Annotated in this window: 57 protein-coding genes (1 of these 57 cut by a window edge); 25 read left to right on the plus strand and 32 right to left on the minus strand. The window is 40.2% G+C overall.

What is annotated here, in order from left to right; all coding sequences use genetic code 11:
* Positions 1-157 precede the first annotated feature (157 nt).
* Positions 158-1,765, minus strand: coding sequence for a vitamin K epoxide reductase family protein (locus AB8M93_RS03325; RefSeq protein WP_373056217.1), 1,608 nt, complete (start codon positions 1,763-1,765; stop codon positions 158-160).
* A gap of 303 nt (positions 1,766-2,068) precedes the next feature.
* On the opposite strand from AB8M93_RS03325, the gene AB8M93_RS03330 reads away from it, so the two are divergent.
* The 5 genes from AB8M93_RS03330 to AB8M93_RS03350 all read left to right on the plus strand — a co-directional run bounded on the left by AB8M93_RS03330 (position 2,069) and on the right by AB8M93_RS03350 (position 6,221).
* Positions 2,069-2,800 (plus strand): SDR family NAD(P)-dependent oxidoreductase, encoded by a 732-nt coding sequence (locus AB8M93_RS03330; protein ID WP_373056218.1) that lies wholly within the window; start codon positions 2,069-2,071, stop codon positions 2,798-2,800.
* Between the two features lie 282 nt (positions 2,801-3,082).
* Complete coding sequence (locus tag AB8M93_RS03335; RefSeq protein WP_373056219.1) at positions 3,083-4,177, plus strand: M4 family metallopeptidase; 1,095 nt, start codon at positions 3,083-3,085, stop codon at positions 4,175-4,177.
* Positions 4,158-4,424: a protealysin inhibitor emfourin gene (locus AB8M93_RS03340; protein ID WP_373056220.1), complete on the plus strand. Its 267-nt coding sequence runs from the start codon at positions 4,158-4,160 to the stop codon at positions 4,422-4,424. The genes AB8M93_RS03335 and AB8M93_RS03340 overlap by 20 nt, the downstream gene beginning before the upstream one ends.
* 18 nt (positions 4,425-4,442) lie before the next feature.
* Positions 4,443-4,871: a hypothetical protein gene (locus AB8M93_RS03345; RefSeq protein ID WP_373056221.1), complete on the plus strand. Its 429-nt coding sequence runs from the start codon at positions 4,443-4,445 to the stop codon at positions 4,869-4,871.
* A gap of 81 nt (positions 4,872-4,952) precedes the next feature.
* Positions 4,953-6,221, plus strand: coding sequence for an MFS transporter (locus AB8M93_RS03350; RefSeq protein WP_373056222.1), 1,269 nt, complete (start codon positions 4,953-4,955; stop codon positions 6,219-6,221).
* 28 nt (positions 6,222-6,249) lie between these two features.
* Here the strand turns inward: AB8M93_RS03350 and AB8M93_RS03355 are convergent, their stop codons facing one another.
* Positions 6,250-7,086, minus strand: coding sequence for a sulfite exporter TauE/SafE family protein (locus AB8M93_RS03355; protein WP_373056223.1), 837 nt, complete (start codon positions 7,084-7,086; stop codon positions 6,250-6,252).
* Between the two features lie 260 nt (positions 7,087-7,346).
* On the opposite strand from AB8M93_RS03355, the gene AB8M93_RS03360 reads away from it, so the two are divergent.
* Positions 7,347-7,829, plus strand: a complete 483-nt coding sequence (locus AB8M93_RS03360; RefSeq protein ID WP_373056469.1) for a peptide-methionine (S)-S-oxide reductase — start codon at positions 7,347-7,349, stop codon at positions 7,827-7,829.
* Positions 7,830-7,871: 42 nt separating this feature from the next.
* On the plus strand, positions 7,872-8,645 hold the full coding sequence (xth, locus tag AB8M93_RS03365) for an exodeoxyribonuclease III (protein WP_373056224.1): 774 nt from the start codon (positions 7,872-7,874) through the stop codon (positions 8,643-8,645).
* Here xth and AB8M93_RS03370 read toward each other — a convergent pair.
* Positions 8,642-9,445: a DUF6090 family protein gene (locus AB8M93_RS03370; protein WP_373056225.1), complete on the minus strand. Its 804-nt coding sequence runs from the start codon at positions 9,443-9,445 to the stop codon at positions 8,642-8,644. The genes xth and AB8M93_RS03370 overlap by 4 nt on opposite strands.
* A gap of 201 nt (positions 9,446-9,646) precedes the next feature.
* Between AB8M93_RS03370 and AB8M93_RS03375 the strand changes: the two genes are divergently transcribed.
* Both AB8M93_RS03375 and AB8M93_RS03380 read left to right on the plus strand, forming a co-directional pair.
* Positions 9,647-10,528: a carbon-nitrogen hydrolase gene (locus tag AB8M93_RS03375; protein WP_373056226.1), complete on the plus strand. Its 882-nt coding sequence runs from the start codon at positions 9,647-9,649 to the stop codon at positions 10,526-10,528.
* Positions 10,528-11,556, plus strand: coding sequence for an agmatine deiminase family protein (locus AB8M93_RS03380; protein WP_373056227.1), 1,029 nt, complete (start codon positions 10,528-10,530; stop codon positions 11,554-11,556). Before AB8M93_RS03375 ends, AB8M93_RS03380 begins: the two co-directional genes overlap by 1 nt.
* Positions 11,557-11,605: 49 nt before the next feature.
* Here the strand turns inward: AB8M93_RS03380 and AB8M93_RS03385 are convergent, their stop codons facing one another.
* Positions 11,606-12,268, minus strand: a complete 663-nt coding sequence (locus AB8M93_RS03385) for a porin family protein (protein WP_373056228.1) — start codon at positions 12,266-12,268, stop codon at positions 11,606-11,608.
* 60 nt (positions 12,269-12,328) lie between these two features.
* Here AB8M93_RS03385 and AB8M93_RS03390 point away from each other — a divergent pair, with 60 nt between their 5' ends.
* Positions 12,329-13,120: a hypothetical protein gene (locus AB8M93_RS03390; RefSeq protein ID WP_373056229.1), complete on the plus strand. Its 792-nt coding sequence runs from the start codon at positions 12,329-12,331 to the stop codon at positions 13,118-13,120.
* 306 nt (positions 13,121-13,426) lie between these two features.
* On the opposite strand, the gene AB8M93_RS03395 is transcribed toward AB8M93_RS03390, so the two are convergent.
* The 3 genes from AB8M93_RS03395 to AB8M93_RS03405 form a co-directional block, all read right to left on the minus strand.
* Positions 13,427-14,014: a hypothetical protein gene (locus AB8M93_RS03395; RefSeq protein ID WP_373056230.1), complete on the minus strand. Its 588-nt coding sequence runs from the start codon at positions 14,012-14,014 to the stop codon at positions 13,427-13,429.
* A 105-nt stretch (positions 14,015-14,119) separates the two neighbouring features.
* Positions 14,120-14,662, minus strand: coding sequence for a DUF4251 domain-containing protein (locus AB8M93_RS03400; protein ID WP_373056231.1), 543 nt, complete (start codon positions 14,660-14,662; stop codon positions 14,120-14,122).
* Between the two features lie 108 nt (positions 14,663-14,770).
* The gene (locus AB8M93_RS03405; protein ID WP_373056232.1) at positions 14,771-15,004 is read right to left on the minus strand and encodes a hypothetical protein; all 234 of its coding nucleotides are present in this window, start codon (positions 15,002-15,004) and stop codon (positions 14,771-14,773) included.
* A 201-nt stretch (positions 15,005-15,205) separates the two neighbouring features.
* On the opposite strand from AB8M93_RS03405, the gene AB8M93_RS03410 reads away from it, so the two are divergent.
* The 3 genes from AB8M93_RS03410 (at position 15,206) to hpf (ending at position 17,598) form a co-directional block, all read left to right on the plus strand.
* Positions 15,206-16,141 carry a cation diffusion facilitator family transporter gene (locus AB8M93_RS03410; RefSeq protein ID WP_373056233.1) on the plus strand — a complete coding sequence of 312 codons (936 nt, stop codon included), beginning with the start codon at positions 15,206-15,208 and terminating at the stop codon, positions 16,139-16,141.
* Between the two features lie 39 nt (positions 16,142-16,180).
* Positions 16,181-17,122, plus strand: a complete 942-nt coding sequence (locus tag AB8M93_RS03415; protein ID WP_373056234.1) for a cation diffusion facilitator family transporter — start codon at positions 16,181-16,183, stop codon at positions 17,120-17,122.
* A gap of 176 nt (positions 17,123-17,298) precedes the next feature.
* A complete protein-coding gene (gene hpf, locus AB8M93_RS03420) occupies positions 17,299-17,598 on the plus strand; it encodes a ribosome hibernation-promoting factor, HPF/YfiA family (protein ID WP_373056235.1) in 300 nt (99 codons plus the stop codon).
* Between the two features lie 73 nt (positions 17,599-17,671).
* On the opposite strand, the gene AB8M93_RS03425 is transcribed toward hpf, so the two are convergent.
* A complete protein-coding gene (locus tag AB8M93_RS03425) occupies positions 17,672-19,708 on the minus strand; it encodes an aconitate hydratase (RefSeq protein WP_373056236.1) in 2,037 nt (678 codons plus the stop codon).
* Between the two features lie 132 nt (positions 19,709-19,840).
* On the opposite strand from AB8M93_RS03425, the gene AB8M93_RS03430 reads away from it, so the two are divergent.
* A complete protein-coding gene (locus AB8M93_RS03430) occupies positions 19,841-20,455 on the plus strand; it encodes a hypothetical protein (RefSeq protein ID WP_373056237.1) in 615 nt (204 codons plus the stop codon).
* Between the two features lie 122 nt (positions 20,456-20,577).
* Here the strand turns inward: AB8M93_RS03430 and AB8M93_RS03435 are convergent, their stop codons facing one another.
* The 13 genes from AB8M93_RS03435 to AB8M93_RS03495 all read right to left on the minus strand — a co-directional run bounded on the left by AB8M93_RS03435 (position 20,578) and on the right by AB8M93_RS03495 (position 31,479).
* Positions 20,578-21,294, minus strand: a complete 717-nt coding sequence (locus AB8M93_RS03435; protein WP_373056238.1) for an MBL fold metallo-hydrolase — start codon at positions 21,292-21,294, stop codon at positions 20,578-20,580.
* 93 nt (positions 21,295-21,387) lie between these two features.
* Positions 21,388-21,960 carry a 4'-phosphopantetheinyl transferase family protein gene (locus tag AB8M93_RS03440; RefSeq protein ID WP_373056239.1) on the minus strand — a complete coding sequence of 191 codons (573 nt, stop codon included), beginning with the start codon at positions 21,958-21,960 and terminating at the stop codon, positions 21,388-21,390.
* Positions 21,957-22,211 (minus strand): phosphopantetheine-binding protein, encoded by a 255-nt coding sequence (locus tag AB8M93_RS03445; protein WP_373056240.1) that lies wholly within the window; start codon positions 22,209-22,211, stop codon positions 21,957-21,959. The genes AB8M93_RS03440 and AB8M93_RS03445 overlap by 4 nt, the downstream gene beginning before the upstream one ends.
* Positions 22,212-22,260: 49 nt before the next feature.
* Positions 22,261-23,529, minus strand: a complete 1,269-nt coding sequence (locus tag AB8M93_RS03450) for a beta-ketoacyl-[acyl-carrier-protein] synthase family protein (protein ID WP_373056241.1) — start codon at positions 23,527-23,529, stop codon at positions 22,261-22,263.
* Positions 23,530-23,673: 144 nt separating this feature from the next.
* Positions 23,674-24,123, minus strand: coding sequence for a 3-hydroxyacyl-ACP dehydratase FabZ family protein (locus tag AB8M93_RS03455; protein ID WP_373056242.1), 450 nt, complete (start codon positions 24,121-24,123; stop codon positions 23,674-23,676).
* Between the two features lie 13 nt (positions 24,124-24,136).
* Entirely contained in the window at positions 24,137-24,931 is a 795-nt protein-coding gene (locus AB8M93_RS03460) for an enoyl-ACP reductase FabI (RefSeq protein ID WP_373056243.1), read from the minus strand.
* Complete coding sequence (locus AB8M93_RS03465; RefSeq protein WP_373056244.1) at positions 24,925-25,977, minus strand: type III polyketide synthase; 1,053 nt, start codon at positions 25,975-25,977, stop codon at positions 24,925-24,927. Before AB8M93_RS03465 ends, AB8M93_RS03460 begins: the two co-directional genes overlap by 7 nt.
* Positions 25,978-25,981: 4 nt before the next feature.
* On the minus strand, positions 25,982-26,701 hold the full coding sequence (locus AB8M93_RS03470) for a methyltransferase domain-containing protein (RefSeq protein WP_373056245.1): 720 nt from the start codon (positions 26,699-26,701) through the stop codon (positions 25,982-25,984).
* Positions 26,698-27,825 (minus strand): NAD(P)/FAD-dependent oxidoreductase, encoded by a 1,128-nt coding sequence (locus tag AB8M93_RS03475; RefSeq protein WP_373056246.1) that lies wholly within the window; start codon positions 27,823-27,825, stop codon positions 26,698-26,700. The genes AB8M93_RS03470 and AB8M93_RS03475 overlap by 4 nt, the downstream gene beginning before the upstream one ends.
* Before the next feature lie 78 nt (positions 27,826-27,903).
* Positions 27,904-28,599, minus strand: coding sequence for a YiaD family glycine zipper/OmpA-like lipoprotein (locus AB8M93_RS03480; protein WP_373056247.1), 696 nt, complete (start codon positions 28,597-28,599; stop codon positions 27,904-27,906).
* 11 nt (positions 28,600-28,610) lie between these two features.
* Positions 28,611-29,090 carry a lipocalin gene (locus AB8M93_RS03485; RefSeq protein ID WP_373056248.1) on the minus strand — a complete coding sequence of 160 codons (480 nt, stop codon included), beginning with the start codon at positions 29,088-29,090 and terminating at the stop codon, positions 28,611-28,613.
* A 91-nt stretch (positions 29,091-29,181) separates the two neighbouring features.
* Positions 29,182-29,343: a DUF1328 family protein gene (locus AB8M93_RS03490; RefSeq protein WP_311499112.1), complete on the minus strand. Its 162-nt coding sequence runs from the start codon at positions 29,341-29,343 to the stop codon at positions 29,182-29,184.
* A 129-nt stretch (positions 29,344-29,472) separates the two neighbouring features.
* Positions 29,473-31,479 carry an alpha-ketoacid dehydrogenase subunit alpha/beta gene (locus AB8M93_RS03495; protein ID WP_373056249.1) on the minus strand — a complete coding sequence of 669 codons (2,007 nt, stop codon included), beginning with the start codon at positions 31,477-31,479 and terminating at the stop codon, positions 29,473-29,475.
* 125 nt (positions 31,480-31,604) lie between these two features.
* Here AB8M93_RS03495 and AB8M93_RS03500 point away from each other — a divergent pair, with 125 nt between their 5' ends.
* From AB8M93_RS03500 to AB8M93_RS03535, 8 genes are all read left to right on the plus strand, one after another.
* A complete protein-coding gene (locus AB8M93_RS03500; protein WP_373056470.1) occupies positions 31,605-32,555 on the plus strand; it encodes an isopenicillin N synthase family dioxygenase in 951 nt (316 codons plus the stop codon).
* Between the two features lie 3 nt (positions 32,556-32,558).
* A complete protein-coding gene (locus tag AB8M93_RS03505) occupies positions 32,559-32,915 on the plus strand; it encodes a translation initiation factor (protein ID WP_373056250.1) in 357 nt (118 codons plus the stop codon).
* Positions 32,916-32,945: 30 nt separating this feature from the next.
* On the plus strand, positions 32,946-33,878 hold the full coding sequence (locus tag AB8M93_RS03510; protein ID WP_373056251.1) for a DUF1835 domain-containing protein: 933 nt from the start codon (positions 32,946-32,948) through the stop codon (positions 33,876-33,878).
* A gap of 1 nt (position 33,879) precedes the next feature.
* The gene (locus AB8M93_RS03515) at positions 33,880-34,752 is read left to right on the plus strand and encodes a nucleoside phosphorylase (RefSeq protein ID WP_373056252.1); all 873 of its coding nucleotides are present in this window, start codon (positions 33,880-33,882) and stop codon (positions 34,750-34,752) included.
* A gap of 68 nt (positions 34,753-34,820) precedes the next feature.
* Entirely contained in the window at positions 34,821-36,878 is a 2,058-nt protein-coding gene (gene ppk1 / locus AB8M93_RS03520; RefSeq protein WP_373056253.1) for a polyphosphate kinase 1, read from the plus strand.
* Positions 36,875-37,726: a substrate-binding domain-containing protein gene (locus AB8M93_RS03525; protein ID WP_373056254.1), complete on the plus strand. Its 852-nt coding sequence runs from the start codon at positions 36,875-36,877 to the stop codon at positions 37,724-37,726. The genes ppk1 and AB8M93_RS03525 overlap by 4 nt, the downstream gene beginning before the upstream one ends.
* A 23-nt stretch (positions 37,727-37,749) precedes the next feature.
* Entirely contained in the window at positions 37,750-38,331 is a 582-nt protein-coding gene (locus AB8M93_RS03530; RefSeq protein WP_373056255.1) for a hypothetical protein, read from the plus strand.
* A gap of 58 nt (positions 38,332-38,389) precedes the next feature.
* A complete protein-coding gene (locus AB8M93_RS03535; protein ID WP_373056256.1) occupies positions 38,390-38,818 on the plus strand; it encodes a hypothetical protein in 429 nt (142 codons plus the stop codon).
* A gap of 91 nt (positions 38,819-38,909) precedes the next feature.
* On the opposite strand, the gene AB8M93_RS03540 is transcribed toward AB8M93_RS03535, so the two are convergent.
* Positions 38,910-39,575: a uracil-DNA glycosylase gene (locus AB8M93_RS03540; protein WP_373056257.1), complete on the minus strand. Its 666-nt coding sequence runs from the start codon at positions 39,573-39,575 to the stop codon at positions 38,910-38,912.
* A gap of 47 nt (positions 39,576-39,622) precedes the next feature.
* Between AB8M93_RS03540 and AB8M93_RS03545 the strand changes: the two genes are divergently transcribed.
* Together AB8M93_RS03545 and AB8M93_RS03550 are read left to right on the plus strand one after the other, a co-directional pair.
* Positions 39,623-41,806 carry an endonuclease MutS2 gene (locus tag AB8M93_RS03545; RefSeq protein WP_373056258.1) on the plus strand — a complete coding sequence of 728 codons (2,184 nt, stop codon included), beginning with the start codon at positions 39,623-39,625 and terminating at the stop codon, positions 41,804-41,806.
* 4 nt (positions 41,807-41,810) lie between these two features.
* Positions 41,811-42,218 (plus strand): thiol-disulfide oxidoreductase DCC family protein, encoded by a 408-nt coding sequence (locus AB8M93_RS03550; RefSeq protein ID WP_373056259.1) that lies wholly within the window; start codon positions 41,811-41,813, stop codon positions 42,216-42,218.
* Here AB8M93_RS03550 and AB8M93_RS03555 read toward each other — a convergent pair.
* The 5 genes from AB8M93_RS03555 to AB8M93_RS03575 all read right to left on the minus strand — a co-directional run bounded on the left by AB8M93_RS03555 (position 42,202) and on the right by AB8M93_RS03575 (position 49,760).
* A complete protein-coding gene (locus tag AB8M93_RS03555) occupies positions 42,202-43,569 on the minus strand; it encodes a dicarboxylate/amino acid:cation symporter (RefSeq protein WP_373056260.1) in 1,368 nt (455 codons plus the stop codon). The two genes, AB8M93_RS03550 and AB8M93_RS03555, sit on opposite strands and share 17 nt — an antisense overlap.
* A gap of 21 nt (positions 43,570-43,590) precedes the next feature.
* On the minus strand, positions 43,591-44,655 hold the full coding sequence (gene aroC / locus AB8M93_RS03560) for a chorismate synthase (RefSeq protein WP_373056471.1): 1,065 nt from the start codon (positions 44,653-44,655) through the stop codon (positions 43,591-43,593).
* A 164-nt stretch (positions 44,656-44,819) separates the two neighbouring features.
* A complete protein-coding gene (locus AB8M93_RS03565; protein ID WP_373056261.1) occupies positions 44,820-45,194 on the minus strand; it encodes a response regulator in 375 nt (124 codons plus the stop codon).
* Between the two features lie 6 nt (positions 45,195-45,200).
* Positions 45,201-46,754 carry an ATP-binding protein gene (locus AB8M93_RS03570; protein ID WP_373056262.1) on the minus strand — a complete coding sequence of 518 codons (1,554 nt, stop codon included), beginning with the start codon at positions 46,752-46,754 and terminating at the stop codon, positions 45,201-45,203.
* A gap of 72 nt (positions 46,755-46,826) precedes the next feature.
* Positions 46,827-49,760 (minus strand): FAD-binding and (Fe-S)-binding domain-containing protein, encoded by a 2,934-nt coding sequence (locus tag AB8M93_RS03575; protein WP_373056263.1) that lies wholly within the window; start codon positions 49,758-49,760, stop codon positions 46,827-46,829.
* Positions 49,761-50,099: 339 nt separating this feature from the next.
* Here AB8M93_RS03575 and AB8M93_RS03580 point away from each other — a divergent pair, with 339 nt between their 5' ends.
* Positions 50,100-50,597, plus strand: a complete 498-nt coding sequence (locus AB8M93_RS03580) for a hypothetical protein (RefSeq protein ID WP_373056264.1) — start codon at positions 50,100-50,102, stop codon at positions 50,595-50,597.
* A 54-nt stretch (positions 50,598-50,651) separates the two neighbouring features.
* On the opposite strand, the gene bshA is transcribed toward AB8M93_RS03580, so the two are convergent.
* The 5 genes from bshA to AB8M93_RS03605 all read right to left on the minus strand — a co-directional run.
* Positions 50,652-51,782 (minus strand): N-acetyl-alpha-D-glucosaminyl L-malate synthase BshA, encoded by a 1,131-nt coding sequence (bshA, locus tag AB8M93_RS03585; protein WP_373056265.1) that lies wholly within the window; start codon positions 51,780-51,782, stop codon positions 50,652-50,654.
* 54 nt (positions 51,783-51,836) lie between these two features.
* Positions 51,837-54,770: a serine hydrolase domain-containing protein gene (locus tag AB8M93_RS03590; protein ID WP_373056266.1), complete on the minus strand. Its 2,934-nt coding sequence runs from the start codon at positions 54,768-54,770 to the stop codon at positions 51,837-51,839.
* Entirely contained in the window at positions 54,771-55,256 is a 486-nt protein-coding gene (locus AB8M93_RS03595; protein WP_373056267.1) for an ABC transporter ATPase, read from the minus strand.
* Positions 55,257-55,388: 132 nt separating this feature from the next.
* The gene (locus AB8M93_RS03600; protein ID WP_373056268.1) at positions 55,389-56,180 is read right to left on the minus strand and encodes a (Fe-S)-binding protein; all 792 of its coding nucleotides are present in this window, start codon (positions 56,178-56,180) and stop codon (positions 55,389-55,391) included.
* Between the two features lie 22 nt (positions 56,181-56,202).
* Positions 56,203-57,322: the 3' portion of a 4Fe-4S dicluster domain-containing protein gene (locus AB8M93_RS03605; RefSeq protein WP_373056269.1), read on the minus strand. 224 nt of this gene lie beyond the right edge of the window; only the last 1,120 of its 1,344 coding nucleotides appear in the window; its start codon lies beyond the right edge, outside the window; its stop codon occupies positions 56,203-56,205.

The raw sequence follows: 57,322 nt of genomic DNA on the forward strand, positions 1-57,322 counted from the left end.
AGTTCCCGGGGATGGCCTCGTAAAATGAAAAGAAGGCTTGTCTTTACCACCGCCTTCTTCCATATTATCATTTAATAGTTTTTTTACCTTTTTAAATATTTCTTTATCTGTCATGTAACACCAGGAAAATTAATTTCAACTCATTTTAAAGTTACGGCTATTTTACATATTTGTCCCATAGCCCATAATGTTCCTTTATCACACCGGTAGGGATAGAAAGGCCTGCAACAAGTAGTCCTGCTATTAAACCTGTTATAGATAGCCCGGTAGGGGAGTTGTCTACAAACCAGGGAATAAATGCCAGCCCCAGCCCCAGAAGAATATTTAAATACCTTCCCCTGCGCACAATTTCTCCCATACAAATTACTGAAACTACAACTATAAGGGAACCGCTTAAATGAAAAATATCAGAAGAAGTTTTTTGAATGCCTACATCAAAAATAGCAGGAACAAACATCATTGCTAAGCCAATGATAGTGCAAGCTGCCAGGGTCCACGGAATGCTCATTCCCCATACCGAAGCTTTAAAAACTGCTCCGGGCTTCTGTGGAAATTCCATTAGATCTGTAGTTCGTTCATCTTTGTTCATTTCAAAAGCTTTTCCGCCTTTCCAGAATACTTCCCACATATTGTCGCCTCTGCGTTTGGCCTGCACCATATGTTGCCCCATTGCGATAACTTCATCAAATTCCAATGGGATCATAGGCAACATTATGCCTGCTGCCAAAAGACAAAATGTACACCACTCCCCAACTACTATAGGTTGAGAAATCACCAGGAAAATATGTACAAGCCCAAGCGGAATCACTAAAATCCCAAAGAAAGTCACCATCCAGGGCATGGTTCTCCAGCGGGTAGGGCTTCCCATCCAGCCCATTAAAAATTCAAAGGTGTAAGCCAGTGCTCCCATGGCACCATCTGAAATTGGAAGGGAATGAGACATATTAGAATTCAGGACTTCCATTGTTCCGTCACCAAAAAACGGATCCCACGCAGCATCTAGATACCCCAACTGAAATGCCCCGAGGTACCGGGAAACTACCCAGCCAAAAAATGCCAGCACAATCATGATCCATCTCTGTGGCCAGCTGGAAGGATTATAGGTCCAGCCTGGCGGCACCTGTGATCCCATCTTCATATAGGTGATCATATTTGGCATTCCGGGGATAAGAATGGTGAGGGCAATTATCAACGCGCCCACCATTGTGGAATTTAGATATCCTACCGCTGTTGGGGACCAGAAAACAAGGGGAGCAAAGGTAATCCATATTCCCACGAAACAGCATATCCAGAGGCTTATAGGGCGGTTTGGTGTTAAAGAGCGCCAACCAAAAATCATGAGCAGGATACCGCTAATAATATCGCTCCACCTCATCACCATTATACGTTCACTAAGGCTTAGCCATACTTCCCGGCCACCACTTGGCTCCACGGTCCCAACCGAGTAGCTAAAGGTTAACGGAAAAAGAACCATCCAGGCGCCCAGCAGGACAATAAGCCAATACACCCAAAGGGTTTGTTTATGGTGCATCTTGAGCATTTTCATACGTTTTTCCATAGACATTTTCATGCCTCCGTCCTTATGCCCGTCCTTCTTCTTTTGTTCTTTGCCTTTGTTCTTGTCCCTGCCTTCTTTTTTACCTGAATTGTCCTTCATTTGCATTTCGGCCATCGGGCGGGTAACACCACGTGTTCCCATGCCCCCGCCTTTTTGCTTTTTCTGATCATCTTTCTTTTCCTGATTTTGATCGTTTTTATCAGTCATATCAGTACTTTTTTGGTTGGTTATATTTAATAATTATGTTCTCAAGTCCATTTTTAAGTGGCTTCAGAAAAAATCCCTTTTTGAAGTTTGAAATTTTGGCCTTTTCAAAAACAGTTAAGGATGAAGGGATTTACTTAAATATAAAAAGGAATGGCTACAATGTATTTTAAAATTATGGTAAAAGATTTCGATATACAGGAATTCATCCTCTTGCTGCTTCCAGGGAATATGCCCGATTAAATTTTCACCAGAATTTGCACTTTTATAACATTCATTAAAATCAAAAAATGCGAACTTAAGCACATGGAAAATTTAAATAATAAAGTAGCCCTGGTAACCGGTGGCAGCCGCGGCATTGGTAAGGGAATAGTTTTAGCCCTGGCAGCAGAAGGGGTGCATGTGGCGGTAAATTATCAGCATTCCTCAGATGAAGCTGAAGAGATTTGTAAAAAAATAAAGGATAATGGCGGAAAAGCCCTTGCCGTACAGGCCGATGTTTCTGAAGAAGCAGAAGTAAGGAAGATGATTGAAAAAGTAAAAAATGAATTAGGCGGGATCGATATTCTGGTCAACAACGCCGGTATTGCCAAAAAACAAAATGTAGAGGAAGTAAGCCTTGAGGATTTTGATAAAACAATTAAGGTTAATCTAAGATCAGGATTCCTGGTTACTCAGGAGGTATTGCCTTATATGCGCGGAAAAAACTGGGGAAGGATTTTGATGATTTCTTCTGTTGCCGCCCAAACCGGGGGAGTAGTGGGAGTAGATTATGCCACCTCTAAGGCAGGACAATTGGGAATGATGCGCTATTACGCTAAAAACCTTGCTGAAGAAGGAATTACAGCCAATGCTATAGCCCCTGCGCTAATAGACACAGATATGGTAGCCGGCCTTGGAGGCGTAAAGCCTGAAATTATCCCGGTAAAGCGTTTTGGCAAATCTGAAGAAGTAGCCAACCTGGCCTTAAGCATCCTTAAGAATGGATATATCACCGGGCAGACCTTTAATATAAATGGCGGGATGCAGCCCAGCTGAAGTTTCATAAAATTGGAACTCCAATACCCCTTGCTTTTCTCGCATTTATGCCTGGTTTTTAACTATTAATTCTCCGGCTGTAGATAATTCTGTAGAATTAGGACAGTTTTACGGCCGGTGTAAAGAAAATTGTATAATAATATTCATTACTTTAGGTACTTGTGCCTTTCTGAGGGATTATAATTAAATTCAGCAGTGCTACTATTATAAATAGGTCCTGAAAAATATGCTGTCGTTGTTAATTTTTTAAAGTATTCCTTCGGAAACTAAATCAACCCGAAAATGAGCAAAATCTTTAATTGTAACTGCGGAAATCATAACCCGCTTCATTGTATAGTGCCGCCTTATATGCTGGAGGCCATGGCGAGTTCCCCAAACGAAAAAGTGAGGCAGATGGCCTTAAGGAACATAGAAACCGCTGCTGAAGTACGTGCGGAAAGACGCTTACTGTGGCCTGAGACCGTCGCCGCCCTGCTTACCAATAAAGAAGGTAAGAACCGGGAAGTTTATGACATGCTAAACCGACCTAACCGCCGCGACCTCTTACCGGGAAAGCTGGTAAGGAAGGAAGGGCAGGAGCCGGTGGAAGATCCCGCGGTAAACGAGGCTTATGATTATTCGGGTTATACTTACGATTTTTACCGGGAATTATTCAACCGGGACTCGCTGGACGATAGCGGACTTACTTTAATTTCTTCAGTTCATCTGGAACAGGATTATAACAACGCCTTTTGGAATGGCAGCCAGATGGCTTACGGGGACGGGGATGATATAATTTTCCGAAGATTTACAAAAGGCCTTGATGTGGTGGGGCATGAACTTACCCATGGTGTTATTTCTTTTACTTCCAGGCTGGCCTATCGCGATGAAGCAGGAGCCATTAATGAACATTTGGCAGATGTCTTTGGAACATTGATTAAGCAGTGGGTAAAAAAGCAGGATGTAGAAACAGCCAGCTGGCTTATTGGTGACGAAATTGTTATTCCCGCTCCTACCAGGAGGGCTATTCGAGATATGAAAAATCCCGGTACTGCTTATGTTAACGATCCAGATCTAAACGGAACAGACCCTCAACCAGACCATTATTCCAATAAATATACCGGCACCCAGGATAATGGGGGAGTTCATATAAATTCAGGCATTCCCAACAAGGCATTTTGCGAGGCAGCTCTACAAATAGGTGGTTTTGCCTGGGAGAAAGCTGGCCGCATTTGGTATGAAGCTATGCTACAGCTCACCTCCAACAGTAACTTTGATAAATTAGCCAACACCACCGTAAACATTGCTGTAGAGATGTTTGGCAAGAACAGTCCGGAACATAATGCCGTAATTAACGGCTGGCAAAAAGTTGGTTTATATGAAAATACACTGTGTTAAAAGTGGTGGTTTCATGGGCAGGCAGCAAACCTGTATCATCGACCTGGAAGAGTTAAATCCTTCAGAAAATGAAGCTTTTAAAGAAGTGGTAAAAAACGCCCGAAGGGAGGAAAATGCAAGAGATTCTTTTATTTACTATTTCAGTTTTAAAGATAATAGCAGCATAAAAGAAGTTAATCTGGAAGAGACGCTTATACAGGAAAATATGCAACCGTTTATAGATATGGTGAATAGTAAACTGAAGTGAATTCTAAAATGACATATTATGAGCCGGCTTTATTACGAAACAAAAGAAATGCCCACTCTAAGGGCCGCAGAAAAACAGGAAAAAGGCCGGGTTAAAAGCTACCTGGAAAAAGTTTCTTCTCTGGTCCCGGCCGAAGTTATTGCTGGGTATCTTGCCATGCTTGGATTTCTTGACAGAGAGGAGGGAAGTGTAATTATTGAAAAACAGGGCTTGCTTATAGGAATATTTTTCCTCTGCCTTACTTTAACCCCACTTTATTTAAATTATCAGGCTAAAGAAGGAAAACCCAAAGTAATTCATTTAATCATTTCTTCTGTAGCATTTGTGATCTGGGCCTATGTGACCAGTGGTGAAAAATTCCGCGGGATTTATTATGATGCAGACATCGCTTCTATCTCTCTAATCGCTTTCAGTCTTATTAGCGGAATTATTCCGTTAAAAAAATAATATATTTTCTCTAGAAGCAGCTGCAGCAGCATCATATTCTTAAATTTGCCACTAGTCAATATGATTTTATAATCTCTTTTTATGCCTAAAACCGATCCCTACGCAGCCCTGCGATATGGGGAATTTCGAACCTTCCTGCTCGTGCGCTTTGCCTTTGTTTTTGCCCGTACCATGCAATTTATTGTGATTGAATGGGAAGTATATAATCTTACTAAAGATCCTTTTTCCCTTGGGATGATAGGGTTAATGGAAGTAATTCCCGCAGTGGGCCTGGCTTTGTTTGCAGGGCATATTGTAGATCAAAAGGAAAAGAAAGGTTTGCTGCTTAAATGCCTAATTGGTTTTTCAATAATCAGCATTGGCCTGTTCCTGCTAACCTGGCCCAGGATAACAGTTGGACTATCCCGGCAGTTTATTTTGTATTCCATTTATTTCTTGATTTTTCTAGGTGGGATTGTGCGCGCATTTCTGGGCCCCACTAATTTTTCCCTTTTTGCCCTTATTGTTCCCAGGAAAGTATATCCCAATGCGGCCACCTGGAACAGTTCAATCTGGCAAATGGGAGCTGTGCTTGGCCCGGCACTGGCGGGCTTCAGCATTCACTGGATAGGAGTGCACTGGTCTATGTGTATCATCTTTGGCTTTTCAGCAATAGCGCTCCTGGGGCTCACGCAAATCTCCAGAAAGCCAATTCTCAATCCTAAAATTGGGGAACCGGTGATGAAGAGTTTAAAAGAAGGGGTTAGCTATGTCTATAATTCCAAAATTATATTTGGGGCGATTGCCCTGGATATGTTTGCAGTGCTGTTTGGAGGTGCAGTAGCACTTCTTCCGGTGTTCGCGCAGGATATTCTAAAAGTAGGGGCAGAAGGCTTCGGAATCCTAAGGGCTGCTCCTGCCGTGGGAGCCGTAATCATTATGTTCACTTCAGCTTACTACCCTTTAAATAAAAGGGCAGGAATAAAACTCCTGGCCGCAGTATTTGGATTTGGGCTCTGCATCATTCTTTTCGGAATTTCAGAAATATTCTGGATCTCGGTAATAGCCCTGTTTCTAAGTGGGGTTACAGACGGAATTTCCATGGTCATTAGACAAACTATTCTTCAGCTTAAAACTCCGGACCATATGCGGGGCAGGGTTTCTTCAGTAAATTCAATATTTGTGGGATCTTCCAACGAACTCGGGGCATTTGAAAGTGGTGTTACCGCTAAATTAATGGGTACGGTAAACGCTGTTATTTTTGGAGGGAGCATGACTTTGATAACCGTTTTTGGAATGGGTGTTATTTTCCCCGGGTTTAGAAAACTCGACCTAAGAAAGGATATTGAAGAACATGAAAAAACAGAATAGACACGATCCGGCTAAAGGAAGTATGAAATTATAGATTCAACAGGAAATTTGATAACATGATAAGGGAGGCCAGCATCAGGCCCAGCCCAATTAAATTTTCAAGGCTGTTGCTATCCAGTTTCACATTAAGCCGCTGGCCAGCCAGAGCGCCAGTGGCAAATCCCAGCATCACCGGCCAGGACTGTGATAAGGCAATATGCCCCTGCAGGTAATGGCTAATGCTCCCAGTAACACTGGTGATTACAATCATAAATAGTCCCGTTGCCGCGGCTATCTTGGCCGGAATTTTAAATACCTTGATCATAATTGGAGTTTTCAAAAAACCTCCTCCAATCCCAAAAAGGCCAGCCAGGGTGCCGGCAAGCATCCCCAAGAAAAGCACCATCCAGATGCTCACCCGGTAAGCCACGTAATTAAGCTGGTTTTTGATAATAAAGCGTGGCTTCATTTTGTTTAGCCAGTAAAATATATCAATACCGCCTTTGCCGGATTTCCTGAAATTGATCAGGAAGGACAGTCCCAGGAACAAAACCATAATCGCAAAGATCACTTCCAGCCTTTTTGCTGAAATAAACGATAGCAAAAGGCTCCCGGCAACTACCCCCAACATGGTAGGGAGCTCCAGAAAAACACCCATCCTAAAATCTACATGGCCTTCTTTGCGGTTGAGATAAGTAGAAATAATGGAAGAAGGGATAAGGGCAATCATCACCGCGCCCACCGCCTGGGTAAGTGTAAAATGGAAAATGGTAACCAGGAGGGGTACCATAAAAATACCCCCGCCAAATCCAACAACAGATCCAAACAGGCTAACAATAAAACTGATGAGAATTAAAATAAGCGTAATCAAAAGGGAGGTGTCCATATTGCCGGGATTGGAATAATCTCATGCTAAAGTTACTGATTTTTTGTAGCCGAAGCATCATCTATTTATATTCAGAGATGATACTTAAGAAAAATTAGATCCTGTGGTTTGGTTATTCTGAAAAACCTGCAGAAAAATATTGAATTTTAATTTAAAATAATGTAGCCTATGCGGTTGAATAAAGGATAAAACTTTATATTTTTTTATTTTATGGACTGAATGTTGCGAAACAAAAACAATTTTAATTACCATTGGTTGGAATATTGAAGAAAATAGCATTTGGCGGCGGGTGCCACTGGTGTACGGAAGCCATTTTCCAGGCGCTGAAGGGTGTGAGCAGGGTAGAGCAGGGGTATGTAGCTTCTACGGGTGAAAATTCGGGATTTTCAGAGGCTGTTATTATACATTTTAATCCTGAAGCAATTTCCTTAAAACGCCTTATTGAAATTCACCTGCGTACCCATAACAGTACTTCAAATCACAGCATGCGCGGGAAGTATCGTTCTGCAGTCTATTATTTCAGCAGCAGCCAACAGGAAGAAGCGGAAAAAATTCTTCAGGAACTTCAGCAAAAATTTAAAGAAAAGCTTATTACCAGGGCCTTCGCATTTCAGAATTTTAGGGCCTCCCGGGAAGAAATTCAGAATTACTATAAAAAAGATCCTCAAAAGCCTTTCTGTAAAAATTATATTGATCCAAAACTAAAAGTTTTAATTGAGGAATTTTCTGAAAACCTTAAGTAAATATAGCCTGTACTACTGCTGAAATTGATATAAATTCATAACATGAAAATTGCCACTTATAATGTAAATGGAATAAATGCCAGGCTGCCGGTTTTGCTGCGCTGGCTAAAAGCAACCCGGCCAGAGGTGGTATGCCTGCAGGAATTAAAGGCACCAAATGATAAATTTCCTGAAGAAGCCATACGTGATGCAGGTTACAACGCGGTCTGGCATGGGCAAAAACAATGGAACGGCGTGGCAATTTTAGCACGTGATCTGGAAATAAATGAAACCAGGAGAGGCCTGGATGGAGATCCTGAAGATTCTCAAAGCCGCTATCTTGAAGCCCTGGTGGGAGATATAATAATCGGGTGCATTTATTTACCAAACGGAAATCCTGCGCCCGGCCCAAAGCTGGATTATAAATTAAAATGGTTTGAGCGCCTGCAATCTCATGCCTCAAAATTGCTGCAACTGGACACGCCGGTGATTCTCGTGGGAGACTATAATGTAATGCCCACAGAACTGGATGTTTATAAACCGGAACGCTGGCTGGACGATGCGCTCTTCAGGCCGGAGGTAAGGGAAGCCTTTCACAGCCTTGTAGCACAGGGCTGGACCGATGCTTTAAGATTTCTTCATCCAGACGAGAAAATTTACACTTTTTGGGATTATTTCAGGAATGCTTACAAAAGGGATGCAGGCCTTAGAATAGATCATTTTCTTTTGAGTCCCGGTTTAAAGGATAACCTATTGGACGCCGGGGTAGACAGGGAAGTGCGCGGTTGGGAGAAAACAAGTGACCATGCCCCGGTGTGGGTTCAATTAGGGGATTAACGGGGCCTGGCAAAAGAGAGACTGCTACTTCCGGCATGCATTTCCAGTTCATTATTAATAAGATCCAGTATCACATCAATTTCCTGCATGAGCGGATTGTAGTGGGCGTTTTCTGTTACTATTCCGGTTAGTACAAAAATAAGTAGGTTATTTTCAAATTCCCGGGATCGCAAAATATTCATATTACTCGAGTGAATTTGATCTTCAGCAATACCCATTTCAGAGGAAATTCCGGTATGGTCAAAAATGGTTTTTATACTTCCCGAATTACTCCGGAAGAGGGCTACAATGTTTTCTCGCTGTAACCGCAGGCTGTTTTCCTGGCGGTGAATGCTTTGAATCATAGATTCCCAGTTGGTAAGATACCTGCGGAGTTCGGGATTAGAAATATCCTCGAGTCCGCCGGAATTTATTAGTTCATTCAAAAGGGAATTATTGGGATTGTAAGCAATTTCAAAAGAAAAGGAATTGTAAAGTAAGGCAGAGAGTTGCTCTTCATCTGTTTTACCCGAAGCAGTTTTAATTTTTGCTGCCAGCTTCCTCGAATTTTCATAATTAAGCTTATTGACTTTCATTAAATTCTGCAGCTTCAGTTTACTTCTCAAAAATTCTTCATTTAAACCCTGCAGGTAAAAATGTTCTTTTTCTTTGATCATTCTCTTTTGATTCCAGTTGTTCAAAGCCAGTGCAATTAGAATCCCAATTACGATCAGTAAAATTTCACCCGTGGCATACAGTAAATATTTACTTAACCTGTTGTTTTTTAGAAACTGTATTCTGTCTTTGCGGAAGATTTTCATGAGATATAATTTTACTTCATATAAAAGGACTTCAACAGCTTATAAAATTATCAAAATTTGATGAAAATACAGGTCCGTTTAAAAAGAACGCTTATTTAATTTGTTGTTATTCAGAATGCTGTAAATAAGCTGTCCATTTTAAAAAAACAGGAACAGGTTTATAATATTTTATACTTTTATACCGTACATTTTATTCACAATATGAAGAATTATACCATTGCAGTCGTGCAGTTAAACCTGAACGATATTCCAGAAAATAACCTGAAAAAATGCCTGGAATGGGTAAGAAATGCTGCCGGGAAAGGAGCTGAAGTCATTTGCCTGCCGGAACTTTACAGCAGCCACTATTTTTGCCAGAGCGAAGATGTTGAAAATTTCTCTATTGCCGAACCTCTTTATGGCACTTCCTTTAAGGCCTTTAGTGCCCTGGCAAAGGAATTGGGAGTGGTGATCATAGTTCCCTTTTTTGAAAAACGCATGGCTGGTATTTATCACAACAGCGCGTATATTATTGATACCGATGGAACTGAAGCCGGTTTGTACCGCAAAATGCATATTCCGGATGATCCCCATTTTTATGAGAAATTCTATTTTACGCCGGGGGATTTAGGCTTTAAAAACAATCCTACTAAAAAAGGCAATATCGGGACCCTTATTTGCTGGGACCAATGGTACCCGGAAGCAGCGAGATTAACAGCATTAAAAGGCGCTGAAGTTCTTTTCTATCCCACGGCAATTGGCTGGCACCCTAAAGAAAAAGAACAATATGGCCCCAACCAGTACGGCGCATGGATGAACGTGATGAAAGGCCACGCCGTTGCCAATGGAATTTATGTAGCCGCCGCAAACAGGATTGGCCTGGAAAAATATCTTCCTGATACAGAAGGTATTGAGTTCTGGGGACAATCATTCATTGCCGGGCCGCAGGGAGAAATTTTAGCGCAGGCTTCTGCAGATAAGGAAGAGATTCTTTTGGCTGAAGTGGACCTGGCATTGCAGGAAAATGTACGTCAAAACTGGCCATTTTTCAGGGACCGGCGCATCGATGCTTTTGGAGAACTCACTAAACGAGCCTTAAACTAATGAGAAGGTTTCCTGCAGAATGGGAAGAGCAGCAGGCATTACTGCTGTGCTTTCCTCACAATGGCAACGACTGGCCGGGAAAATACCAGGCCATACAATGGGCTTTTGTAGAATTCATAAAAAAGGTGACCAGTTATGAAATTTTGTATTTAGTGGTCGCTACAGAAGAGTTACAGGCTAAAGTTACTGAAATGCTGGAAATGGCCCATGTAGATTTGGAACGGGTAAATTTTATAATACAAAAAACAAACCGTAGCTGGATGCGGGATTCAGGTCCTGTAATTGTAAAGGACGAAGGAAAACGGGAAGCCCTCAATTTCAACTTTAACGGATGGGCAAAGTATAAAAATTACAAGTTGGACAGGAAAATTCCTGAAAAAGTAGCAGCCGCTTTAAAGCTGCCGTTAACCCGTGTAACCTATAAAGGAAAGCCGGTTGTTTTAGAAGGCGGCGCCTTGGAGACTAATGGCAAAGGTACTTTAATAACTTCTGAAGAATGCCTGCTTCATCCCGAAATACAGGTGCGTAACCAGGGATTTACCAAACAGGATTATGAAGCCGTTTTTAAGAAATATCTAGGGATAACCAATGTAATATGGATGGGGGATGGAATTACCGGGGACGATACCCACGGGCATATAGATGATCTATGCCGGTTTGTAAACAAGGACACCGTGGTAACTGTGGTGGAAACTAATCCTGAACATAAAAATTATAAGGCCCTAAAAGATAACCTGGATAGGCTGAAAAAGGCAAAGCTGGAAAACGGGAAAATTTTAAATGTTGTAGAGCTGCCCATGCCGGAAGATATTTGGTTTGACAGGATTTGTTTGCCGGCTAGCTACGCCAATTTTATTATTCTGAATAATTGTGTTTTAGTACCAACTTTTAATGATGTGAATGACAGGAAGGCGCTGGCTATATTAGAGAAATGTTTTCCCGGAAGGACAGTAACAGGTATTAGTTGTATAGATTTTATCTGGGGCTTTGGCACTTTACATTGTTTAAGTCAGCAGATTCCGGCTTAAAAAATATCACTCTTACAAATAAGAAATTAAATTGAAGAATTCACTCTTTTTAAAAGCCAAGGAAGTAAGTAAAAGTTAGCTGAAAATAACTGTCCTGGCCTTCAAGTTTCTCAATAGCTACAAGGGAGGCGTTGCGATATGGATCTGTAATACCGTAATAATACCGGAAGGTTAACCTGTATTGCTCCTCGTAGGTGGCACTAAGTCCTGCGGCAGCAAATAAATTCAAAGACATTTTATCAGACCACTTATCAAAATCTAAATAAGTTGGAGATGCATAAAAAGGTTCCAGAAGGTAATCTTCCTTAGTCTCATCCTTCAGGGAATAACCATAGTAAAAACTTACGGCTGGTCCTGCCTGCCCGCTAAAAACAAAATTATCATATTCATAAAAGTCATAATCCAGTAAAATGGGAAGGCTAAAATTAGTCATTTTAAATTTAAGATCAACAGGATCAGAGGTATACTCCTCCCGGCCTACAAATTTCACTGCATGTTCATTATAATCCATTTCGATAATTAATCTAAAAAAATCATCAAATTCTGCAGTTCCCACAAGACCCACCGTAAAACCTGTACCAGACTTAGAAAAAACAAGATTGGAATCTGTTATATAATTAGTTGCGCCAGCAGTGAAACCATATTTTCCTTCCAGTTGGGAGTATAGATTATTGAATGTAAAGAACAGGGCAAGGAGTAAAATTTTCTTCATAATTAACGGTTAGATATAAACAAATATATAGTTAATTGTATATTTACCTAAACTTTCGCCATGTATAAATTGAAATATTTACTTGCCTTATTAGTCCTGTCATCCTGTGAAATTGAAAATATTGAGTACAGGACCCCTATTGTAGTTACAGATGAACCTTCGGGAATATTATCTGGTTCGGCTGTGTTAGGCGGGGAGGCATTAGCTGAAGGCGGCAAAGATATAACGGAGTATGGAATTGTTTATGCACAAAGTGATCTTCCTACTATAAACGATTATAAGATTATTGAAGGCAGTAGAATAGGAGCGTTTTCAAAGCGTTATTCCGGATTCCAGCCAAATACCTCTTATTTCTACAGGGCTTTTGCAATTAATGAAATTGGTGTGGGGTATGGACAGACGTTTGAATTTTCCACAAATAGCACATCAACCTGTAATTTTGAAAGAGATAATTATGTAAAATGGCCGGGCGGGAGTATAAATGTAACGAAGCTAGAGAAAAATCAGGTTACCGGAAGCCAGATGCTGGATGATGGTAATCTGGAATTTATCGCTTCAGGATATTCTTCCTCTTTACGGATTTTTATTTATTTTAAGGAGGAGGATAGAAATTTACCTTTAAGCGGACAGTATACTACCATCAATTCTTTTAGCAGAGAATCTGAATTTTCTAATGGTGAAGCAATTTTCATTATTCAGGATTTTGGATTGGGATCTTTAGGCGGCGCAACGGCGCCTGAGGGTTTAAAATTTTATATTGAAAACAATAATGGCGTTGTGAAATTTAGTTTTTGTGATTTTAAGGTATCTGAAGATTATATCCTTAACGGCTCGTTTAATTACGAGGATTAAAATCCTCAGATTAAAATCCTCAGATTAAAATAAATTCCCTAAAATTCCTTTTTATAGCAATCCCAATCCTTATAATATAAAATCGTGAGGTTCTTTTCATTGAATATGATATCTGCACTATAATTTATATTATGTAAAATAGAATATTTTACCTTTGGCTAAGTTCAATAAAAATTTCTATACTTCCACTTCCGGTTAAAACCGGTTTGTGAGATCCTCTTTTTATTGGTTGGAAATTTGAATTGACAGATGTTCCCGAAGACCCAAAACTGGCATTAATACAACCCTAAACTTTTCAATTAACATTTATTCCAGTTTTATATTTTGTTTCACTAACCTTTGTTTACCATTCTTCAGCATTTGAAATACTTCAATTGTTGAGTGTTTTATTTTAATTTTATCTATTACTGACATAATTGAGCCATTTCCACGATTCCAGCTCTCAGGTAATTCTATGGTATCCTTTTTTTGTGTGTCAGTATCAACAATGATAAAACTGGGTTTGTTCGTGTAGTTACTGTTAGCAGCAAGATATAGGTTGTGATTATCTGTTTTATAAACAGCATAAGTTATTCCAGAATAATATTCAACAGGCATTATGATCGGTTTCTCAAATTTGACATTAAAAATTGTCACGTATTTGCAACTTGTACCGCATCCATTTAACAAGACAAAACTTTTATCAGTTATCCATTTAATTTGATTAGTGAATGGAACGGTGAGAATCCCGTATTCCTCAGTTTGTAAATCAACCTTGTATTTTTCTTTAGCATTTCCGAATTCAGCAGTAAGGTTTTGCCTGTTATTTTCACGTTTGGAATATATTTTTAAAAACTTACCATTTGAAATTGTATCAATCCAAAAAATGGCTTCACTTCTTTCAGTCAGTTCCATCTTTGTTAAATTTGAATTTTTCTGGTTTTTATTACAGGCAGAAAAAATCAGAATTATTAACATTAAAGGAAGTTTATTCATATTCCTGGCAACAGATGGATTGAATTATTCCTCTTCTTCTAAAGGTGAAATAGTACCGCGATAAGAAATGGAATTTCTCTGAGAGCTGTTTACTGAAGTTGTAGCGTTCCCATTCTCAAAAACTTTTACTATAAACTGGAGATTTTCATTTCCATTATTTCCTTCAAACTGTACCTGCAAACCATCCCGGTTTAAATTTTCGACGGAAAGGTTTTTAGGTATGCCTTCAAATTTAATTCCGCCGGAATCCCCGTAGCCACCACCTGAATGTCTTACCCCAAAATAAGGCAGAAAAATTTCAACGCTGTCACTATCTTTTTTAAATCTTATATAATTAGGATTGCCAATTAAATTAATCATTCCAGCACCTAAAGGAATTGCCCACTGGTTCTGTATTTCAAAAGCGCCACTTTGCACAAGGTCCAGACTATTATTACCGGAAGTTACTTCAGAAGAACTTCCACAGGAATTAAGGCAAAAACCGCTAAAAACACATAGCAATAGCGTAAAGTTTTTAAGCCCAGCTTTACAGCCAGTAATATTCCAGACGCTTTTCTTGTATTTCATATTCAACTAAAATCTTAGGTACAGGCCGTAAGGCTAATGTGCTTACGGATTAAACTTTTAGAAAAATTTTACGCTGCTAACGGCCCCACTCCTATTGCTATTGCTAATTTACCTCTTCTCATTGTCATTTTCACGTTTATCTTCATCGGCAACAGAATCGGTCACTTTTTTTATATGCTCCTTCTCTTCTTCCGATAGGCCCTCCTGATCTTCATCAGTTTTTAAAGTTCCATCCCCTTTCACCTTTAAGCGATCGTCTTTTTCTTCTCTTCCAAAATTAGAAGATCTCCTGTATTTATCTTGAAAATCTGCGTGATCTTTCTCTTTTCTTTTATCTGACATGTTTGTACTTTTTTATTTAAGGTACAATAGTAGTTGGAAAGTACAAACAATTTAAAATAATTTTAGCAGGAACTTCAAGTTAAACCTTTACTTACTTTTTAATTATCTGTTACAGATGCCAAAGAAATTCTAAAATTGGTTTCCTCTTGTCTTCGTGAATAAGATTATTGTATTTTGCATTCACTAACCAAACCAAAAAATATGGCCGCAGGCGGATCAAACATTGCCATTTACGGTGCTATAGGTGCCAATTTACTTATCGCAATTAGCAAATTTACAGCTGCGTTTTTTACAGGAAGTTCTGCAATGCTGGCAGAAGGAATTCATTCCCTGGTAGATACAGGGAACGGTCTCCTCCTGCTGCTGGGGATTAAAAGATCTAAACAAAAACCAGATAAGATGCATCCATTTGGCTACGGGAAAGAAGTATACTTCTGGAGTTTTGTGGTAAGTATTCTCATTTTTGCGCTTGGGGGCGGCTTTGCCATTTATGAGGGAATTCATGCACTTCAGGAACCTACGGTTATTGAAGATCCTACTTGGAATTATATCGTTTTGGGTGCCGCAATACTTTTTGAAGGGACTGCTCTTTTTGTGGCCCTAAAAACCTTTAATAAATCACGTGCTAAATCTGGTAATCTCATTAGCAGCATTGTAAGGAGCAAAGATGCGGCTACTTTCGCAGTGATTATTGAAGATACCGCAGCCGTGGCAGGTTTAAGTATTGCATTAATAGGCGTTTTCTTATCTCAGCAGTTGCAGAATCCCTATATAGATGGTGCTGCTTCTATTGTTATTGGTTCTCTTTTGCTGGTAGTAGCAACATTTTTAGCTAAAGAAAGCAAAGGGCTGCTGCTTGGGGAAAGTGCTCACCCCGAGGTAATTAATGAAGTTGAAAAAATTATGCAGCGCAATAGTAATGTAAAGGAATGGTCTCTGCCGCAAACCATGCATTTTGGCCCTGAAAATATTTTGCTGGTTATAGAAATTGACCTAATAGACGACCTGGAACTGAGCCAGGCAGAACAAACCATGGAAAGCTTACGTCTTGAAATAAAGAAAAAGCAGCCCACTATTACCCAGGTATATATACAGACCACAGAAAAGGTGAGGAACCGGATTGCCGGGGAAAGTTAAACATAAATGAATCTACTAATTTTAAATTGATTTTAATCTATGGCGGGCAATTCTAATATCGCCATCTACGGCGCTATAACAGCTAATATTTTAATTGCAGTGAGTAAATTTATCGCCGCTATTTTTACAGGAAGTTCTGCAATGCTTGCTGAAGGAATACACTCCCTGGTAGATACCGGAGACGGATTTCTACTGCTCCTTGGAGTTAGTAGATCTAAAAGAAAGGCAGACCGTCATCATCCTTTTGGTTACGGAAAAGAAGTATATTTTTGGAGTTTTGTGGTGAGTATCCTCATATTTGCCCTTGGGGGTGGTTTTGCTATTTATGAGGGCATACATTCCCTCCAGCATCCTGAACTTATAGATGATCCCACGTGGAACTACGTGGTGCTTGCCGCCGCGTTCTTATTTGAAGGAACTTCTCTTATAATTTCTCTTCGCAAATTCAACAAATCTCACGATCATCCCGGCAACATTATCAGTAATATAATAGAAAGCAAAGATGCTTCCACTTTTGCAGTAATTATAGAAGACAGTGCTGCTGTAACGGGAATTATAATTGCCATCCTGGGAATTTTCCTTTCAGTACATTATCAAAATCCACTTTTTGACGGGATTGCGTCTATTTGCATTGGAGCCCTGCTGCTTACTGTGGCTACTTTCCTTGCCCATGAAAGCAAGGGTTTGCTGCTTGGGGAAAGTGCCCGTTCTTCTGTTTTAAGTGGCATTGAAGAGGTTCTTAAATCCCGGAATTACATTGAGCAATGGAAATTTCCAAAGACCATGCATTTTTCTCCTGAAAATATTCTTTTGATCCTGGAAATTAAACTTTCTGAAGGACTGAACCTGGAAGAAGCTGAAGAAAAAATGCAGGAACTCCGTGAAGAGATCCAGAAAAAACAACCAAAAATTAGCCAGATCTATATACAGGTTATAAATGGTATGGAAGACTCCTCTTCAGCTTCGCCAAAAAATTCCTAATTAGTCGAGGATCCCGCTTCCGGATTTCAAAAACATGCACCAGCGTCCTGGCCGATCTGTTTTTCATAGCTGTTTTCAGAATCAAAATGCTATCTTAAATGTTTCTTTATAAAGGCATAATTATCTTGGAGAGCTTTGTCAAAATAGGTTTATTGTAGGGAATAAAAAAAGATTTTATGGAGACCAATTATGAATTTGTTCACCTTCAGAAAAGTGAACGCCTCGAAGATTACACTCAGAAAAAATTAGAAAAACTTGAAACTAAGTACGACTTTATAGTTCGTGCCGAAGTACATTTCAAAAAGCAGGAGGGGCAGGATCCCAATGGTTTTATTTGCAATATAAAGTTAAGTGTCCCCGGGCCGCAAATATTTGCTGAAGCTAACAAAGATAGTTTTGAAGCCGCTGCAACATCTGCAGTAAGGGATCTTGAAAAACAGCTGGAAAAGCAAAAAGCTAAAATGAGTACGCATTAAAATCTAGCTGCTTTAAGTATTAAAAGCCCCTTTGATTCACAAGGGGCTTTTCTTTTTACTGGAAATCTATTGTTTATTTAACCTGTTCGCGAGAATTGCCGGTAATGGTATTTTTATCTACTGAAGATACCTCTTCATTAGTTAACCTGGATTTAAATTCATTAATAATACCTCCTTTAAGTAACACCCTTATCTGGCGATCACTCATAGAATGTTTTACTTCAAATTCCACAGGCTCACTTCCTTTTGCTGCTTTTTGAACCCGTACCTTAATATTATTTCTCTGCTCTACATCCTGTCTTAAATTCTTAAAGCTTACCACATCTCCCTGCTCGATTTTGCCATAGTCTTCCAGATTGATAAATTCCAGAGGAAGTATCCCAAAATTTACCAGATTTTGCCATGCAATGCGCGCATAACTATTAGCAATTACAGCCACCTGTCCAAGGTATTTGGGAGCAAGGGCAGCGTGTTCCCGGCTGGAACCCTGGGCATAATTATCCCTGGCTACCACTATATGTCCTCCAAAATCTTCCTTGGCTTTTTGTGCTCTTTCGTAAAAAGTTTTGTCTATTACAGAGTAAGAGAATTTACTAATCTCAGGCAGGTTACTTCTAAAAGGCAATACTTCAGCTCCTGCTCTCAGGATCTCATCTGTAGAAATATTATCTTCCATCTTTAATAACACCGGTACATCTGCACTGTCTGCTAAGGGTTGAATTTCAGGAAGAGACTTAATATTAGGACCTTTTTTTAGTTCTACTTCATCTCCATTTTCTGCAGGTTCCACAAGCATATCTGTATTGATAATTTCCATTTCCGGCTGCTCATATTTTGGATAAGTCATATTATACAACTTCTCCATATCGCGCGGATCGGTTATTTTACCGGTTAATGCTGAAGCTGCTGCTGTTTCAGGGCTACACAAATGTACCTGGTCATCTTCTGTTCCGGACCTGCTGGGGAAGTTTCTTGGCATGGTACGCAAGCTAATGGTCCCTGATGCAGGTGCCTGTCCCATTCCTATACACCCCATACAGCCCGATTGGTGAAATCTAGCCCCCGCGGTAATAAGATTGGCAAAGGCTTTATTTTCTATCATATTCTGAATAATCTGCCGTGAGGTGGGATTCACATCAAAAGAAACATCATTATTTACAGATTTGCCTTTTACAATGGCTCCAGCCATCCAAAAATCCCTAAGACCGGGATTGGCAGAGGATCCAATTACCACCTGGCTTATGGTTTTACCCGCCACTTCACTAACCGGCACCACATTTCCCGGGCTGGTAGGCAGGGCTATTAAAGGAACCAGGTCATCCAATATAATTTCATCATGCAAATCGTATTCGCAACCTTCATCTGGCAATAATTCCCTCCAGTCCTCTTCCCTGTGCTGGGATTTCAGGAACCTTTTGGTTTCCTGGTCGCTGGGAAATACTGTGGTGGTGGCTCCAAGTTCCGCTCCCATATTGGCAATTACATGGCGGTCCATGGCATTTAGATGTTTTAATCCTTCACCATAATATTCAATTACTTTTCCCACTCCACCTTTTACATCATATCTTCGCAACATTTCCAGTATTACATCCTTAGCACTCACCCAGTCGGGTAACTTTCCCGTGAGTTTTACTCCCATTACCTGGGGCATTTTAACAAAATAAGGCTGGCCGGCAATAGCGGCTGCAACATCCAGCCCTCCTGTACCTATCGCTAGCATTCCAAGGGATCCTGCTGCCGGAGTGTGACTGTCTGATCCCACCATGGTTTTTCCAGGCTTCCCAAATCGCTCCATATGTACCGGATGGCTAACCCCATTTCCTGGCCGGCTAAACCAAATGCCAAATTTTTGTGCTGCGCTTAACAGGAACAGGTGGTCATCAGCATTTTTAAAATCTGTTTGCAACAGGTTGTGATCTACATACTGTACGGCAACTTCGGTTTTCGCCTTTTTAAGCCCCATTGCTTCAAGTTCAAGTTGTACCAGTGTTCCGGTTGCATCCTGGAGCAAAGCCTGGTCAATTTTTATCCCTATTTCTTTTCCAGGAGTCATCTCTCCTTCAAGCAGGTGTTCTTTAATCAGTTTTTGTGTTACGTTTAATTGTGACATAGTTGGAGATTTTAGCTTCAAATTATCAAAATAGATTCAAACCTATAGGCCATTTAACAATATCTTATAGCATTTGCTTCCCTGTTTTCCTTATTTTCAATCCTATTCCAAAAAATCGCAAATAAGAAATAAATGGATATAATTTTAAAACGCGCCATTGTTGGCGGGGTGGTATCTACTGTTGTAATGGGAACCGGAACTTTTATACTGGGGGAATTATCTGGATACAAAGCCATGGAACTGCTCTCGTCTTCACTCTCAGGGATTAATATGCTGTGCAACACAGTAATTCTTGGCTCTTCCACCATTCTTGCGTTAATGCTTACATTGCTAAGCATTAGCCGTGCAGCAGATTCCAGCCTTACTCAAAAGCATTACCAGGATGTGCTAAGGCTGGCAAAGTATGATACCGCACTCATTATAACTGCGATTATAACCTTTTTAATGCTCAATCTGCCTATAGTGGAAAGCCATGAAGTGCCGGAAAACTGGTATGTTACCATTTACTACATCAGCCTTGGGATGGCGGCTATACTTGGCGGTGGTTTAATAGCGATAGTCACTATGTTATATGGTACTATAGCCAATATCATCCTGATTGTTGGCCTTGGCGTTAAAGATCATCCACTTGTGAATTCTGAAGATAATGATGAAGCCAGGGAAGAAGCGCAAAAGCAACAAAAGGAAAAACAACAAAAGGAAGAATCAAGAAATAATCAGCCAAAAGAAGAAAAGCAAACCACTTAAAAAGGCCATTTGAAAATATCCCTGTTTTAGTTATCTCTCTTCCCGACCCCTGTTTAACAGGATGTTGAAGGAGCCAGCTGATACTTTAAAATGGCCTTTTCCAGAATATTATATTAGAATAATTAGCTTCTGCTAAGGTTATTGAGGATATCAATTTGATGCCCTTCTTCAAGATTAAATCCTGGTTTGCCTTTTCTGGGGAAGAAATATGTGAACGGATCTTCAAAAGCGCTCCAGCTTTCAGCTAATCCATAATCATTATTTTTATTCTCATTTTCAGGACGGCTGAAGGTGTTGAGATCGGAATCATAGTTAGATCCCACCGCATCTTCGCCGGGGAAAAGCATACCATCGTTGATCTCAGAATATATCAACACAGATTCTCCTCCATTGCCCGGTAGATCAATTACTTTAAGCGCAAAATCCTTTAGAACCGTTTCTTTGGCGGTAATATCTTTGGTTTTAAAGTTGTCTTTAAAGTTATTTCTGGGATGTGCAAAAACCGGAGCTCCGCCGGCATCTTTAGAAATTGTTGCAAGATCTGCATAGGCAGAATCCATAATATGATCACAGGTAATTAAAATTCCTTTAATTCTGTACCCATCTTCCACCAGTTTTTTAACAGCATTTTTAGTAGATTCTTCCACCACATCAATAAGGATCATGTCCTGGCGGTTTATGTGTCTTATGGCATATCCCTGGTTAAAAACGCCATCTTTTTCTTCTCCTTTTATTATAAATGTATCGGGAATAAGTTTCAGGAATTTCCCCGTTTCTCCCTGCTTAATAAATTCAGCCGACTGGCTGTGCAATACCTCCATCTTATCTACAGTCTTCATATATATCTTGATTTTAAATTAGTTTCTTCAAGATACAAATTCAACAACTTCTTCTCAAAGGTTTTTTAGAAGGGTTTAACTGCCTTTTAGCAGTTAATTAACGGCATATGCAAATGCTGAAAATCTTCCGTGATGGGAGAGCGAGAAAGCGTGCCGTTTATGCTTTCCACAATAGAGCAGCTGCGGAATGCCATTAGGATGTTTTAAAATTTCAACATCTTCTGATTGGAGCCTGTGAAGCCTGGAGAAAGAGGATATTAGCGCTTTTTTTAGAGCCGTTTTTTCGCTGAAAATTTTAAATTTTATCTCTTCGGAAGGTGAAGCTGTGGCAAGACAGTGAATAAATCCTTCTGAAAGTTTAGCATCTGTAGAATATTTAAAATTCTGAATATAAACAGTTCCAGATATTCTAAAATCCATAGAAACCTTGCAACTGCACTTAAACTCTTTAGGATTGAATTTCCTAGATAGGTTAAACCTGCGCTGGTGCGCTTTGTAGACAGCCTCCTTCATGGTCCAAAACAGCCAGAATTGCTCTTCCGGGAACTTTGAAGTTCTTATTACATATCGCTCCGCTTCAGTTAAAACTTTCTCCTGCAATCCGGGTCTCATAAAATTGCTTTCCCTAGCGGCAAGCTCTAAATCAACAATATCGTTCCCTATCACTTCTCCTCCAGTTTTGCCTGGATGATCCTTTTTGCATCACCTACAGTCAACATGCCTTCCATAGAATCATTATCAATTTCAATATCAAATTCATCTTCCACATCCAAAATCACATCTACCAGGTTGGCGGAATTTATTTTTAGATCATTCAGAAAATCTGTTTGTTTATTAAAATTTTCCAAACCTTCCTGGCGTTGTACGTATGGAGTCACAATTTTTTTTATCCGCTCTGTTATTTCAAGATCTGTCATTCTGTAAATAATAAAAAATTTAAGTTTAGTGTATAAGGTCTAAAAAGCTTCAATATTTTTTAAAGATAACCACGGCATTTACATCTCCAAAACCAAAGCTGGCTTTGGCTAATATCCTGGAAGAACATTCCAGCGTTTGCTGCAGGATTTTTTCCGAAGGTATTATTCCGGTTATGTGGGGATGGGGATCTTCGCAATTAATATTTCCAAAAATAAAGTCTTTGTATAACTGCAAAACCCCGGCCACGCATTCTATACTGCCTGAAGCACTTAAACAATGCCCGGCCATGCCTTTAAGAGAATTAATAAAAGGAAACTCCTTTTTTTTAAGTTGCAAGGCTTCCTTCCAGTTTCTTACTTCTGCCACATCTCCGCCGGTAGCGGTTAAATGCCCGTTTATCGCATCAATTTCTCCGGGTTTTATTCCTGCGTTTTTTAAAGCTCCTTTTATACAACGTTGGACAGCTTCATTGTTGGCTGCTGTCATACTACCTCCACCGCGCTGGCCGCCACTATTCACTTCCCCGCCTAAAACTTCAGCATAAATTGTGGCTCCTCTTTGTACGGCAGATTCCAAGTCTTCAAGAAGCAAAGCTCCTGCCCCACTGCCGGGAACAAAACCTGCCGCTGTGGTACTCATGGGACGGGAAGCTTTTTCAGGATTCTCATTATACTTTCCCGGGAGGATTCGCATAGCATCAAAGCCTCCCCAAACATAAGGCCCGTCATCTCCGCAACTTCCAACCAACATTCTTTTTGCTTTTCCCAACCGGATGCGTTCATAACCCATTAGTAAAGCCTCAGTGCCTGTAATACAGGCAGAAGAATTTGTAGTAACCTGATTGCCGCATCCTAAAATCCCTCCCAAATAGGCACTTATCCCGCTGGCCATGGTCTGGATAACGCTGGTACTGCCTAATCTTCTGGTTTTGCCTTCATCAATTAGGTGAATGGCTTCCCGAAATTTATCTACTCCCAGGATTCCGGTTCCAAAGATAATCCCCGAATTCCAGTCTGGGCTTTCTTCCGCAGAAGTTGCCAATCCGGCATCTTTCCAGGCATCTGTACCCGCTATTACCCCGTAAACAATTCCGCTGCTGTTAAGGCCCCGCATTTGCAAAGGAGTAAAATATTCTTTTATCTTTTCTTCTGAAATTTGTGGCCTGCCCCCTATCTGGCAGCTAAAATTAAGTTTATGTAACTCCTCGTGGTAGGTTATCCCGCTTTTACCTGTTTTGACAGCCCATTCAAAATCCTTAATTCCAACTCCATTGGGAGCAGCCACGCCAAGGCCGGTAATTACCACACGTTTCTTCATTTTGTAGGTTTGCAGTTTGTTTTTGTAGGTTTTTTATGGATATGCTGTATGGTATTTGTTTTTGGAGGCAATTTTAACTCCATTTTTCTTTTTCTTACCGGCCGTTACCCATTATCATTTTGAATTTCTAACCTCTACTTTTATCTAACTTCTTTCCATTCCCTTCATCATTCCCGCCAGGATTCCTTTACAAATTAGATTCCCTTCAGCATCAAACATTTCCACCCGGCATTTCAGCTTTTGGAATCTAAAATAGATCTTTTCTGATTTTACGGTGACCTGCTCCCCCGGAAACACCGGCTTAAGGAATTCCACTTCCGAAGAAGTCATTGCCACACCTGGTGTTGTATCCTGAGGTTTATCCTGGCTTAGTAAAAAAATTCCCAGGCATACCAGACCAATTTGTGCCATACATTCAGTTAAAATTACCCCGGGCGTAATGGGATTGTCTTTAAAGTGTCCTTTATAAAAGAAAGCATCAGCAGGGAAAGAGTAGCTGCCGGAAACACTATTTTCATCAATAGTATGAATATGATCTACAAATAAAAAAGGATCTGTATAGGGTAGTTGGGAAAGTAGCGTATTAGCATTCACAGGCATTCAGGTTTTACATTAAATGTTCGCCACCATTAACAGGAATAATAGTGCCGGTTATCCAGCTGGCTTCATCCTTGCTTAAGAGGTAAACCGCATTTGCCACATCTTTGGGTACGGTAAGCCTTTTAAAAGGATTATGTTTTAGGGCGTGAGTGTGCAGGGTTTCATTGTCTGGGATCATTTGGAAAGACCTGGTAACGGTAATCCCTGCCTGGATGCAATTTGCTCTTATCCCATGCGGCGCAAATTCCAGCGCAATATTTCTGGTTAAGGCTTCCAGGGTAACTTTTGCGGCTGAGACGGCGGCATAATTCTTCCAGGCTTTCTTATTGCCTTCACTTGTAAAAGAAATAATACGGGCATCTTTGGCAAAAAGGCCTGCCTTAAAAATATCCTGAGTCCAGTCGTAAAGGCTTAAGGCCATGGCATCTATGGTAAGCTGAAAATCTATATTTTCCAGCTGCTCTTCTTTCCCTATCATTGGCTTAAGGTTTCCTTTGGCAATGCTATGTAACAACGTCCTTATTTTTCCTTCTTTTCCAACAATTTCAGTTATCTGGTCTACCAGGTTCGCCCTTTTTTCCTTCTGAATGGCATCTACATTAAAACTTTCAAATTCTACTCCCGTCTCTCTTATTTCATCAAAAGACTCTTCAATATTGGGAATTTCAGACCTGCGGTCCCTGTGCACGATAATAATATTCATGCCATGTTTTGCCAGTTTACAGGCACTGGCATAACCAAGGCCGCTACTTCCCCCAAGGATTAGCGCCCAGTAATTTTTGTCTTTAAATTCTTCTACCATTGCAATAAAATTCTTTGCGCTGAAAATCCGGGGCCAAAACTCAGCATTATTCCCTGTTCCCCTTCAGGAATATCTTTTTCTAAAAACCGCTGCAAAACATAAAGCACGGTGGCACTGCTCATATTCCCGTACAGGCGAAGCACCTCCCGGGTATCATCTATATTCTTCCCTAAGTTACCAAAAAGATCAGACACTGTTTGCACAATTTTTTTCCCACCCGGATGGAAAATAAGATGGTTCACCTTTTCTATGCTGCTGTTGTTTTTTTTCAGAAAAGGGAAAATAATATCTTCAAAGCGGTTTGAAATGGTTTCGGGGACTGCAGGATCCAGGATCATTTGAAGCCCTGCATTGGTAAGCCCAAAGCCCATGAGGTGTGTGGCATCATAAAAATGGTACATTTCTTCAGCCAGTATTTCGGGCCCTTTAGCATTTTCTTCCGAAGAAAGCAAAACACAGGCTGCCCCGTCTCCAAAAATAGCCGCGCTAACCATATTAGCCATACTAAAATCTTCCAGCTGGAAGGTGGCGGTAGGACTTTCTACAGCAATTACGGCAGCTCTTTTTCCTGGGTTCGATTTCAGGAAATTATTGGCATAGATCATTCCGGAAATTCCTGCGGCGCAACCCATTTCTGTTACCGGTAACCTGGTAATATCCTGCTTTAGCTGAAGTTCATTAATAAGATAAGCGTCCAGGGAAGGGATCATAATTCCCGTACAGCTTACGGTAATGATATAATCCAGTGATTGCGGTTGCCATGAGGCCGCATCTAAAGCATTTTTTAATACTTTCCTGCCCAGTTTTTTAACTTCCCGGGCATAAATATCATTCTTTTCTTCAAAAGAAGTAGAAGTGAAAACTTCTTCCGGGGACATGATAGAGTATCTTTTATCTACCCCGGCTCCTTCAAAAATTTTTACAATCTTCCGGCGAAATCTTTCCTCCTGCCCTTCCAGCCAGCCTTCTACCATAGGAATAACTTCTGTTGTTTTCCTGGAATATTTTGGAAGTTCCTTTACTGCTTTTATAACTTTTACGCTCATAAATTTAGTGTTCTTTTTCTATAATCCACTGGTAGCGAAAAGCCCATTTCCAGCTTATATTTTGTTTTAGTGAAGGAAGTTTGGAAGCCATTATGGCTATTTCTTCTTTTTTAAAACCACGCAGGATGGAGATTAAACCATCTTTACGGGCAATTTCATTATTGATAAATACTTTGCAAAATGCCTGGAATAACCTGTAAGCTGTTTTGCTTCGGTGGAGGTCATTAATCACAATTCCTAAAGTTGCCTGATTATAAAAATCTTTCAACAAGCTTACAATTTGCTCATCTTTAAAATGATGCAGCGTGAGTGTGCAAAGGATAATATCGTACTTCTGGCTCTTAAATTCTTCGCTAAAAATATTTAATGCTGAAAATTGCAGTTCCGGGTAAGAAGTGTTTAACTCCCTCGCAATCGCTATAGCATGAGGATTAGCATCAATACCCACCAGTTGAAATTTTCTTCCCTTTTTTCTTCCCCATTTGGCGATCTCCCTTAGTACTGCGCCGTTGCCGCAGCCAACATCTGCAATGCGTATTTTTTGTTCTTTCGGAATATCTTTTAGCAGGGTTTTCACACCGTCTAAGGTGATCTGGTTCCCTCCAAGCCACTTATTGATATTATCCAGGTCCTGCAGGGTTTTTCTTAATTCCTTCCCGCTTAGTTCAAAATCATCCATGACTTCGGCTAAATCGGTTCTTCTGGAAGTATCAATTTTACTCATGCTGCTAAAGGCTTTCCATGGGTTCTTTTAATAATTTCAGGAATTAGAAAGGGCATTTTTTTAATCATATTTTGAGAAATTTCGGCCAGGCCTGGATTCAGCAATATTTTTTGAAGAATCCTGCCGGTTCTCATTCTGGTTTTAAAATTTTTCTCCCACTCATTTTTATATGAAAATTCAACAGCCTGCCTGTCCCTAATTTCCTTTTTATAATTAGCTATAATCGCTTCCGAAGCAATTTTTGCACTGTGAATAGCCATAGCCATCCCATTGCCGCAAAGCGGATGGATTAATCCGGCGGCATCTCCCAGCATTAGTATATGATCTTCTACAACAGATTTTTTATCAAAAGAAACCTGGGCTATGGTGAGATCTTTGTCGAAAAGTGGCTGGGCTTTTTCAAAAAAGCTTTTCAGTACAGGATTTTTAAAAAGGACATTTTCCTTAAGATCTTCAGGATTTTTATATTTCCCGAAGCTCTCATAAGTCGCCAGGTAGCAAACATTCACATTGCCGTTCTCCACTTTGGAAAGGCCACAATAGCCACCTTTAAAATTGTTGAGGGAAACCAGTTCCTCATCAAATTGATCCTGACGATAATGTGCCTTTACGGCCAGCCATCCGGATTTTTTCCGAATAAAATCCCGATCCAGTTTTTTATCCATCAGAGAACGCTTTCCAAAAGCACCTAATACAAAACGGGCTTTAATTTTATTTCCCCCTGCGCAATTTACCAGAAAAGAGTTCTCCTTAAACTCAACATTGGTAACTATTTCCTGGAGGATTGTAGCCCCTTTTTCCAAAGCCTTTTCATATAAAAAATTGTCTAAAGCATACCTGCTTATCCCAAGCCCTCCCATTTTTAAAGCGGAAGCAATAGTGCGGCCGGTAGAAGTGCTAAATTCCAGGCGCTTAATCCTTTTAGGGGCCAGAGAGGAAATATCCACTTTTAAAGCTGAAAAGTATGGCAATATCTCCTGCGAAAGATATTCCCCGCAAACCTTGTGGTGGGGAAATTTTTCTTTTTCCAGAAGCACAACATCCAAGTTGTTGGCAGACAGATGTATTGCAGCTGTTAAACCGGCCAAACCTCCTCCAATAATTGCGATATCTGCATCTCCCATAAATTGAAGATACTTAAAAGAATAAAAAAATCCCGGTTAAGGACCGGGATTTAGGAAATGTTTATGGTAAAGAAATTTTTATTCTTCAGTTGCCTGCTTGGCTTTTTCTTTAAGATCCTCACTTGCAACAATGGCTAACTCCACTCGCCTGTTCTTGGCCCTGCCCTCTGCCGTAGTATTGTCATACTTTGGCTGGGCTTCTCCATACCATTTTGTGGTAAACCGTCCCTGGGAAAGGTTTCCGTTATTTACAAGATAATTAGTTACCGCCTGTGCACGATTTTTGGATAAGGTTAAATTATAGCTTTCAGGGCCTGTATCATCTGTATGTCCTTCCACAAGTACATTGGTATCTGGGTATTCTTTTAAAATAGAAGACAATTTGTTCAAGGTTTGCTCAGACTCTGCATTTATATTTGCTTTATCTGTAGCAAAATAAACTCCGCTGTTTTCATCGAAGGTTACATTAATGCCTTCTCCCACTCTTTCTACTTCTGCACCCGGAATTTCTTCTTCAATCTGCTTGGCCTGTTTATCCATCCGGTTACCAATATAACCGCCAGCGGCACCACCAACAACCCCGCCAATAATGGCTCCAAGTGCAGTGTTGCCATCTCCGGTATTATTACCGATAACCCCGCCTATCACCGCTCCGCTAGTTGCGCCTATCACCGCGCCTTTTTGCTTATTATTGGCATTTTTAGTTGCCTCGCATCCCACTAACATGCACATGGCAAAAAGGATGGCGAAATATTTATTTGTTGATTTTCTCATAACATTCATTTTTAATTTTTACTAAAGTTCATTCGTATTACAAAAGGTTCCCCTTCAAGCATTACGGTTTGTTCCCAAACCATACTATCCTGGCTAAGACTTCTAAGATTCATACGGAATCCCTGTCCTCCCATTGTAGAATTCGCATTTTCATCTGTTGGTTTCAGAAGAAAATCATACATTCCCTGCGGAGTGTTCTCTTCATCTATAGACCAGTTAAAATAACGTGTTCCACTGGCACAATTAGCGCCCTGCAGCGTGTAAGTTCCCTGGTTGTTATTGGAAACAAAATCCCAGGTACTGTTTTCAAAACAGGAAGCCGAAGCGTCATTTAATAAAGTGACATTAAATGTACCCGTGTTCTGCGGATAGGTAACACTGGTTAGCGTCCATCCACCATCAAAGGTTTTACGGGCTTCTTTAGCCACCTTGCTGGTTCCGCAGGAAAAAATAAATACCGAGACAATGAGTACGGTGAAAATCTTTTTCATTTTACTTGTTTTTAATTAAAATAAAAACCCAATGCAAATGCCGGCATTTGCCGAAAAAATACATTGGATTTATTTTTGTTTTTAATTCTCCTTATTTCCTAAATAATCTGCTTAAAAGAGAGATTACCAGTAATACAACAAATATCCAAAAGATAATTTGGGCGATATCGGCAGCTCCCTCAGCTATTCCACCGAAACCAAAGATTGCAGCGATTATAGCGATAATTAAGAAAATAATAATTAGTCGTATCATAATAATTGAATTATTGATTAGCTATAACTAAAGTACTCTACCCCTCTGCGGCAGGCAAAAGATTATTAATACTTTAACAGTGGTTATGTTAATAGATCTTAATTAATTACCTCTAAAGTTGTTAAAATATTAGTATTCTGTTAATTGAAGTAGCTTTTCCCTCAGTCGTTGTTTAGGAAGGTATCCTTGTTCCAAGGAAGCGGCAAAGGGAATGGGAGTTTCCATGCTTCCTACCCTAAATACCGGGGCATCAAGATATTGAAAGCAGTTTTCTGAAATTTGTGCGGCAATTTCTGAAGCAATGCTACCAAAGAGGGAATCTTCAGTAAGGACCAACACTTTCCCCGTTTTTCGAACCGATTGAAAAATTGTTGAAAAATCTAAAGGCTGAAGGCTTCGCAGATCTATTATCTCTACCTCCCTAATTTCCATTTCCTCAATAGCTTCAAGAGCCCAGTGTACTCCTGCGCCATACGAGATTATTGTGATTTTATTACCTTCTTTTATAATGGAAGCTTTCCCCATCTGCAGGCTAAAATATTCTTCAGGAACATCCTGCCGCACACTCCTATACAAAGCTTTATGCTCAAAAAAAAGCACTGGATTAGTATCGTTAATTGCAGCATTCAGCAAACCTTTGGCATCGTAAGGAAAGGCCGGATATAATACTTTTAAACCCGGGACTTTTGTAAACCAGGCTTCATTGGTCTGGCTGTGGAAAGGACCAGCACCAACCCCAGCACCGCAAGGCATACGTATTACCACATCTGCAGGTTGATTCCAGCGGTAATGGGATTTGGCCAGATAGTTTACAATGGGATTAAATCCGGAACTCACAAAATCTGAAAATTGCATTTCCACAACCGCTTTCATGTTATTGATAGAAAGGCCCATAGCTGCACCCACCACAGCAGATTCACAAATGGGCGTATTGCGAATACGTTCTTTACCAAATTCTGCTACAAAGCCTTCCGTTATTTTAAAGACCCCACCATATTCGGCCACATCCTGTCCCATTAAAACCAGGTTCTCATGCTTTTGAAAAGACTGCCGAAGTGCCTGTGAAACAGCATCTACAAAACGTATATTTTCGGTTTTTTCTAAATTCCTATTATACTGATATTCAAATTCTTTAAAAACATCATTTAACTCATTTGATTCATTAAATGACACCTGTTCTTCAGAAAAAGATTTGCTGAGGTTTTCTTCTATTTCAAGTTTTATTTCCTGCTCAAACTGTTGTTGAATTTGCGGCGTAAGTATGCCTTCTTTTAGGAGATAATTCCTGTAATTTTCTATAGGATCTTTTAAAGACCAGGAAGCCATAAATTCTTCAGGCACATACTTTGTGCCACTGGCCTCTTCATGCCCCCTCATACGAAAGGTCTTGAATTCCAAAAGCACCGGCCTGGGGTTTTCACGCATACTTCTGGCTATTTCAGAAGTTTTTTGATAAACTTCAAGTATATTATTTCCTTCTATAATATGTGATTCCATACCATAACCTGCGCCGCGATCTGCCAGGTTTTTGCAACGGTATTGTTCATTTACAGGAGTGGAAAGGCCGTAGCCATTATTTTCAATACAAAATAATACCGGCAAATCCCATACAGCAGCGAGGTTTAAAGCTTCATGAAAATCGCCTTCACTGGTACCGCCTTCTCCTGTAAAAACTGCGGTTACCTTATTTTCCTTTCTAATTTTGTGGGCAAGGGCAATCCCATCTGCCACTCCAAGTTGGGGGCCTAAATGAGAAATCATCCCAATAATGTGATACTCCTGGCTACCAAAATGGAAACTGCGGTCGCGGCCTTTTGTAAATCCTCCTGCTTTTCCCTGCCACTGGGAGAATAACCTATGTAGAGGAATGTTTCTGCCGGTAAAAACGCCCAGGTTGCGATGCATGGGAAGAAGGTATTCATCTGGCCTTAGTGCCTTGGTCACTCCTACCGCCACCGCTTCCTGGCCAATCCCGCTAAACCATTTAGATACTTTTCCCTGCCTTAAGAGGATAAGCATTTTTTCTTCTATTAAACGTGGTTTTAGCATAGATTGATACAAATCAAGAAGTTGATTTGCATCCAGCATACCACGATCATAATCAAAAATACAGGAAGCTCTTTTATGTAGTGGCATAAAATGAAGTTTATCAAATGTACTTAAATTTCTATATGCCCGGAAACTTAAATTTTTACGGCATCTCGCTTTATTTATTTAAATTTGTCTATTGACTCTATAAATAAATACCACACAATATGGCAATGAATAATATTCCCAGCGTAGATCTGGCTGATTTTCTCTCTGATGATCCTGATAAAAAACAAAAATTTGTTGATGAAATTGGCAAAGCTTATGAAGAAATAGGTTTCGTGGCCCTTAAAAATCATTTTTTAAGTGATGAACTTGTAGATGAACTTTACAAAGAGGTAAAATCATTTTTTAACCTTCCGCTGGAAACCAAACGCAAATATGAAATTGAAGGACTTGCAGGGCAAAGAGGCTATATTTCCTTCGGAAAAGAACATGCAAAAGGAAAAAAAGAAGGAGATCTTAAGGAATTCTGGCATTTTGGACAGGAGCCTGCCGAAGATGCAAACCTTACCGAAGAATACCCTGAAAATGTACATGTAGAAGAATTAAAAGATTTTAATCATGTAAGTATGGAGGCTTACCGGATGCTGGAAAAAACCGGAATTTATGTTCTTAGAGCCCTTGCTCTCCATATTGGGCTGGAGGAGCATTATTTTGACCATTGGGCAAGTAATGGAAACAGCATTCTGAGACCTATACACTACCCGCCAATTACCGAAGAGCCAAAGGGGGCTGTACGTGCCGGAGCACATGGCGACATCAATTTAATTACCTTATTAATGGGAGCTTCCACCGGGGGGCTTCAGGTGTTGAGGAAAGACGGGGAATGGATTGATGCCATTCCGCAGGAGGATGAGCTTGTGATTAATGTTGGGGATATGCTGGAAAGGCTAACCAATAATAAACTGCGTTCCACAGTACACCGCGTTATCAATCCGCCTAAAGAAGAATGGGGCAAACCACGTTATTCCATTCCATTTTTTATGCACCCCAGAAGCGAAATGCCACTAAACTGCCTGGAAGAATGTATAGATGAAGAGCATCCTAAACAATATGAAGATATTACCGCAGGTGAATTTTTACATCAGCGGCTTGTGGAGATAGGATTACTAAAAAAGTAAGTTATGGCAAAGAAGAAACTGGGACTGGAAGATCTTGGAGGTTTTGTTTTTTCAACTGATGAAGATTTTGATGAAAATCAATTTTCCGAAGAAGATCAACATCAGAATTTAAAACCTGAAGAACAGGAGCTGGAAGCACATTTTAGCAGTAAAGGCCGTGGCGGGAAAACCGTAACTATCATAAAAGGTTTTGAAGGCCCTGAAGAAGAACTCATAGCCTTAGGGAAGAAGTTGAAAAAGAAATGCGGCGTTGGCGGTTCTGCCAAAGATGGCGAGATTATTATACAGGGAGACGATCGTGAAAAAATAATGCAGCTGCTTGAGAAAGACGGCTATAATGTAAAGCGTGTTGGAGGTTAAAAACTCCGCCACGCTTTTTTATCTAAATTTATGAGCAGTAAAACCATACACATTATTAATGGCGACAGCCTGGCAGATAAAATGCAGGAGCTTGATATCCCGGGAGAAAGTATTGTCTGGAGGGAATTATTATGTGAAGGCCCCACAGCACAAGAAGTTGGGAGTAATGAATTTATCAGGCTACGAAAGGGATTTTTAGAGCAAACATATGGGATATCTGCTGAAGATTATGAAGAAAAATTCCTGTCTCAACTCCAACTTCTAAAGCGAATAGAAGAGTATGATGCGGTGGTACTATGGTTTGAATTTGATCTTTTTTGCCATATTAATATGATTGCTGCAATAAGTTTTTTCCTTAGCAATAAAAAGGAAGTGCCTATGCACCTGGTTTGCAGCAAAAAGCTGGAAGGAGACGAAGGACAAAAATCCCTTTGCCAGCTTAGCAGTAAACAACTTTTTAGCCATTATAAAAACAGGATCAAACTCACATCAGACGATCTTGAAATTGCCGAATATATATGGGAATTGTATTGCAGTAACAATCCTATGCAACTTAAATCCCAGATTAAAAGAAACTCTAATTTTGAATATCTTTCCAGTTGTATACGAGCACATATAGAGCGCTTTCCAAACAGTACCACCGGAATTAATTCATTGGAAAGTCATGTTCTGAAAATAATTAACCGTCATGAAATTTCTTCAGAAAACCAACTTTTGGGTTATGCTTTGGAATATCAGGGCTATTACGGCTACAGCGACACCCAGATGAAACGTTTGCTTACCAAGTTGCAGGGGTTTTACCTTCTGGAAAATGATAAAGTAATATTATCTAAAGAAGGAGAGCAGGCCATAAATGGAACTAAGAATTTTTACAGGCAGCTTAAAAATGAAGAATATTTTGGCGGGGCCAAGATGTATGACTTCCTTTACGATCCTGAATCGCACAGATTACTAAAACTTTAATATGAGCTTAGCAGCATCAGAATTTATCCTGAATACAAACGGGAGCATCTACCATTTAAATTTATTACCTGAAAACATTGCGGATACCATTATAGTGGTAGGAGACCCGGACAGGGTGAACCGGGTAACCACTCATTTTGATTCCGTAGAATTTAAGGTGAGAAAAAGGGAATTCCATACCCAAACCGGGTTTTATAAAGGTAAAAGGATTAGCGTGGTATCCACGGGAATTGGAACAGACAATATAGATATTGTATTTAATGAACTTGATGCTCTTGTAAATATTGATTTTGAAACACGATCTTTAAAAGAGGAACTTCAAAGCCTTGATATTGTGCGTATTGGTACCACTGGTTCTATCCAGAAAGATATCCCGGTGGATTCTTTTTTAATGACGGAGAAGGCGGTGGGATTTGATGCTTTACTACATTTTTACGATAGCAAAAGCATACAGGATTTAACCTTTGCAAAAAAATTAATGGAACATCTGGAATGGCCTCCCCAAAAGTCTTATCCATATGCAGTAGACTGCAACAGCGAGCTGGCGGAGAGAATGGCTTCAGAAGAAGTTTTTAAAGGAATAACAGGTACTAATGTTGGTTTTTACGGGCCACAGGGCAGGATATTGCGTTTGCCGCTGCAAGATCCCCAATTAAATCAGAGATTAGAAAGTTTCTCCTGGAATGGAAAGAGAATTACTAATCTTGAAATGGAAACTTCCGGCATCTACGGACTTTCAAAATTGCTTGGGCACCGGGCGGTTTCTATGAATGCCGTTATAGCAAACAGGGCAGGCGGGACCTTTAGTAAAGATCCTAAAGAGGTGGTAGAACGTCTTATTAAATACTGCCTGGACAAACTAGTTGCACAATAGCTTATTTAACAGAAAATTAAACTTCATGGCATGGCCTTCTTTGTATTTTTGGGCCTAAACATTTCTTTATGCAGGAACCTGATGAAAACCGCTTCAGACACCGCGACCTTAACTGGTTAAGTTTTAATGAAAGGGTTTTACAAGAGGCCGCAGACAAAATCAATCCGCTTTACGAGCGCATTAAATTTTTGGCAATTTTCTCCTCGAATTTAGATGAATATTTCAGGGTGAGGGTTTCCCAGTTGCGGCAAATGAAGAGGGTAAAAAAAAGCATTCGTAAAAGACTTGCCCTGCGCCCCAGCAGGATTACCAAACAAATTATTGAGCAGGTAAAAATCCAGCAGGAGAAATTTGGTGTGCTTTATAAAAAGCAAATAATCCCTGAACTCGCTGCAAACGGAATCCATCTTTTAGATTCTGAACATTTTAATGCCGAACAACAGGAATTTGCTTCAGAATTCTTCAGCAAAAAAGTAAAAGCCTATTTAAAACCGGTGCTACTGGACCTTCAGGATGAAAATGAATTGTTCCTAGAAAATGCCATATTATATTTTCTAATTACTTTTAAAAATGAAAACAAACTGGGAATCGTAAATATTCCTGTAAAAAATTGCGGGAGGTTTGTTCCTTTAAAGGTGGGGGAAAATGATAATTTTATTACCTATTTAGATGAAATTGTACGGTTTAAGCTGAAAGAACTTTTTCCGCAGCAGGAAATTACCGGAATATTTGAAATAAAACTTTCCCGGGATGCCGAGCTTTACATTCATGATATTTATGAAGGGGAACTTTCACAAAAAATATATGACTCCCTGAAACAAAGGACTAAAGGGCAACCCACCCGGTTGCTTTATGACGCAAATATGCCCCCGGAGGTTCAGAAAAAGCTGAGAAAACTGCTCAATCTCGGCAAAATAGACATGATGCCAGGAGGGAAATATCATAATTTTAAAGATTTCTTTTCCTTTCCCGATCCTACCGGTAACAAAGAATTACACCTGGAGAAACGGCCTACGATTCCACATAAAAACCTGGACAAAAGCAGGGACTATTTCAGGACAATTTCAGAAAAAGACCAGGCGGTGCATTTCCCCTACATGTCTTTTGAATATGTTGAAAATTTTCTTGAACAGGCCGTAAATGATGAAGAGGTAACCGATATAAAGATCTCTCTCTACCGCGTAGCCGATGAATCCCGGCTTACCTCCTGCCTTTTGCAGGCTCTTGAAAATGGTAAAAAAGTAACCGTCTTTGTTGAGGCCAAAGCCCGTTTTGATGAAGAAAATAATATAATATGGGGCAGGAAGTTTGAAGAAAAGGGAGCACATGTTATTTACAGTTATCCCAAAGTAAAAGTTCATTCTAAAATAATGCTCATTAGCCGTTTAGAAAATGGCCATGACAAACATTTTGCCTATATAGGAACGGGAAATTTTAATAGCGAAACCTCAGAAATTTATTGCGATCACGCCATTTTTACTGCTGAACAGCATATTGCAAAAGAATTAATGCGGCTCTTTAAGGTGTTGGAAGGAGAATTGCTTATTCCAAGGGAAAAAAATCTCCTTATTTCCCCTTTTTCCACAAGACAGAAGTTCAGCAAACTTATTTATAACGAAATTGAAAATGCCAGGGCAGGTAAAAAAGCCGGTATTACAGCTAAAATGAACAGCCTGGAAGACAGGGAAATGATCGAACTTCTCTATAAGGCCAGCGCGGCGGGCGTTAAAATCCGGCTACTGGTTAGAGGCTTTACCTGCCTGATTCCCGGGGTAAAGGGTTTAAGTGAAAATATCTATATTACCAGTATTGTTGATAGTTTTCTGGAGCATGGCCGGATCTATATTTTTGAAAATGCCGGAGATGAAAAAATTTTCTACGGAAGTGCAGACTGGATGAGCAGAAACCTGGACAGGCGTATTGAAGTGATCTCCCCCGTGATGGACAAAGAGATCGCTGCAGAATTCAAAGATATACTGAATATTCAGCTGAATGACAATGTAAAAGCGAGGATTCAGGACGTCTGGGAAGATAACAAATATGTACAGCAGGAAAATGGCGAAAAGGCTAACCGTTCTCAACATGAAATATACAATTACCTAAAAGAAAAACATACTTCATCATGAAATCTATAAGAATTGGCGGCGTACCAGAACATTTTAATCTTCCCTGGCATTTGTGCATAGAAGAAAATGAATTTAATAAAGAAGAAATCAATGTGATCTGGAAAGATTTTCCTGATGGAACCGGGGCCATGAACCAGGCTTTGCGTTCGGGGGAAATTGATGCCGCGGTTATTTTAACCGAAGGCGTTACCCGGGATATCATTAACGGGAATCCGGCTAAAATTGTTCAAAATTACATTGGTTCGCCTTTGGTATGGGGAATTCATGTTGCGGCAGATTCTAAGTACAAAAATTTGGAAGATCTTAGAAATACCAAGGCTGCGATTAGCAGAGAGGGTTCAGGTTCCCAGCTTATGGCCTACGTTAATGCACAAAATAACGGCTGGAATATCGAAGATTTAAAATTTAAAATTGTTACCGATGTAGAAGGCGCTGTAAAATCCCTAAAAGAAGACAAAGCGCAGTATTTTATGTGGGAGCATTTTACTACAAAACCATTGGTAGACAACCACACCTTTAGGCTGATAGCCGATTGCCCCACGCCCTGGCCCTGTTTCGTGATAGCGGTAAGGGAGGAAGTACTAAAGTATAATGCTGAGCGTATCCAGAAAATGCTGGAAATTTTAAATACCAAAACCAGCACTTTTAAAAATATTCCTGAAATTGATAAAATTCTTGCTGAAAGATATGATCAAAAAATTGAAGATATAAGGAACTGGCTTAAAATTACTTCCTGGAGTGACAGCCAGTTGAGGGAAAATGAACTTGATGAAGTACAGGAAAAATTGCGACAGTTAAAACTTATTCCAAAAAAAGTGCGGAATTCAGAAATTCTTCATAGTTTGTAAGCTGTAATTCATCAATCAAAAACATGAAAAAACCTATTTTATTGCTGGCATTGCTATGCCTTGGAATTTCTGCTGCCGCACAGGAAACAGAAGATGCTTCTTCTACATTAGAAACAAGAGACACCGCCCAAAATGAATTAAGCATTGGCGCTTTTAACCTGGTAGCATTTGGCGCAGTGGACCTCGCCTATGAACGAATAATAAATGAGAATTCAACCTGGTCTGGCGAATTATTTTTTCTTGCCCTGAACAAAGATAATGAGGATGATGGCGACCCGTTTTATAAAAAGTTTTCGCTTACCGGGAAATATAAATATTTCTTCAGTTCAAACTATGCACGTGGATTCTATATTCATGGTTTTGGAATGCTCTCCAGTGGCGAGTATAATGAGTATGATTACATTTATGATGAGAATGGATATATGTTAGGTGATGTAGACCACAACTATACAGATTTTGCCATTGGTTTTGGCCTTGGGGGAAAATTTGTGGCTCCCGGAGGCTTTTTCCTTGATTTAAGCGCCGGGATTGGAAGGAATCTTCTAAGCGAAGATTCTCCCATTGTTGTGGGACAGTTTAATGTAAATCTTGGCTTTAGGTTTTAATCTACTGCTAAGGTTTTCGCAAAATCTTAATTACTAACTATACCAATCATTATTCATCATGCCAAGAATTATTCAGAAACTAGTTGTAATAATATTTATACTTTTTTCTTTCCAGACCATGCAATCTCAGGTGAGTATTGCATATTTTGGAAATTCCAATCTCTCTAAAATAGGAGTTGGATATGATTTTAATGAAAAATTATGGGCAGATTTCAGGGTATATTCTGGAACTTCAATCAGCGGATTTACGCCTGAAGTAGTTTTGAACTATAATTATTTGAGAAAGGAAAATTACAAAACTTATTTTGGAGGTGGTTTTGTGCTGAATTATTTTAACGGAATAGTGGCGCAGATTGGAGCCCAGATAATGCCTCTCAACAATTTAAAGAACTTTTCTTTGCACCTGGAATTCCAGCCATTATACGAAGTAGAAAGGGAAGAAGTTTATTTAAATGGTTTCTGGGGAATCCGGTACAAATTCAACTAAACAAAACCTTACAATTAACTTTTTAAGCATTTAATTCAAGATTTTCTTAATTGAAGAAAAATCCTAAATGCCGGAATGGCAATTTTTCCGCTTACCAGTCTATGGGTTGCTTCCCTTTGTCTTTAAGGTACTCATTGGTTTTGCTGAAGTGTTTATTGCCAAACCAGTAACCCCGATTGGCACTTAATGGCGAAGGGTGCCCGCTGGTAAGGATCAGGTGTTTGGAAGCGTCTATTTTTTTAGCTTTCTTCTTGGCATAACCTCCCCATAACAGAAATACCACGTTTTCTTTGTCTGCGGAAATGAATTCTATCACTCTGTCTGTAAATTGTTCCCAGCCTTTGTTCTGGTGAGATCCTGCCTGGTGTGCCCTAACCGTTAAAGTAGCGTTTAAAAGCAAAACGCCCTGTTTTGCCCATCTTTCCAGGTTGCCATTATCAGGTACGGGTTTCCCGAGGTCATCCTCAATTTCCCTGAAGATATTTACCAGCGAAGGAGGCACGGCAACATTTTCTTTTACAGAAAAACAAAGGCCGTGGGCCTGGTTTACCCCGTGATATGGATCCTGTCCCAGGATCACCACTTTGGTATTTTCAAAGGTGGAATATTCAAATGCCGAAAAAATATTTTTACCTGCCGGGAAACATTTATAATTGGCATATTCATCTTTAACAAATGCCACAAGGTTTTGAAAATAAGGCTTTTCAAACTCTTGCTCTAATTCTCTTTTCCAGCTGGGATGTATTTCTACCTTCATTATAATTGAGTAAATTTGCAACACCTCAAAAGTAGGGAAAAATTACTATGATAAAAATTGCACCAAAGAGCCTTATTGATCTTGAATTCCCTGTAGTTCGCGAACAAATCAGCGAACTTTGCGTTACGGGAATGGGAAAAGAAAAGGCACTGGAAATAACACCATTTTCAACTTATAAAAAGACCTATTTCGGCCTTAACCAAACTAATGAATACGTGAAATCCAAAACCCAGGAAAGCCCAATTCCAAATCATGGTTTTGACAGTATTCAGCAGGAAATAAAATTACTCAAAATAGAAGATACCGTTCTGGAAGTGGGAGGCTTCAGGAAAATAAGTTCAATTTCAGAGACTGTAAATACCCAGTTGCGTTATTTCAGGAAGTTTAAGGAGGTTTATCCTTCGCTTTATCAAACCACTTCAGAAGTAGAATATACCCCCGAGATTATTGAAAAAGTTGGGCAGGTTATAGATAAATATGGCGAGTTAAAAGATGATGCTTCTCCCCTTCTTCAAAACATCAGGCGGTCCATAAATTCTGTAAAAGGGAAAATTAATTCCAGTTTCAGCTCTGCCCTTACCACTTATGCTGGCTATGGTTATTTAGATGAAATACGGGAAAGCGTGGTAGAAAATGTTCGTGTTCTTGCCGTAAAAGCCATGTATAGGAGAAAGGTAAAAGGCGGAATTATGGGCAATTCCAAAACCGGGAGTATAGTTTACATCCAGCCGGAATCTACTTTTCAGTTTACGCGGGAGCTAAATAATCTTCATTATGAGGAAAAGGAAGAAATTAACAGGATTCTGAAAGAACTTACTAATTTCCTCAGGCCGTACAGGAAATTATTAATTGATTACCAGGAACTGCTGAGTGAAATCGATGTTATTGCCGCCAAGGCCAAATATGCTGATAAAATTAATGGCATCTTACCGAAAATTTCAGAAAATAAAGAGGTTCAGCTAAAAGAAGCTTACCATCCCCTGCTGTTGCTTTCCAACAAAAGAACCGGTAAGAAAACTTTTCCGCAGACCATAGAAATGGCTGCAGATAACCGCATTATTGTAATTTCCGGGCCCAATGCCGGCGGGAAAAGTATTACACTTAAAACGGTTGGCCTGCTGCAGGTAATGCTGCAAAGCGGGATCCTGGTGCCTGTGCACGAATACAGCCGCATGTGCTTTTTTGATAAAATCCTTACCGATATTGGCGATAACCAGTCAATTGAAAATCATCTGAGTACCTATAGCTACCGGCTCAAAAACATGAAAAAATTTCTTCGGAAATGTGACGAAAATACGCTTTTCCTGATTGATGAATTTGGTACCGGAAGTGATCCTGAGTTAGGCGGGGCTTTAGCGGAAACCTTTCTGGAAGTTTTTTATGAAAAAGAATCCTATGGGATCCTTACCACGCATTACGCGAACCTGAAGAAACTGGCTGGAGAATTGCCAAATATGAGCAACGCCAATATGCTTTTTGATTCCAACAGCCTGGAACCAATGTTTAAGCTGCAGGTGGGGGAAGCGGGAAGTTCGTTTACTTTTGAAGTCGCGCAAAAAAACGGCATTCCCTATAGCCTTATTAACCGTTCCAAGAAAAAAGTGGAAAGAGGAAAAATCAGGTTTGATAAAAGCATTGCTAAACTTCAGCAGGAACGGTCTAAATTACAAAAAACCACCGATTCCCTTAAAACCAAGGAAGTAAGGGCCGCCCAGGAAAAAGAGAAATTGGAGGAAGTTAACAGCAGGGTTCAGCAAAAGCTGGAAAGTTACCAGGAATTGTATGACGCCAACCAGCGACTTATTTACCTGGGCCAGAAAATAAATGATATAAGTGAAAAATACTTCAACGATAAGAAGAAAAAGGAATTGATTGGAGAATTTTTGAAACTGGTGGAAATTGAAAATTCCAAGCGCAAAAAAGAATCAGCCAGGCAGCGCAGGGCGAAGAAGGCACAGGAAAAGCAGCTTCAGCAAGAAGTGGCGAAAAAAATTGAGCCCATAAGGAAGCAAAAAAAAGAAGAGAAAGAAAAGCAAAAAATAGCTGAACAAAAGGAAGCCAGTAAGCCCAAAGCAACTTTAAGAATTGGAGACCGGGTAAGGCTTGAGGATAGCAAAAGTGTGGGAACCCTTGATAAGATTGAGAAAGGCAAAGGAATTGTTAATTACGGGATGTTCACCACATCTGTAGATATAACTCAACTGGAACTGGTGCAGGCAATGAAAAAATGATACTATGGAAGAAGGAAAAAAAATTGTGCTTTTTGACGGGGTTTGTAATCTTTGCGACGGCGCGGTGAACTTTATCATTAAACATGATAAAAAAGATGTCTTCAGGTTTGCTTCCCTACAGAGCGAAACCGGCAAAAAGCTGGTAGCAGAAAGAGGATTGAACCCGGAGGCCATAGATTCTGTAATTCTTATTGAACCTGGCGTGGCGTGGTACAGGAAGTCTACCGCCGCGCTGGAAATTTCCCGCGATCTTTCAGGAGGCTATTCTTTATTGAAAAACTTTTTAGGGCTACCTGAAGGTTTTCGCGACATGGTTTATGACCTTATCGCCAATAATCGCTACAAATGGTTCGGGAAAAAAGAAAGCTGCATGATCCCTACTCCGGAGTTAAAATCTAAATTTTTGGATTAGAACCTGAATTTTTTTCTGTTGAAGCTGAAGTATTGGTAGTTTCTACCTCTTCTTCATAATAATTATCGTCCCATTCCTTTACATTTGGCTCACCCATTTTATCTACAGATTTGGCCACCATCAGGGCAACAGCGGCATCCCCGGTAACATTTACCGTGGTCCTGCACATATCCAGTGGCCTGTCTACGGCAAAAATCAGCGCCAGGCCTGCTTCAGGGATTCCCGCCTGGGCCAGTACAATTACCAGCATAACCATTCCTGCACCCGGCACCGCTGCACTACCAATAGATGCGAGTGTGGCGGTGGCAATAATCCCCAGCTGGGCGCCTATAGTAAGATCTATCCCAAAGGCCTGTGCAATAAATACAGCCGCAACAGCCTGGTAGAGGCTGGTCCCATCCATATTAATAGTGGCACCAATGGGGAGGACAAAACTGGTCACTTCCCGGTGAACACCCATATGCTCCTCTACCCTTTCCATAGTTACCGGTAAAGTGGCTGCACTGGAACTGGTGGAAAATGCCAGCAACTGGGCCGGGGCTATCCCGTTAATAAAAAAAGAAGGAGTGTTTTTGGTGAAAATCCAAACCAGCAAAACATAAACCCCAATCATTAAAGCCAGGCCAATTAGCACGGTTAATGCATACATGGCAAGTGCCGCAAACAGGTCGGCACTGGGAGATTCCACCACTAAAGCGGCAAGCAGGGCAAAAACACCATACGGTGCCGCAAGCATGATAATATCTATCATTTTCAGGATTACTTCATTAAATCCATCAAAGAAATCCTTTACCGGTTTTGCTGTTTTTTCGGGGATGAGTATCAGTCCTATTCCGAAGAAAATGGCAAAAAAGATTACCTGTAGCATATTGGCATTATCCCCCGCCGCGGCAAAAATATTGCTGGGTACGAGGTCTTCTAAAGCCTGCAAAGGGCCGGACTCCCGTTGTTTTGCAGCATTAAGCTGGACTCCCGAGGCATCACCTTCATAACTTGCCAGAAGATCCTCTCGGGTATCCTGTGAAATAGAACCACCCGGATTGATTAGATTCACCATTACCAGCCCAATGGAAACTGCAATAACTGTGGTAATAATATAAGTTGCAATAGTCCTGGTGCCCATTTTAGAAAGTTTGGAAATATCTTTTAAATCTGATATTCCTTTAATAAGGGAAGCCAGGATAAGCGGCACTGCGATAAGTTTAAGCGCATTTATAAAAATATTGCCAAAAGGTTTAATCCAGTCGCTTACAAATTCCGGTCCCCAGCTAAAATTGGTGAGGACAAGTGCAAATACAACCCCGGCAACCATTCCTAACAAAATCTGCCAATGCAGTGCAAGTTTCTTCATAGTAGAGCGTTATCTATAATTTTAAATTCTGGATGTTTTATTCTGAAGCAAATAATCTGCTATCACTAAAGCGGCCATGGCTTCTACAATAGGAACTGCCCTTGGCACCACACAGGGGTCATGCCTGCCTTTGCCCTGCATTTCTACAGATTCCCCTTCAGAATTAATAGTTTCCTGATTTTGCATAATAGTGGCCACAGGTTTAAAGGCAACATTGAAATAGATGTCCATCCCATTGGATATTCCGCCCTGGATCCCGCCGCTAAGGTTGGTTTTGGTAGAGCCATCATTATTAAAAAGGTCGTTATGGGCACTGCCTTTCATTTTTGTACCTTCAAAGCCGCTGCCGTACTCAAAACCTTTTACGGCGTTTATGGAAAGCATGGCCTTCCCAAGTTCGGCATGTAATTTATCAAATACCGGTTCTCCCAAACCTTTGGGAACATTCTTAATAACACATTGCACAGTGCCTCCCACAGTATCCCCTTCAGCCCTTATTTTTTTGATATAGGCCTCCATTTTTTCTGCCGTAGCAGGATCTGGGCAGCGTACAGGATTAGTTTCCGTAAGGCTAAAATCCAGTTCATTATGTTTTTTCTGAAGCTGAATTTCACCTACTGAAGCAACGTAGGCGTTAAATTTTATTTCTTTAAGCAATTGTTTTGCCAGCGCGCCTGCCACTACCCTGCAGGCGGTTTCCCTGGCCGAAGATCTTCCCCCTCCGCGATAATCCCTTACCCCGTATTTTTCATCATAAGTATAATCGGCATGGGAAGGGCGGTAAGTATCTTTTATATGGGAGTAATCTTTTGATTTTTGATTCGAATTCTTAATAACAAAACCAATGGGGGTGCCGGTTGTTTTTCCTTCAAAAATTCCGGAATAGAATTCAACTGTATCAGGCTCTTTTCTTTGGGTAACAATTGCCGACTGGCCTGGCCGGCGCCTGTTAAGCTCTTCCTGTATCTTTTCTGTATTAAGTTCTAATCCTGCAGGACATCCGTCAATAATTCCTCCAATTGCCTGACCGTGTGATTCTCCAAAGGTGGTAAGTTTAAAAATTTTTCCGAAGGAATTGCCCGCCATAGTTATCGTTTTGAGCAAATGTAAATTTTTAGCCTCACTTTTAAAAGGCTAAATTCATTTATTGTAGCAATAACCATGGCTAAAGTAGAATAATAACCAGCTACCCTTATAAAACTAGCCTTATGAGGAAGAAAAAAGTCTAAAGAAAGCACAACTTTACCACCTTAATCTTTGGTGGAATGAGCTGCTAAAACTTCATCTATTTTAGAAAGCAAAGTGGCCATATCAAATGGTTTGGCTATAAAGGCTACTGCTCCTGCATCCCGGCATATTTTATCGGCATTATGAAGGGCAGACATCATTACCACAGGAACTTGTGCCACATCTTTATCTTCCTTAAGCTGTGCGCAGACTTCAGTTCCATCTACGCCTGAAATTAGTTTATCAAGCAGTACAAGTTCTATATTATTAGAGACAATGTTTTCCCTGGTTTCCAAAGGTCTTTGAGACAGGGTAACCTCATGGTCCTTAAATTCAAGGATATCTCTAATCATATATCCTATAGACGCATCGTCATCTACTACTAATATTCTGGCCATATTATTTTAATTTATACAGGGTATGGAAATTGTAAATTCTGAACCTTCCCCAAAAGTGCTTTCAACATTTATTGAACCTCCATGCCTTTTAATTATCTCATTTGAGAGGAACAGGCCTATCCCAAAACCACTGTACGTGGCTTCATTTTTAGCACCTACACGGTAAAAGCGCTGGAAGATTTTATCGTGTTCGTTTGCAGGAATTCCTATGCCATTATCTTTAATCTTTACCGCAGCAAAGTGCTCTTTTTCCTTTTGTACACGAATGCTTACTTCTTTTTGACCGGGGGAATACTTAATGGCATTATTGATAATGTTTATAAACACCTGGCCTATACGAGAGCGATCCCCTATTACTTTGCATTGGCAGCTCTCTTCATATTTTATAGAAGGTACTTCCTGATTTGAAAAATGGATATCCTGAATGGTTTCTTCTACCAGTTCATTTATAACAAATTCTTTTCTCTCAAATTCCATTTCATTATCCTCTATGCGTGATAAATCCAGAATTTCAGAAATAAGACGCACCTGCCGCTCTACCTGGTTCTCTATTCTATCCAAATATAAAGACAAAGGTATTTCTTTAATTCTGGCTTCTTTGTTTTGATCCAAAATGCAGTTAAGCAGCTGCGTATACCCTTTAATAGAGGTCACCGGAGTTTTTAGTTCATGGCTCACCAGCTTCAGAAATTTTTCTTTCTTTTTTTCCTCGTCCTTTAATTTCTGAATTTCTGTGCTGGAACTTACCCAGCTAATTATTTCTCCATTTTCATCCCTTAGCGGGATTCCTCTTGTAATATGCCATTTGTAATCCCCGGTTTTATTAAGGACCCTCATTTCCAGTTCTAACTCCTTTCCTTCGGCTAAGCTTTCCTTTACCTGGTTTTCCACGTATTCTTTTTCCTCAGGATGCATACGCTTAGAGCTTTCCTCCTGCACGAGTTCTTCCATGGACATTCCGGTATAAAATTGCCAGCTGCGGTTATAATAAAAGGATTTTCCGGAGGTATCGGCAATGGTTATTTTATGAGGCATAAAATCTATAAGTTGCCGGAACCTCAATTCATTTTCAGAAATTTTTTGATGCAGTTCTGCTTCTTGAGATACTAAACTGGCAATAACACCCACTCCCTCAATTTCTCCCTGCAGGTTTCTTTGCGGCTGATAATAAAAATTAAAATATTCCAGCTTTCTTTCCCCATTTATAATATGTTCCCCGGGCATTTCAATGGCCCTTACCACTTCTCCGCTGTGGTAAACCTTCATCAATAATTCATAGAACCCCTGGCCTTTAAGTTCTGGAACGGCTTCCATTAAAGGTTTACCTATTACCTGTTCTCCTTTTCCCCAATTTTCAAGAATGGTCTTATTTGCTATTTCAATAATGAGATTTTCACCTTTTAAAAATGCAATTAAAGATGGTGAAGAATGTACAATATCCTTGTAGCGGTTATTGATTTCCTTTTCATGATCAAGACAGGAACGCAGCCTTTCCACTTCAGCCTGCAGATGGGCGATATTCGCCTGTTTAAGGTTTTCTGTCTTAGATTCTTTTTCCATTCGGCAAGGATTACGCGTCAAATATAAAGATAAATGCGCGCGGGGCTTTTGAAGTTTACTTACAATGTTTTGTTAATATTCTGGCCTCTCCCTTAAAGCATTTCTTAAAATACTTACAGGATGCTGTGCTTCTTTTTTTGTACCGTCTTTTATCTGGTGCCTGCAGCTGGTACCGTTTGCTGAAATTATGGTGCCCTCGTTGGCTTTTCTTACCGCCGGAAAAAGTGTTTGTTCTCCTATATTCATACTCACCTCATAATGCTCTTTTTCATACCCAAAAGATCCCGCCATACCGCAACATCCCGAAGGGATAATAGTAACCTTATAATTTTCCGGTAAATTGAGCACGCTAAAAGTATAAGCAGTATTTGAAAGTGCTTTTTGGTGACAGTGACCGTGGATTTTGATTTCTTTTTCTTCTGAAGTAAACGAAGAGGACTTTATATTTCCCAGGGATATTTCGGTTTTAAGAAATTCCTCTATTATAAAGCAGTTTTTCGAAAGTTTTTCTGCTTCATCCCGGCTTTCAGCCAGCCTAAGGTATTCATCACGAAAGCTTAAAATAGCTGAAGGTTCTATCCCTATAAGCGGAGTTTCTTCAGAAATAATATCCTTGAAAATCCTGATGTTTTTATTTGCAAGTTCTTTAGCCTCCTTCAGAAAACCTTTAGAAATGTGGCTGCGGCCGCTTTCTTCATGCTCAATAATGTTCACCTGATAATTCAGCTTAAATAAAAGTTCCAGCGCGTCAATGCCAATTTCAGCATCAAGATAATTAGTGAATTCATCATTAAAAAGGTAAACCTCTTTTATAGGATTTTCCAATTTAAGGCGCTTCCTGTTATTTTTATAATAATCGCAAAGCGTCTGGCTTGCGAGTTGGGGAAGGCTCCTCTCTTTTGCTATTCCCAAAGCGCTTTTAGCTACTGCGGAAGTGATTTTGTTTTTGAAGAGAAAATTGGAAATTCCTGGAACCTTAGATCCCAGGCGGTTCATTTTTGCGTTGTTCACGAACATTTTATTCCGCCTGGTAAAACCGTTTTCCTTCTGGTACTGGTATTGAAACTCTGCTTTTAAGGCCGCCACATCAACACTGGAGGGGCATTCGCTTTTACAACCTTTACAGCTGATGCATAAATCGAAAACTTCCTTTAATTCAGCATTATTAAAACGGTTCTTTTTATCTGAATTGGTAAGAAATTCCCTCAAAGCATTTGCCCTGGCCCTCGTGGTATCTTTTTCATTTTTAGTGGCACGGTAACTGGGGCACATGGTACCTCCAGCTTCTGAAGATTTTCTGCAATCCCCACTGCCGTTGCACTGTTCAGCAAGCCGGAGAACACCCTGGGTTTCAGAAAAGTCCATTAAAGTCGCAATTTCAGACTCTTCACGGTCCACTTCATACCTGAAAGAAGTATCCATAGGCGCGGCATCTATTATTTTACCGGGATTAAAAATATTCTGCGGATCAAAAGTAAACTTCAGCTCTTTTAAAATCTGGTAATTTTTAGGACCAATCATATATTCGATGAACTCGGCCCTTACCCTGCCGTCCCCATGTTCGCCGCTCATGGAGCCGTTATATTTTTTTACCAGTTTTGCAACATCTTCGGTTATGCTTCTAAAAAGCTTAACGTCTTCAGATTTTTTCAGGTCCAGGATTGGCCTGAGGTGTAATTCCCCTGCCCCGGCATGGGCGTAATAAACAGCATCCTGCTTATAATTTCCCATTACCTCTGTAAACTCGTTTATATAAGGAGCCAGGTGCGGAAGGGCGACTGCGGTATCTTCTATACAGGCCACAGCTTTCCGGTCGCCGGTAATATTTCCCAGAAGGCCCAGCCCCGCTTTACGAAGTTCCAGCGCCAGTTCTATCTGTTCCCCGTATAGCACCGGGAAAGCGTAACCAAGATTGGAAGATTCAAGGGTATCAAGCAGCTCGCGGGTTTGCTTTTGCAACTCTTTCTGGCTGTTTGCCCTTAGCTCCAGCATTAAAATGGCTTTGGGATCACCTTCTATAAAAAACCTGTTTTCCTTATATTTTAAATTCTGCTTTGTACAATCCAAAATGGTTTTATCCATCATTTCACAGGTAAACAACGGATGTTGCATTGCCGGGACCACAGCCTGCAGGCAGGCTTCGATAGAAGTATAATGGGCCGCCACCATAGCAGCGTTTGGAGGAGGAAGTTTGTCCAGCTGTAAAGTAATTTCTGTAGTGAATGCCAACGTGCCTTCGCTTCCTGCCAGGAATTTAGCAAGGTTAAATTCTTCAGCTTCCTCAGGATCAAAAGCCTGTGTGTACAAGAGGTCATCTATGGCATAACCTGTATTTCTGCGGTGCATTTCCCTAGGTGGAAATTTTTCCTTTATCTCCTGCTTATTTTCTTCTGAAGATAACTTCTCCTTAACTTCACGGTAAATTTTTCCTTCCAGATTTTGTAGCTGAAGTTTTTCACCAAAAGCCTGATTGGAAATATACCCGAATTCAGCATCACTCCCGTCGCTTAAGATAGTTTTCAGGGAAATAAGCTTTTCCCGGGTAGTGCCATATTTTATGGAAGTTGTCCCGCTGGAATTATTTCCTACCATCCCACCCAACATACAACGATTAGAGGTTGAAGTATTGGGCCCAAAAAATAAACCGTATTCTTTTAATATCCTGTTAAGGTCGTCCCTAATTACACCTGGTTGTAGCCTTACCGTTTTTTCTTCAGTATTTATTTCCAGGATTTTTGTAAAATGTTTAGAGACATCTACCACTATTCCTTTGCCCACACATTGCCCGGCAAGGGAAGTTCCCGCTGTACGCGGAATGAGCGAGGTGAAATTTGCAGATGCAAATTTAATGAGGGTCTTTAGGTCTTTGTTGTTTTTAGGATAGCAAACTGCTAATGGCAATTCACGATACACTGATGCATCTGTGGCATAAATTGATCGCCATAGATCATCAAAAAAAAGTTCGCCCTCTATTTCTCCGGCTAAGGCCGTAAGTTTCTCTTTCATAAAAAAATTACTTTTAACTTAATAAAGGTCTCTAAATACCTGATCCAAAAGAAGTACATTTAATTTATAACTTTTATTTCTACAGTTATTGCACATAGGAAATGAGATTTTTTAATTTATGAATGTTCTGTATCTATGCTTAAAAATTTTATAAGAAGTTACAGTGATCTGTGACCTATAAAGCAGTATCATCATAAAAAAATCTAAAATTAAGGATTTAGCTTGTAATGCGCTTAACACATTTTTAAACATTATTAACAATAGATTGGCCTATCACGACGTTTGCCTTCATAACGAACAATTAAATTTGTCATACTAACTAGTAAAAATTTCAAAAGAATGAAGAAGTTATTTTTATTTGCCGCATTTAGTATTAGTGCAGCATTCCTCACTGGAGCAAAAGCCCAGGAAATTTCTGATAATGCCATAGGTTTACGACTGGGAGGTGGTAATGCCTATGGAGCTGAAATATCTTATCAACGCGCCCTGGGTATGGAAAACAACCGTCTTGAACTGGATTTAGGCTGGAGAAACGACAACGATTACAGCATGTTCAAGTTAATGGGACTTTACCAGTGGTTATGGAATATTGATGGCAATTTTAACTGGTATGCCGGTGCAGGTGCCGGAATTGGCGGAGTTTCTGATGACAGAGGCCTTGATGAATCTGATGAAGGGGCATTCTTCTCTATTGCCGGAGATGTGGGAATAGAGTATAATTTCGATATTCCTTTGATGGTTTCCCTGGACCTTCGTCCGGAAATTGGCCTTAGCGGTTACAATTATATCAACGATTTTACCCCAGATATCGCAATTGGGGTGCGATATCAGTTTTAATAAAACAAAAACATAAAAATAAAAAAGTGGGAGCATTTCCCACTTTTTTTTATTTTATACTTTTTCCAGTAAACCCTGGTAAAGTGCCTCATACTGCGGAACAACCATGTTAATGTCAAATTTTTCGGCTTCCCTGTGGGCGTTTTCCTTGAATTTTCGCAGCCGTTCTTTGTCTTCAAGAATATAAATGGCATTTGCTGCCATTTTCTGAACATCACCAACATCATTAAGAAAACCGGAAACACCTTCCACATTTACTTCAGGTAATCCGCCGGTATTTGTAGAAATAACAGGCACGCCGTTTACCATAGCTTCCAGAGCGGCCAGGCCAAAACTTTCTTTTTCAGAAGGCAGAAGAAACAAATCTGAAAAACAAAGGATTTTATCTATCTCATGGCTTTCTCCCAGGAAAAGAACTTTATCCTGTATCCCAAGCTCTTTTACCAGCTCTTCGGCCATCTCTTTTTCCGGCCCTTCCCCAACCATCATTAGTTTGGATTTTATTTTTTTCTGAATTTCAAAAAAGATCTTTACCACGTCATCAATTCGCTTTACTTTTCTGAAATTACTAACATGAGTAATGATCTTTTCCTCTTCAGCAGCCATCATTTCCCGCTGACAATCGGTAAAAGATTTTTTGTCAAATTTACTTACATCTATAAAATTTGGAACCACCTGGATTTCTTTGGTAATATTAAAGGAACTAAGAGTATCTTCCTTTAAGCTTCGGGAAACAGAGGTTACCACGTCGCTGCTGTTTATGCTGAACTTTACCGCGGGTTTATAAAACGGATGACGGCCCACAAGGGTAATATCTGTACCGTGCAAAGTAGTGACCATAGGAATAAAAATGCCTTCTTCTTCCAGCATCTTTTTTGCCATATATCCAGCATAGGCATGAGGGATCGCATAATGTACGTGTAAAAGTTCAATCCCATGAAGCTTTACCATATTTACGAGTTTGCTGCTTAAAGCCAGCTCGTATGGCTGATAATGAAACAGCGGATATTCCGGCACATGCACTTCGTGAAAACGTACGTTACTAGAAAGCTGGTCCAGCCTTACCGGCTGTTTATAGGTAATAAAATGGATCTCATGTCCTCTTCTGGAGAGTGCCAGACCAAGTTCAGTAGCTACTACGCCACTGCCCCCAAATGTGGGGTAACAAACAATAGCAATTTTCATTAATTCTTTTCTTTATAAGGACCTGATATCAGTTTTGTAAAGCTTTTAAGGGCATTAAAAATCGATAGCTTCATAAATTACCTCCTGTATTTTTGAGCGGATATCCTGCCGTATCAATGCCCGGTTATTCGAATCTGGATACGTCCTGTTAGACAAAAATACATATATAATTTCTTCTGCCGGGTCTGCCCATGCAAAAGTTCCGGTAAATCCGCTATGCCCAAAACTGGAAGGCGACACGCAACCGCAGGTAGGTCCTGCATTATGTAATTGAGGTTTGTCGAATCCAACTCCCCTCCTTACATCTTCATCGCAATAATAACAGGTGTTGAATTTAGAAATGGTTTGCGGTTTTAAAAACTCATCTCCTCCATAGCTTCCTCCATTGAGGTACATCTGCATGATCTTAGCCACATCATTGGAGGTACTGAATAATCCCGCATGGCCGCCAATTCCTCCTTGCATAGCCGCACCCTGGTCATGAACATAGCCATGGACAGTTTGTGCTCTCCATAGTTTGTCTTCTTCGGCTGGAGCAATTTGTTCAATACTAAAACGGGAAAGAGGTAAATATCCGGTGTAATTTGCTCCCAGCGGGCGGTAAAATTTTTCCTGGGTGAGACTGTTCAAATTGGTGTGGTAATAATCTTCCAGGTAATACTTCAGAATATAAAAAGGTAAATCACTATACTTGTATTCTTTTTTCCTTTCCAGACTACTATCTCTTATAAGGCTCAAAATAGTATCCTGCGCATCATCCTTAATGTACATGTGGTCTGCCACCTGAGTATGAAAAGTTTCCCGCGGCACCTTGCTGTAAAAGGCATCTGAAGGTTTACGCGTACTTTTATCCAGCGTGGAGATATAAAAAGGGATCCATGCCTTTAATCTCGCGTAATGCATCAACATGTCCTGCAGCCTGATATTTTCTTTATTTGAACCTTTAAAAACAGGCATCATTTCTCCCAAGGTAGTATTAAAACTTACAATTCCTTTCTCCTCCTGCTCCATAATTATGGGCAGAGTGGCAAGGATCTTTGTAAGCGAAGCCAAATCATAAAGAGTGGTATCAGTCACCGATAGATTTTTGTTGTAGGTCTGGTAGCCAAAATTACGCTGGTAAACCACTTTTCCTTTCCTGGCTACTAAAATCTGTGCACCGGGAGTCATCTTTTTATCTATGGCATCATTTATAATAGAATCTATCTCCTTAAGCTTTTCTGAATTTAAACCTACCGTTTCCGGAAGGCCATAACTAAGGCGGTTCAGGTTTTTGGTATGTAAACCTGTACCTTCCGGAAACTCATTGCCAATGCTCACAGGCAGTTCACCTTTGGCTTCAGTAGCACCAAAAAGCACCTGGGCCACCTTTTGCTGGGCAATTTCATTATTCTGGTAACCTAAAACTACAGCATCAATATCATTAAAACTGGGGATATCCAGTAAAGCATATGGGCGGGCAAAAACGCTGAGCAGTGTCTTGTTCTTTCTGGCAATTTCATAGAGCCACCTGATCTCTTTACCGGAAAACTTATAATTTGCCCAGGGGCTGGTATCAGGTTTATGAAAACCAACGACCACCAGATCGTATTCATCTAATTTCTCCTGTAATTCTGAAAGTGTACTGGCCCTTATCCAGTCAATTTTGGTGTATTTTTTTAGTTGCTCTAAAAAAGCGCTACCGTCCCCATCGCCAAAATTTACATACGCGATCTTCTTTTTTGCCAGCTTTTTAATTGGCAGAATTCCGGTGTTGTTCTTTAGGACGGTAATGGAATTTTCAGTGAGCTTTTCAAAAAGTGCTTTATCCCGAATATTGTTCAGTTCTTCAACAAGGTAGTTTTCATTTACCGCTTTATAATGGTTTAATCCGGCCTTATACTTAGCATAAAGAATTTTTTTAACCGAATGGCCCAGGCGTTGTTCAGTAATTGTGCCTGAATTATAGGCATCAATAATCTTTTGCGAAGCTGTAGGAACATCTTCAGAAATCAACAAAACATCGTTCCCGGCCATAAATGCGGCAAGGTCTATATCTCCCGGTTCGCTGTAATTGGAAGCACCTTTCATGTTTAGCGCATCTGTAAAGATAAGTCCGTTAAACCCCAGCTCTTGTTTTAAAATACCCGTTACCACAGCTTTGCTTAAGGAAGAAGGGACGCCATCTTCTTTCTCCAGTGCCGGAACATTTAAATGCGCAACCATTACACTGGAAAGGCCTTCCTGGATCATTTCGCGATAAGGAAAAAGTTCAACACTATCTATTCGCTTTTTAGAAAAGGAAATGGTGGGCAGGGTTTTATGGGAATCAGCATCGGTATCACCATGGCCCGGGAAATGTTTAGCGCTGGAAAGGATTCCTTCCCGCTGCATCCCTTTCATAAAAGCAATGGCTTTTGCCGTCACTTTTTCCTTATTTTCACCAAAAGAACGATTCCCGATAATTGGATTTTCGGGATTGGTATTAATATCTACAACAGGAGCAAAATTTATATGAACTCCAAGTCTTCTGGCATTTCGGGAAATAGCTGCCCCGGCCTCTTCTATAAGCTGGTTATTTTGAATGGCTCCAAGGGTCATATTCCACGGAAGGGCAAAAGTGGAATCCAGCCGCATGGCCAGGCCCCACTCTGCATCCATACCTATTAAAAGAGGAACTGCTGAAATTTCCTGAAACTCATTGGTTAATTTCGCCTGCCTTACCGGGCCACCTTTAGAAAAGATCACGCCTCCAATCTTTTCTTCTTCAATCAATTTTCTTGTTTTGTCTATTTCAGCGGCACTTCCGCTGGAAAAAACGTCCACCATAAACAGCTGCCCCACCTTTTCCTTCAACGTCATGGTATTGTAAAGGCTGTCCACCCATTTTTTTTGAGCGGCAAAATCTTTACTGATTAAAGGACTGGTTTGCTGGGCAGAAAGGTTTAGAAATGATAGAAAAAAAAGGAAGCTGAAAAACAGGATTTTCGGAACTGTTTTCAAATTCATTTATTTCAAAAATCGGTTATGCCAGCTTTCAGAAGCGGGAATTTCCCAATCTGAAAGGTATTCGGCTTTATTATTTACGAGGTTATTAAACACAATCGTCTTGGAAGAAACAGCCTTTTCTTTGGCCATTTTTCTGAAGTCACTAAGATTTTTATAGGCGATAAATTCTCCCTGTTTATAAGAAACATTCATTTTGTCCAGAAGGTCTACCTCATATTCCTTCTCTAACTGCTGAATAAAATGAACGGAAGCATCTATGGAACAGCCTGAAGCGGCATTCACCTGCTGGTCCAGCGCCAGAATAATAAAACGCCGGTACTTTATTTCGAACGAAGCTTTAAGCTCTGCACCATGCGCAGTCCATTGCTTAATAAAACGTTCCAGTTTTGGAGTGATTTCCTGAAGTTCTTCTTCAGTAAAGGGGCGGTTTGATTGATAGATCCACACCCGCGAACTATCAGGTAAAGTATTAAAAGGTACTAACATTGTTATGTGAAAAAATAGGTTTCTACAAAGCTAATTGTTTAGGCTATAGCTTCAAATATAGTACCGGAATTTAACTTTTAGGATTAAAAAGCAGCTTTTGTATTTACGCTGAAATTTAAAAAGAAGTATAATTTAAAGATCATCGGCAGAAGCAATCATTTCAGCCACATCCATTACCGCAATGCTGTCTTCCTTATCCTTATTCTTAACCCCATCGGTAAGCATGGTATTACAAAAAGGGCAGCCTGCGGCAACCACCTCCGGCTTAACTTCCATAGCCTCTTCAGTGCGCTTTATATTGATGTCTTTAGTGCCGGGTTCCGGCTCTTTAAACATTTGCGCGCCACCGGCCCCACAGCATAAACCATTGCGTTTACAGTTTCGCATCTCCACAAGTTCTACTTCCAGCTTGCGAAGCAGATCACGCGGAGCTTCATATTCTTCATTGCCACGCCCGAGATAGCAGGGATCATGGAAGGTGATCTTTTTACCTTTAAATTTACCGCCTTCCACTTTTAGGCGCCCTTCATTAAGAAGCGATTTTAAAAACTGGGTGTGGTGCATCACCTCATAATTGCCGCCAAGGGATGGATATTCATTCTTCATGGTGTTAAAGCAATGCGGACAGGTAGTTACAATTTTTTTAATCTCGTAACCATTAAGCACTTCTATATTGGTCACTGCCTGCATCTGGAACAGGAATTCGTTCCCGGCACGTTTGGCAGGGTCCCCGGTGCAGCTTTCTTCTGTGCCCAAAACCGCAAAATCTACTCCCGCTTTATTTAAAAGTTTTACAAAGGCTTTGGTGATCTTTTTTGCCCTGTCGTCAAAACTACCGGCGCATCCCACCCAAAACAGGACTTCGGGCTGTTTGCCTTCTGCCATGAATTCAGCCATTGTTGGAACTTTTAATGTTTCTGCCATATCGCTACTCCTTGTTTTGTAATTATGAATTTTCTTTGGCCCAGTTTAACCTGTCCATCTGGTTGTAAGGCCAGGGTGCACCGTTGTTTTCTATATTGGTCATAGAAATTGCCAGCTCATTAGGAGCCGCACTTTGTTCCATTACCAGATATCTTCTCATATCCACAATAATAGACATGGGATCTATCCCTACGGGACAGGCTTCCACACATGCGTTGCAGGTAGTACAGGCCCATAGTTCTTCTCTTTGAATATAATCGTCCAGCAGTTGTTTACCGTCTTCTTTAAACTCCCCGTTTTTGTTAATATTCTCACCTACTTCCTCCAAACGGTCCCTGGTATCCATCATAATCTTTCTTGGGGAAAGTTTTTTTCCGGTCTTGTTAGCGGGGCATTCTGCCGTACATCTCCCGCATTCGGTACAGGTATAGGCGTTTAGAAGCTGAACACGATTAAGATCCATAACATCTGAAGCTCCAAATTTCTCAGGTTCTTCAGTTTCTTCTCCTTCAGCCGGAGCCGCAAAAGGGTCGGCATCGGGATCCATCATTAGTTTTACTTCATCTGTTACCGACTGTAAATTGTCAAATTCTCCCTTCGGCTTTAATTTTGAAAAATAGACGTTGGGAAATGCCAGTAAAATATGAAGGTGCTTGGAATAATATAAGTAATTCAGAAAAAATAAAATTCCGAGAATATGAAGCCACCAGGCGGTTCTTTCAATAATAATGAGGGTGCCGTCGCTTAAACCTTCAAAAACAGGTAACATAAACTGGCTCACAGGAAAAGAACCCATAATTCCGGCCTCATTGGCATAATGCTCCACGCCATTTACCTGTAATTGATAATCTGCCACGTTCATCGTTAGGAACAACAGCATCAGCACCATTTCAAAATAAAGGATATAATTAGCGTCATTTTTAGGCCAGCCCTTCAGCTCACGGCCCAGAAACCTGTAAATGTTGGTAATGTTTCTCCTGGTCCAGAATATTATTACCCCCAGAAGAACCAGTAGCGCGAGAATTTCGAATGCAGCTATCAAAAAATTATAAAAGCCGCCCATAAAGGAAAAGATGCGATGGGTACCAAACACCCCGTCTATAATAATTTCCAGAACCTCAATATTAATAATTATGAAACCG

The organism is Autumnicola aciditolerans (genome assembly GCF_041679265.1).
In the GTDB taxonomy this organism is placed as follows: domain Bacteria; phylum Bacteroidota; class Bacteroidia; order Flavobacteriales; family Flavobacteriaceae; genus Autumnicola.

Bases quoted from the DNA above. Each gene is read 5' to 3' on its own strand.
- AB8M93_RS03325 (WP_373056217.1), bottom strand. From the start codon at position 1,765: ATGACTGATAAAAACGATCAAAATCAGGAAAAGAAAGATGATCAGAAA.
- AB8M93_RS03330 (WP_373056218.1), top strand. From the start codon at position 2,069: ATGGAAAATTTAAATAATAAAGTAGCCCTGGTAACCGGTGGCAGCCGC.
- AB8M93_RS03335 (WP_373056219.1), top strand. From the start codon at position 3,083: ATGAGCAAAATCTTTAATTGTAACTGCGGAAATCATAACCCGCTTCAT.
- AB8M93_RS03340 (WP_373056220.1), top strand. From the start codon at position 4,158: ATGAAAATACACTGTGTTAAAAGTGGTGGTTTCATGGGCAGGCAGCAA.
- AB8M93_RS03345 (WP_373056221.1), top strand. From the start codon at position 4,443: ATGAGCCGGCTTTATTACGAAACAAAAGAAATGCCCACTCTAAGGGCC.
- AB8M93_RS03350 (WP_373056222.1), top strand. From the start codon at position 4,953: ATGCCTAAAACCGATCCCTACGCAGCCCTGCGATATGGGGAATTTCGA.
- AB8M93_RS03355 (WP_373056223.1), bottom strand. From the start codon at position 7,086: ATGGACACCTCCCTTTTGATTACGCTTATTTTAATTCTCATCAGTTTT.
- xth (WP_373056224.1), top strand. From the start codon at position 7,872: ATGAAAATTGCCACTTATAATGTAAATGGAATAAATGCCAGGCTGCCG.
- AB8M93_RS03370 (WP_373056225.1), bottom strand. From the start codon at position 9,445: ATGAAAATCTTCCGCAAAGACAGAATACAGTTTCTAAAAAACAACAGG.
- AB8M93_RS03375 (WP_373056226.1), top strand. From the start codon at position 9,647: ATGAAGAATTATACCATTGCAGTCGTGCAGTTAAACCTGAACGATATT.
- AB8M93_RS03380 (WP_373056227.1), top strand. From the start codon at position 10,528: ATGAGAAGGTTTCCTGCAGAATGGGAAGAGCAGCAGGCATTACTGCTG.
- AB8M93_RS03385 (WP_373056228.1), bottom strand. From the start codon at position 12,268: ATGAAGAAAATTTTACTCCTTGCCCTGTTCTTTACATTCAATAATCTA.
- AB8M93_RS03390 (WP_373056229.1), top strand. From the start codon at position 12,329: ATGTATAAATTGAAATATTTACTTGCCTTATTAGTCCTGTCATCCTGT.
- AB8M93_RS03395 (WP_373056230.1), bottom strand. From the start codon at position 14,014: ATGGAACTGACTGAAAGAAGTGAAGCCATTTTTTGGATTGATACAATT.
- AB8M93_RS03400 (WP_373056231.1), bottom strand. From the start codon at position 14,662: ATGAAATACAAGAAAAGCGTCTGGAATATTACTGGCTGTAAAGCTGGG.
- AB8M93_RS03405 (WP_373056232.1), bottom strand. From the start codon at position 15,004: ATGTCAGATAAAAGAAAAGAGAAAGATCACGCAGATTTTCAAGATAAA.
- AB8M93_RS03410 (WP_373056233.1), top strand. From the start codon at position 15,206: ATGGCCGCAGGCGGATCAAACATTGCCATTTACGGTGCTATAGGTGCC.
- AB8M93_RS03415 (WP_373056234.1), top strand. From the start codon at position 16,181: ATGGCGGGCAATTCTAATATCGCCATCTACGGCGCTATAACAGCTAAT.
- hpf (WP_373056235.1), top strand. From the start codon at position 17,299: ATGGAGACCAATTATGAATTTGTTCACCTTCAGAAAAGTGAACGCCTC.
- AB8M93_RS03425 (WP_373056236.1), bottom strand. From the start codon at position 19,708: ATGTCACAATTAAACGTAACACAAAAACTGATTAAAGAACACCTGCTT.
- AB8M93_RS03430 (WP_373056237.1), top strand. From the start codon at position 19,841: ATGGATATAATTTTAAAACGCGCCATTGTTGGCGGGGTGGTATCTACT.
- AB8M93_RS03435 (WP_373056238.1), bottom strand. From the start codon at position 21,294: ATGAAGACTGTAGATAAGATGGAGGTATTGCACAGCCAGTCGGCTGAA.
- AB8M93_RS03445 (WP_373056240.1), bottom strand. From the start codon at position 22,211: ATGACAGATCTTGAAATAACAGAGCGGATAAAAAAAATTGTGACTCCA.
- AB8M93_RS03450 (WP_373056241.1), bottom strand. From the start codon at position 23,529: ATGAAGAAACGTGTGGTAATTACCGGCCTTGGCGTGGCTGCTCCCAAT.
- AB8M93_RS03460 (WP_373056243.1), bottom strand. From the start codon at position 24,931: ATGGTAGAAGAATTTAAAGACAAAAATTACTGGGCGCTAATCCTTGGG.
- AB8M93_RS03465 (WP_373056244.1), bottom strand. From the start codon at position 25,977: ATGAGCGTAAAAGTTATAAAAGCAGTAAAGGAACTTCCAAAATATTCC.
- AB8M93_RS03470 (WP_373056245.1), bottom strand. From the start codon at position 26,701: ATGAGTAAAATTGATACTTCCAGAAGAACCGATTTAGCCGAAGTCATG.
- AB8M93_RS03475 (WP_373056246.1), bottom strand. From the start codon at position 27,825: ATGGGAGATGCAGATATCGCAATTATTGGAGGAGGTTTGGCCGGTTTA.
- AB8M93_RS03480 (WP_373056247.1), bottom strand. From the start codon at position 28,599: ATGAGAAAATCAACAAATAAATATTTCGCCATCCTTTTTGCCATGTGC.
- AB8M93_RS03485 (WP_373056248.1), bottom strand. From the start codon at position 29,090: ATGAAAAAGATTTTCACCGTACTCATTGTCTCGGTATTTATTTTTTCC.
- AB8M93_RS03490 (WP_311499112.1), bottom strand. From the start codon at position 29,343: ATGATACGACTAATTATTATTTTCTTAATTATCGCTATAATCGCTGCA.
- AB8M93_RS03495 (WP_373056249.1), bottom strand. From the start codon at position 31,479: ATGCCACTACATAAAAGAGCTTCCTGTATTTTTGATTATGATCGTGGT.
- AB8M93_RS03500 (WP_373056470.1), top strand. From the start codon at position 31,605: ATGAATAATATTCCCAGCGTAGATCTGGCTGATTTTCTCTCTGATGAT.
- AB8M93_RS03505 (WP_373056250.1), top strand. From the start codon at position 32,559: ATGGCAAAGAAGAAACTGGGACTGGAAGATCTTGGAGGTTTTGTTTTT.
- AB8M93_RS03510 (WP_373056251.1), top strand. From the start codon at position 32,946: ATGAGCAGTAAAACCATACACATTATTAATGGCGACAGCCTGGCAGAT.
- AB8M93_RS03515 (WP_373056252.1), top strand. From the start codon at position 33,880: ATGAGCTTAGCAGCATCAGAATTTATCCTGAATACAAACGGGAGCATC.
- ppk1 (WP_373056253.1), top strand. From the start codon at position 34,821: ATGCAGGAACCTGATGAAAACCGCTTCAGACACCGCGACCTTAACTGG.
- AB8M93_RS03525 (WP_373056254.1), top strand. From the start codon at position 36,875: ATGAAATCTATAAGAATTGGCGGCGTACCAGAACATTTTAATCTTCCC.
- AB8M93_RS03530 (WP_373056255.1), top strand. From the start codon at position 37,750: ATGAAAAAACCTATTTTATTGCTGGCATTGCTATGCCTTGGAATTTCT.
- AB8M93_RS03535 (WP_373056256.1), top strand. From the start codon at position 38,390: ATGCCAAGAATTATTCAGAAACTAGTTGTAATAATATTTATACTTTTT.
- AB8M93_RS03540 (WP_373056257.1), bottom strand. From the start codon at position 39,575: ATGAAGGTAGAAATACATCCCAGCTGGAAAAGAGAATTAGAGCAAGAG.
- AB8M93_RS03545 (WP_373056258.1), top strand. From the start codon at position 39,623: ATGATAAAAATTGCACCAAAGAGCCTTATTGATCTTGAATTCCCTGTA.
- AB8M93_RS03550 (WP_373056259.1), top strand. From the start codon at position 41,811: ATGGAAGAAGGAAAAAAAATTGTGCTTTTTGACGGGGTTTGTAATCTT.
- AB8M93_RS03555 (WP_373056260.1), bottom strand. From the start codon at position 43,569: ATGAAGAAACTTGCACTGCATTGGCAGATTTTGTTAGGAATGGTTGCC.
- aroC (WP_373056471.1), bottom strand. From the start codon at position 44,655: ATGGCGGGCAATTCCTTCGGAAAAATTTTTAAACTTACCACCTTTGGA.
- AB8M93_RS03565 (WP_373056261.1), bottom strand. From the start codon at position 45,194: ATGGCCAGAATATTAGTAGTAGATGACGATGCGTCTATAGGATATATG.
- AB8M93_RS03570 (WP_373056262.1), bottom strand. From the start codon at position 46,754: ATGGAAAAAGAATCTAAGACAGAAAACCTTAAACAGGCGAATATCGCC.
- AB8M93_RS03575 (WP_373056263.1), bottom strand. From the start codon at position 49,760: ATGAAAGAGAAACTTACGGCCTTAGCCGGAGAAATAGAGGGCGAACTT.
- AB8M93_RS03580 (WP_373056264.1), top strand. From the start codon at position 50,100: ATGAAGAAGTTATTTTTATTTGCCGCATTTAGTATTAGTGCAGCATTC.
- bshA (WP_373056265.1), bottom strand. From the start codon at position 51,782: ATGAAAATTGCTATTGTTTGTTACCCCACATTTGGGGGCAGTGGCGTA.
- AB8M93_RS03590 (WP_373056266.1), bottom strand. From the start codon at position 54,770: ATGAATTTGAAAACAGTTCCGAAAATCCTGTTTTTCAGCTTCCTTTTT.
- AB8M93_RS03595 (WP_373056267.1), bottom strand. From the start codon at position 55,256: ATGTTAGTACCTTTTAATACTTTACCTGATAGTTCGCGGGTGTGGATC.
- AB8M93_RS03600 (WP_373056268.1), bottom strand. From the start codon at position 56,180: ATGGCAGAAACATTAAAAGTTCCAACAATGGCTGAATTCATGGCAGAA.